The following is a 57,671-nucleotide window of genomic DNA, read 5'->3' on the forward strand; positions in this document are numbered from 1 at the left end:
CCCCCCCCCCCCCCCCCCCCCCCCCCCCCCCCCCCCCCCCCCCCCCCCCCCCCCCCCCCCTCCACCCCCCCCCCCCCCCCCACCACCACCCATGTCGTGGTTCGTCGGCAGCGTCAGATGTGTATAAGAGACAGTCGATGTTGTGCGTATTGATTGCTTGGGCAATGCGTTTGCGACTAAACTTGAGCTGTGCGTAATAGGTAATGGTATTGTAACAGGTAAGCCTTGTTTCGGTTGTGCCAAATTCTGCCTTCAATATCCGATGGAGGGCTTCGTCAACGTAATTAAGCCTCAATAGCAGACTTAAGCAAAAGGCAACTATTTTGGGACTGTACACCAATTGGTGAAAAATCCTGTTCACCATAAAATTGGTCCCGCCAAGCATCAACAGCCTATTGGGCTCTATGCCATCAGGTGCTATCAGATAGGCAGCCGAAATCCGATGTGGCAGGTTGTCGATTAAACAAAGGGCCATCCTAGTACCGAGGCTATAAGATAACAAAGCTACTTTTTCAGTCTGGGGAAATTCGGAATCAATAAACTGATCGATATGGGAGGCAAATTCCTTGGCATTCACCCCTTTTCGGATTTGATGAACCGAATTATCGTTAAGGCACGTTTGACCATGAAAAAACAGATCGAAACTAATGATGCGATATTTTTGGCCGAAAGCTTCTTCAAGCACCTTAAATTGGGTACCACGCATGCCAAAACCATGAAAGGCCAGCAAGACTTCCTGACCGTTTCCATACTCGTGGTAATACAGACGGCTTGATCCGGTGTTAAAAAAAGGCATATTTTAGTTCAGTTTCTCGGTAAGCAGGCGCATTTCGATATTTGGCGAGTGCTTTTCGTACAAAACCGCATATACTGCCCTGGCAATAGGCATGTCTACCTTGTATTTTTTGTTGATGTGGTGCATGCAACTCGATGCATAATAGCCCTCGGCCACCATATTCATTTCGAGTTGGGCCGATTTTACGGTATAGCCCTTGCCAATCATGTTGCCAAAAGTACGGTTGCGGCTAAACTGCGAGTAGGCCGTTACCAATAAATCGCCCAGATAGGCCGATTCTTTGATATCGCGGTCAATGGGATGCACGGCATCTACAAAATCCTTGATTTCTCGAATGGCATTGGAGATGAGCACGGCCTGAAAATTATCGCCATAACCTACGCCATGGCAAATGCCGCTGGCCACCGCATAAATATTCTTCAAAACCGCCGCATATTCTGTTCCGAAAATATCGTCAGATACATTGGTTTTGATATACCTGGTACCCAACAGCTTGGCAAAATAATCGGCTTGTGCCACATCGGTGCTGGCAATGGTCAAGTACGATAGCTTTTCGAGCGCCACCTCTTCGGCATGGCAAGGCCCACTGATCACTAAAATATCGTTTAACGGCACTTCGAACTTCTGGTGCATAAATTCGCCGATGATGAGGTTTTCATCGGGCACAATTCCCTTGATGGCCGATACGATTTTCTTGCCTTTCAAATCGGCCGGACTTACGCCTTTTAGGCTTTCCTTTAAAAAAGCTGCAGGCACATTGAGCACCAGGTAGTCTGCCTGTTTGATAATGGCATGGATATCGGCCGAAATATTGTTGGCAGGCACCTTGATCTCGACAGAACTGAGGTAGTTGGGGTTATGTTTAAACGCCTTGATATGGGCGATGGCTTCTTCATTGCGCATCCACCAGAAAATTTCCTTTTCCGAGAAGTTATCAGACAGCATCTTAATGATAGCTGTTGCCCAGCTTCCGCCACCAATCATTGCAATTTTAGGTATCATAAGCGATTAAAAGTTATCTAACGAACTTAAGCAAAACTGTGCTAAAGACAAAAGGTTTAAAGTAAATGCCTCATGCACTTACTTTAAACCTTATCTTTTTCAAAAATACCTAATTATTGCGAGTTTGGGAACTTACTTTTTCCCGTCGGCGCTAAATAGCTTATCCTTAGTGGTTTTCTCTACCTTCAATCCGTCAGACAACTTGTTTTGAATGGCCGAGTAAGGACCTGAAACAATTTCCTGGTTGGCTTTAAGGCCCGATTTGACGATGATATACTGATCGTTTTGGATGCCCGTTGTCACCTCGGTCTTTTTAACCGTGCTGGTTTTGCTATCAAAAAGGTATACATATTGTTTTACCTTTTTATCGTTGAGCTTGGCTTTTTGCTTATCTGCGTTCTGGTCGTTGCCACTGGTCATCGGATCTGCCGATTTATCTTTATCGGCAGTAAATACCGCTTGGATTGGAACGGCCAAACCGGTTACCGATTCGCTTTCGATATCAACCGTAGCCGAAAGTCCTGGTCTGAATGGCGAAGGCAAATCTTTGGCACCGCCTTTTACTTGGCTGTACGAATCGGGCAGCAAACGCACTTTAACAGAAAAGTTGGTCACCTGGTCTACCGATGAAGAAGTTGCGGTACCTACACTGGTTGACGAACTGGCAATTTCTGTTACCACACCTTTGAATTTCTTGTCGGCAAAGGCATCAACCTCAACTATGGCGCTATCGCCTACATTTACGCGGTTGATGTCGTTTTCGTTCACATCAACGTTAACTTCCATGGTATTGAGGTTAGATATACGCATGATTTCGGTACCAGCATTTTGAGATGTACCCAAAATACGGTCGCCCAACTCGATAGAAAGTTTAGAAACTACCCCGTCAACCGGTGAGTAAATTGTTGTTTTGGCTAAATTGGCTCCCGCCTCTTTGACGTTTGCACCTGATTGCTCTAAATCAAATTTAGCACCAGTAACAGCCTCTCTTGCACTTGCCAACAAAGCTTTGGCGGACAGATAAGAAGCTTTGGCTGCATCGAATTCTGATGCTGAGATTACTTTTTTATTGTACAGTTCTACGTTTCGCTTGTAAGTGGCTTCAATATTTGCAAAATTGGCTTCGCTTTGTGCTAAGGACTGTTGTGCCGAAGCTACCCTAGCCTTTTGAGAACTGTAAGAAGCTACTGCTCTTTCATAGCCCGATTGCAATACGTCTGGCCTTACTTTACAAAGCAACTGGCCTTTTTTAACGACGTCGCCTTCTTTTACCAAAAGTTCGGTTACCTCTCCAGAAACTTCAGAGCTCAATTTAACTTCTACTTCGGGCTGTATTTTGCCACTAGCGGTTACGGTTTCAACAACTTTTTTGTCGCCTGCTTTCTCTACGGTTACCTTTTCGATTTGTTTTCCACCAATAAGGCCGGTCATTTTTGCTACTGCAATGAGTACAATTAATATACCGACGCCAATTAAAATGTGCTTAAGTTTCATAATTATGGATAAGTAATGTTTGTTTTCGGGTTAAAATATAATCTGTTTGCCCAAATAATAGTCGATCACCTTCGACCTGAACAACAAGTCGTATTTAGCCTGGATCATATCTATTTCGGCTTTGTTTTTATTGGTTAAAGCGGTGCTGTAGTCAAGCGAGTTCACCAAACCTACATTGTAGCGTTGCTCAATGACATAATAGGCATCTTTTTGGGCCTGGAAAGCATTGGTCGTCGATTCGTAACGGCTTTGCGCAGCTTTTAAATCGGCAACCGCCTGATAAATTACCTTATTGAGGTTATTTTTAGTCAATTGTTCCTGCGTTTCGGTCTGCATCAGGTTGATACGGGCCCTTTTTACGCTGTATTTGGCTTGCAGGCCATTAAAGATGGGAATAGACAGGTTTAAGCCTACGCCTTTAGAAATGTTGTTTTTCAGCTGTTCTTTAAAAGTATCGTTTGGCAAGGTCGAGTTGTAGTTGTAGAAATAGCTTGTGCCGTAACTGCCACTGAGTGATAAACGCGGATATAAATTGCCTTTGGCTACATCGACGCCGATTTTGGCAGCCGCTGTTCTTTGCTGACCTAATTTAACATCAGGAAAGTTATTCAATGCTTTTTGGTAAATGCCTTCCGCATCGAAATCGGTACCTGGCTGGGTAAAGCTTTCGATGGCAGGTGCCTGTACATCATATTTGGTTGATGAAGGAATATCCATCAGCTGTGCCAAGGTCAGGTACGAAATAGACAAGGTATTGAGTGCACTGGTTACATTCAGCTCTGCCGTTGCCACCTGCGATTTGGCTTGCGACAAATCGGCTAGGGTTTTGTTGCCTACATCCAACAATTGCTGTTGCTGGTTAAGCTGTTGCTTGGCAACCGTGAGTTGGTCTTCGGCAGTTTTTAGGAAATCTTTATTATACAAAATCTGCAGGTAGGCTGTAATAACCTGCAAAATCAAATCGTTCTTTATTTTTTCGGTATTGGTTTTATCGGCATCCAGCAACAATTTGTTCTGTTTGATTTGGTTCAGCTTAGCAAAACCGCTAAACAGGTCTACGCCAGTGCTTACACTTGCGCCCAAGTTGTAGTTTTGGGTATTCAGGTACAAACCCGATGCCACCTGGTTACGTCCCCAACCCATGTTTTGATTAACGCCAGCATTTAAAGTTGGATATAATGCCAATTTAGATTGCTTTAAAGTTACGTCGGATAAGCTCTCTGTAAATTGCGACTGTTTAACCTGAAGGTTGTTCTTTAGGGTATTTTCTACCGCCTGCTTAATCGTAATCACTTCTTGAGAAGCGGCTTTTTGGCCCAGTCCAAGCATAGCGGCGAAGGAGAAAATAAAAGTAAGCTTTGCTAAAGAGCTGTAATTGGCAACTTGTTTCATAAAAATTTGTTTCACAATAATAAATAAACAATTAATCGAATTTTGTAAATTTTTAAGTACAGCCTAAATGTTTACTTTTGGACATGTACCTGGTTAAATCTCCACTCCTACTCAAATGGTATTACCCATCTTTAACATGGAACAAGTCCCGCTCGGAAAAAACTGTTTATTTAACCTTTGACGACGGACCCATACCCAATGTTACAGACTTTGTATTAAATACTTTAAAAAGCTACGGCATAAAGGCCACTTTCTTTTGTATTGGCGACAATATTATAAAGCATCCCGCTATTTTTGAGCGTCTTAAAAACGAAGGCCACGCCATAGGAAACCATACCTTTAACCATTTAAAAGGTTGGGAAACCGACGACAAAACCTACATTGACAATTGGCTGCAGTGCCAGCAACTTACCCAGACCTATCTTTTCAGGCCGCCTTACGGCAGGATCAAAAAGAGCCAGATCGGCAAGATACAAGCTTTGGCTAAGAGTTCCCGGTTTACAGTTTCTGGTTCGCAGTCTTCAGCTGGAGAATCTCAAACCACCAGCCGCCAATTGCAAATTGTAATGTGGGATGTGCTGAGTGGCGATTTCGATGTTACGCTAAGCCCCGACAAATGCTATCAAAATGTAATCCGCCATACAAAAAACGGGGCCATCATTGTTTTTCACGACAGTTTAAAAGCCTTTGACCGTTTACAATACGCTTTACCCAAAACCATCCAGTATTTGAGCGATAAAGGTTACCAATTTGGTACGCTATGAAGCATACAGCCCAGAGCCAAGTTTATGCCAAAGCAAAAACACGTGCTCAACAAACTGAATTACAATAGATTAACCCATAAACACTTTAATCTACTGTTCATAAATGCACAAAAACGTTCGATAATGGACAGTAACTCTATTGAGAACCGCACCATTCGTCATTGACTTTGGAGAAATACGCCAGTAAGGCGCATCAGGCATCGAGATGGCAGTGGCCCAGCCTTCGATTTTCCACCTTCAGCCCTACACCTTCAGCTCCTACATTATTTAGAACATTTCCAAATAATATTAGGAGATACAGATGATATCTTTAAGCCTATTTTTTTTGTAAATTCGCTACCAATTAGACGAATAGATTACCTTTTAACACCAATTATCAATGGCTTTTGATATAGAAATGATTAAAAAGGTGTATGCAAACTTTGGCAGTCGTGTAGAAGCGGCCCGTAAAGTAGTTGGCAGGCCTTTAACACTTTCAGAAAAAATATTATACGCACACCTTTGGGACGGCAATGCCAATACGGCATTTGTTCGCGGTACCGATTATGTAGACTTTGCTCCAGACAGGGTAGCGATGCAGGATGCGACGGCGCAAATGGCGCTTTTGCAGTTTATGCAAGCCGGCAGACCAAAAGTTGCCGTGCCTTCTACGGTACACTGCGACCACTTGATTACCGCAAAATCGGGTGCCGAGATCGATTTGCCTCACGCAAAAACTGAAAGTGCCGAAGTTTTCGATTTCTTGTCATCAGTATCTAACAAATACGGCATTGGTTTCTGGAAACCAGGTGCTGGGATCATCCACCAAGTGGTTTTAGAAAACTACGCCTTCCCGGGCGGTATGATGATCGGTACCGATAGCCATACGGTAAACGCCGGTGGTTTGGGCATGGTGGCCATTGGTGTTGGCGGTGCCGATGCCTGCGATGTGATGGCCGGATTGCCTTGGGAGCTTAAATTCCCTAAATTGATCGGTGTAAAACTAACCGGCAAATTAAGTGGCTGGACTTCGGCCAAAGATGTGATTTTAAAAGTAGCGGGTATCTTAACCGTAAAAGGTGGTACCGGAGCTATTGTTGAATATTTTGGCGACGGCGCAGAAAACCTGAGCTGTACCGGCAAAGGCACCATTTGTAACATGGGTGCCGAAATTGGCGCTACCACCTCTACCTTTGGCTACGATGCCAGCATGGAGCGTTATTTACGCGCAACCAACCGTGCAGAAGTGGCCGATTTGGCCAATGGCATTGCCTCTTACTTAACCGGCGACCCAGAAGTTTACGCCGATCCGGAGAAATACTTTGATCAATTGATCGAAATCAACCTATCTGAATTGGAGCCTTATTTGAACGGTCCCTTTACACCAGATTTGGCTACCCCTATTTCGCAGATGAAAGAAGTGGCCGCCGCCAATGGCTGGCCAACCAAGGTTGAGTGGGGCTTGATCGGTTCTTGCACCAACTCTTCGTACGAAGATTTGTCGCGCGCAGCTTCTATTGCCCAACAGGCAATTGACAAGGGCTTGGCCAAAAAAGCTGAATTTGGGATCAATCCAGGTTCTGAACAAGTACGCTACACTGCTAACCGCGATGGCTTATTGGCTACTTTCGAGAATCTTGACGCCACCATTTTCACCAACGCCTGTGGCCCGTGCATCGGGATGTGGGATCGTGTAGGTGCCGAAAAACAAGAAAAAAACACCATTGTACACTCGTTTAACAGAAACTTTGCTAAACGTGCCGATGGCAACCCGAATACTTTTGCTTTTGTAACCTCGCCAGAAATCGTAGCCGCTTTGGCTATTGCCGGCGACTTGGGCTTCAACCCATTAACCGATACCCTCACCAACGATAAAGGCGAACAAGTAAAACTAGATGAACCTACCGGTTGGGAATTGCCAACCAAAGGCTTCGCAGTTGATGATGCCGGTTATCAGGCGCCTGCCGAAGATGGTTCCAGCGTTCAGGTTTTGGTTTCGCCAACTTCGCACCGTTTGCAATTGTTAGATCCTTTTGCGGCTTGGGAAGGTACCGACCTGAAAGGCCTGAAATTGCTGATCAAAGCCAAAGGCAAATGTACAACCGACCATATTTCCATGGCTGGTCCGTGGTTGAAATTTAGAGGCCACTTAGACAACATTTCGAACAATATGTTGATCGGTGCGGTAAACTATTTTAACGACAAGACAGACAGCGTTAAAAACGAATTGACCGGCGAATATGGTCCGGTACCAGCTACCCAACGTGCTTACAAAGCTGCGGGTTTAGGCTCGGTAGTGGTGGGCGATGAAAACTATGGCGAAGGTTCGTCACGTGAGCACGCGGCCATGGAGCCACGCCACTTGGGTGTTCGTGCCGTATTGGTAAAATCTTTTGCCCGTATACACGAAACCAATTTGAAAAAACAAGGTATGTTGGCTTTAACCTTCGCCAATAAAGAAGATTACGATAAAATTAAAGAAGACGATACCTTAGATATTATTGGCTTGACTACGTTTGCGCCTAATGTTCCTTTACAAATGGTATTGCACCATGCAGATGGCACACAAGAAACCATTACGGTTAACCACAGCTATAATGCCCAACAAATTGATTGGTTTAAAGCTGGTGGCGCCTTGAACATTATCCGTAGAGAAGCGGCCGCTAAAGCGGCGCAAGCCTGATACTAAAGGTTGAAGGCGGAAGGTTAAGGTCATAAGCTTGAAAACCTCCGTCTGGATAGCTGATATTCATAAAAAATCCCGTTTCGAAATCGAAACGGGATTTTTTTATAGGATGTTTGTATTGTATCCATTTACCATGGACTAGCCATTACTCTTCTTCTGTTAATGTATCGGTATTGTTCAAAAATTCGGTTATGGCTTGTACTTCGTTTTCAAATACGTGCAATTGAATACCACTGATTGAAGTGTCAAATACAGGATAAACCAAAGCTGCGTTTTCGCCGGTAAGGAAACAGTTAAATCCGGCATCCTTTAATTTAGCGGCTACAATGTTGGCCTCCATTGGGCTTTCGAAAGTTTTATAAACTACAATTTTATCGTCCATACTACAAAGTTAATAAACTAACTTCGCTTTGCCGTCAACACAGGCCACACTTTTGGGCAAAACAATCATGGGGCACATTGGCCCTTTATTCCATTTCACATCAAAAGCTTCTTTTTTTCTCACATAACCGGCGATCTTTTTAATTAATTCCTGTACATCCACCTTCTTATCGTAGGCGATATATCCAATCGGTCCATTACAAGAACTTGATGTCATTGCTAAAATGCCCCATTCGGTGTTGCCATCGCAATCCCTTTGGCCCGAAAATTTTTCGACTTCTATTTTTAGCCTGTCCAAATCGGCTTCGTCATTGCTCCTTGATCCCTGAAAATCTTTTTCTTCGCAACTTGCCAAAGCAAGCAAAAACATCAAAAAGGCTCCAAGATAGAAGTTTTTTAACAAAGGATATTTCATAATTACACCATTAAAAACATAAACCTCAAGTTATGTAAAGTAATTCAGATTGCCGTTATCGGCTAATATATTTTAATTGTTGTAAATCAGCTTCGCTTTGCCCTCAATGCAGGCTACCATCAGACGTTACATGCCATTTCACATTAAAGGCTTTTGCTTTTGGTTTATAGAGCGCTACTTTTTTAGGGAACAGTTCTATATCTAATTTCCTTGTTGAAGGCAATGTATTCTGCCGGACCGCCACAAGCCTTTTCGCAATAGCCGTAATGCCCACTCTGTAGCAGCATCGCAATTGCTTTGCCCCGACAGTTTTTCGATTTCTATCGATAACCCAATGGACATGATGAAAACTGTTTAATTCTTAACCACCACTTTAACTTCAGTAGTATCTTTTGGCAAGGTTGGCACCTGGTAATTACCTGAATCAATCTTTACCTTGGGAAATGTTTTTTTGAGGCTGTTCCAATCGGTTCGCTGTACCTGTGTTTGGTAAAGATAGATATACTGTAGTTTTTTAAGTCCGCTGAGTTGTGCCACGCCTTTTGCCGTTACTTTTGTACCTACCAGACTCAAAGATTGTAGCTGATCTAACGATTTTAGATTGGCCAAACCAGCGTCGGTAATTTTGCTATTGTTCAGACTTAATCGGCTAATGTTTTTGCAATCTTTCAAACCTTTTAAAGTGGCATCGTTGGCTAAAGGATGATCAAGCTTTACCCAGATCAGTTGCTTTTTAATGGCCTTGATCTTGTCCATTACCGTATCGGCCAGCGAAACCGCATTGATAAAATTGGCGCTTAAATAATTACTGTTTTGGGCTACCGGAACAACCATTATACCGGCATTTTTCAAAGTTTTCAGTGCTCTCTCCTCTGCAGCACCTACTTCTTTCTCCGGAATAAGGCTCAGTTTATTTTCGGAAGTGGTTGCAGTCCCTTTTTGGAGGGCGAGCAAAATTGGTTTGATGTTTTCGGGTTGGCTCAACTCTTTAACTTTCTTGTTAAACGGGGCTCCATTATTGATCCACCATTTTAAAAGCTCTATTTCATTGGCTGTTAATTGCGGTTTTTCTTTAGGCGCCATGTGGTCTTCATTGCTGATAGGCAACAGTAGGCGTTTGATCAATTCACTTTCATCGGCTTTGCCCGGTACAACTGTATGACCACCTTCTCCTCCTTTTAAAATAAACTCTTGTGCATCGAGCCTTAACTTGCCTTTTTGTTTTTCGCTGCCATGGCAGCTGTAGCATCTATTTTTAAGCAAGGGCTGAACGGCGGCTTCGTAAATCAATGCTTCTTGGATATTTGGAATCGGCGGAATGGCGGCCGTGTTTTTTGATCCGCCTTCTTTTAACGGAGCCGATAAGTAATCGGAACCGTGGGTTAATGAGCCTCCCAAGTGCCCGGTAATAGAAATCAACACGATAAGCGCCAAAGCCGTAATGCCCGAAATCTTGTTGGATTTGGCATATTTGTGAACGAGCAGCAACAGCAGCGAAATCACCGCCGTAGCGATACCCATCCATTGATGATTGCCAACCAATTTGCCATCATAATCGCCACTTTGGGCCAACAAATAACCGGTGATGCAAGAAAACACTGCACCTAGCATGCCCAAAAACAACGTAATGCCGATGGCAGGCTTTAACGTTTCGAATTTCGGACTTAGGCTCAGCAACAGGAAAAGACACGCGATTAATAAAATTCCGATGGGCAAATGCACCAATACGGGGTGAAAACGACCTAATAATTCGAGCATGCTACTGGTATCTTTTCCTTAACAAATTCATCATGTACACATTAATAGCCCATTGATCGGCCAAGGGTTGGCGGGTATAGGGCAAGGCGGGCATGTAATCTACAGGTCCAAATTCGGTAAGAATGGTCATGCGTTCGCCTTGTCGCTTTTTACGTTCGATGATTTTGTCCCACCAAGCCAGGTGTGCCTTCACCACGTTCTCCCATTCGGGTGCCCTCGGATCGTTTACCTGGGGGCCTTCGGCATGGCCAATTCTCGAATGGATGTGTTCGGCACGCGACAACAGGAAATCTACCGTTTCTTTCTGGTCGGCCAGCAAGCTCTCGTGCACATTGCACCAATGCGAAATATCGAGTGTTAAACGCAAATCGGGGTTTCTTTCGGCAAAATCCTTGCTGATGTGGGCCGCAAATAGCATACGGCTCCGGTGTGTTTCGTGATAAATGGGAATACCCGTGGCTTTTGTTTTGGCCGTGGTATAATCGATAAATTGTTTGTTCTGCTCGTAGGTGAAATAATCCCTGCCCGAGTGGCAATTGACATACACCGGCTGCTGATAGGGATTGGCACAAATGGCATCTAAGTTTTTCTTGAAAAGCGCCAAATGCTCAGTTAAATTGGCTTGATAGCCCGCACAGAGGAAACCTATTTGCAACTTATGCTTTTTTACGGCATCAAACAATGCTTTTTGATCATCGGCTTTATCTGGCCACCAGACTTCTATACCTTCGTAGCCTTCTTTTTTAGCCGCAGCGCAAAATTCGTCCCGACTACCGGCAAAACCCCAATCGGTTTGCATAAACAGCAATTCATAGCCAGCTTTGGCCTCGATGCGAGGCATTTCACGGGCAGCTAGTTCGGCCAGCGGATTTAACAGGCTTACGGCCGTTAATGCGGTGGTATGCTTTAAAAAGTTTCTTCTGGTTTGCGCCATGTTTGGATGTTAAAATGATTGAATAGGTAAGTGAAAGAATAATTTTTGGGTTAAGCAATAATTTCATTGATTACTTTGCCGCTCACATCGGTAAGCCTAAATGGCCTGCCCTGAAACGGATAGGTAAATTCTTCGTGGTTAAATCCAAGTTGGTTTAAGATGGTGGCCTGTACATCGAAGGCATCAACTTTGCCGCTGATGGCACTATAACCTATTTCGTCGGTTTCGCCATGGGTAAAGCCTTTTTTGATGCCTCCGCCTGCCATCCAAATGGTAAAAGCTTCGGTATGGTGGTCTCTCCCTTTGAATGGGTTCTGTACGCCATTGCGGTTTTCCATCATCGGTGTACGGCCAAATTCGCCGCCCCATACCACTAGGGTTTCTTCCAACAGGCCCCTTTGCTTCAAATCGAGCAGCAAGGCGGTAATAGGCTTATCAATGCTCCTGCATTTATTTTTTAGGCCGATATTGAGCGAATTGGTCGGATTATCGCCATGGGCATCCCAACCCCAATCGAACAGCTGAATGTAGCGCACGCCTTTTTCTACCAGTTTGCGCGCCAGCAACACATTATTGGCAAAGCAGGCCTTACCCGGTTGCGTGCCGTACATTTCGTGGATGTAGGCTGGCTCGTCGTTAATGTTCATGACTTCCGGAGCGGCAATTTGCATGCGGTAAGCCATTTCATATTGTGCAATGCGCGATAGGATTTCCGGGTCGTTGTACTCTTGGTATTGCTGTTCGTTGGCCTTGTTAATGGCTTCGATAGAGGCTTTTCTCAAATCGCGGTTCATTCCGTCGGGATCTTTGATAAACAACACCGGATCGCCTTCGCTTCTACACTGTACGCCTTGGTAAACAGACGGCAAAAACCCGCTGCCCCAAACACTCTTACCTGCATCAGGAAAACTGCCGCCGCTGGTCAGCACCACATAACCCGGCAAATTCTGATTTTCGGTTCCCAAACCGTAAGTTACCCAGCTGCCAATGCTTGGCCTGCCCAAACGTGGACTGCCCGTGTGCACCAGCAACTGAGCCGGCGCATGGTTAAACTGGTCTGTTTTAACGGCTTTTAAGAAACTAACCTCATCGGCCATGGTCGCAAAATGGGGCAGGTTTTCGCTAATGGTTGCGCCACTTTGGCCATGTTGGGCAAATTGTGCCTGTGGCCCCAGCATTTTGGGCACACCGGTAATAAAAGCAAATTTCTTTCCGGCCAATAGCGAAGGCGGACAATCCTGGCCATCCATTTTCATCAGTTCGGGCTTGTAATCGAATAATTCCAATTGTGAAGGCGCACCAGCCATGTGCAGGTAGATTACGCTTCTGGCCTTGCCCACAAAAGGCGGCGACTTGGGCAATAGCGGATGGGCTGGATCATAGCTGATTTGGGTTTGTGGCTTGCTAAACAGGCCACCGCAACTTCCCAATAAGGAACCCATGGCCAATGCACCTAGTCCAAAGGCGCTTTCCTTTAAAAAATGTCTTCGGCTTAAGCCGCTCAACATAGCTTCTTGGGCTTCTTTAACCAATCTATGGGCATTCAGTTCGTCTCTGGTCATGTTTCTTTAGTTTTTGGTTACCACTTCGTCTAAATTGAGCATGGCATTGGCCACCAATACCAGGGCGGCGGATTCGGGTTTCGCGGCTTGTTGTTTATCGCCGATTAATGCCGAAGCCGCCTTCGTATCTTTTTTAAAGGTTGCCAACGCCTTGGCATATAAATCTTCAAATACCTTTAACCTGTTGGCAGGAATAGGCTTATACAAAATCACCGAGTAGCCTTGTGCAATCTGATGGGCTATGTTGCGACCTCCCGACTGCTGCATGCGCGAGGCGAAATGCCTGGCCATGTCTACATAAACCGAATCGTTGAGGGTAACCAGGGCTTGCAAAGGCGTGTTGGTTCGTATGCGCCTCGGACTGCACACTACGCGCGATGCCCCATCAAAAGCGATAGCCGATGGATAAGGGGCCGTGCGTTTCCAATAGGTATAAATTCCCCTTCTATACTGGTCTTCGCCATTGCTTTTGATCCATTTGGCCCCATTGTAGGGCGAAAACCAAATGCCTTCAGGTTGCCAAGGCATGACTGGCGGACCATACATTTTGGCACTGAGCACCCCGCTAATGGCCAGACCCTGATCGCGGACCTGTTCGGCACTGAGCCTAACCCTTGCTCCTCTCGCATAAAATTTATTGAAGAGGTCTTTTTCCTTGAGCTCTTCCGAAACTTTCGAATCCTGCCGGTAAGTGGCCGTCATTACCATTTCCCTGAGCATTTTTTTTACGCTCCAGTTGTAGGAATTCATAAACTGATAGGCCATATAGTCAAGCAGTTCCTGATGTGTTGGCGGCATGCCCTGCGTGCCCATATCTTCGAGCGTTTCGACCAAGCCTGTGCCAAACAGCTGTTCCCAAAGCCTGTTAACCATGGTTCGCGATACCAAGGGATTGCGCTTGTCGGTTAACCACATGGCCAAACCCATTCTGTTGTTAGGTGCATTTTTAGGCATGGCAAAAGCGAGCGAATGCGGTACACCTTCCTTTACTTCCTTGCCTTTTGAAGTCCAGGCGCCACGTTCGAACACGTAGTTTTTGCGGCGCATAGCCATAGGGTTTTCCACCATAATCGGTGTAGTAGGCACGTTGGCATTCAGCAAATTGTTGAAAGTTTTTTGATAAGCCACGTAGCCGGGCTGGCCTTTTCCTGGAAATTGTGGGGCAAAATGAAACCAATCGAAAAAGACCGTAAACTCGTCGGGATTTTTGATTGCAGGATTGCTGTAGCTCAGGTACACATCGTGAATACCGTGCTGCATCTTAAAATCGACAGCTACATTTTGATAGCCCGGGCCTGTAGCCAATGGCCACGAAACCAGTAAGGGGCCGTTTGGCGAATCGATATGGAGGCTCATCTTTCCTCCTGGTTTATTGGTATTGTACCTGAAAATCAGCTGATCTGCTTGGTTCAAATCAACCGCTTTTAAACGGGCCACGGCATTGTTCTTAAAAAACAAAGCGATGTTGTTATTGCCGATCACCGCATTTTTCAGCTCATCGGCCGTAGTAGAGTTAATAGCTGGCTGTCCGGTTTTTAGAAACAGGCTGATGGCTTTGGCTCTTTGCGGTGTGGCTACCTGGGCCACCCAGTTTTCGAGTTGCTTCAGCTCGCGGCTCAGCGAATCGTTAAATTGTTTGAGCAAAGGATATTCTGCGGGTACGTCTTCGTCTCTGGTATTGTTAAAATACGACATGAACTGGTAGTATTCGTCGTGCTTAAAAGGATCGTAAGGATGGCTGTGGCACTGCACACAAGCAAAAGTGGTGCTCATGAGCCCTTCCCAAGTTGCGTTTACCCTATCGAGTACCGCCGCGGTGCGAAATTCTTCGTTATTGGTACCGCCCTCGTCGTTGGTTGGCGTATTGCGGCTAAAAGCAGTTGCGATATATTGCGCATCAGTAGGATTAGGCAACAAATCGCCGGCTACCTGTTCGGTCACAAACTGATTATAGGGCATATCGCTGTTAAAAGCCTTGATTACCCAATCTCGGTAGGCCCAAATGTTACGGTTGGGATCTGATTCGTAGCCTTTGGTGTCGGCGTACCGGGCGATATCGAGCCACATGGAAGCCCAGCGCTCGCCAAAGCGCGACGAAGCCAGCAGCGAATCAACCAGCAACTGATAGGCTTTTGTTTCGTCTTTGCCATTCAGGTACAAATTGGCCAGTTTTTCTGAAGGCAAGGTACCGATCAGGTCTAAGCTAACCCTTCGCAACAGGGTAGCCCGATCGGCCTGTGGCGAGGGTTTGAGTTTGTTTTCTTCGAGTTTGGCATAAATGAATTTATCGATGCCGTTACGTACCCAGTTGTTATCTACATCAGGCAAAGGTGTCGGCTTTACAGGCACATAAGCCCAATGATTGCCCCATTTGGCACCTTGTTTAACCCAGGCACTTAAAATATCTATTTCGTTTTTGCTCAACGCCTCGTGTTTATAGGGCATCCGCTGTTCAGGATCGTCTGTTTGTAGGCGTTTAATAAATTCGCTTTCCTCTGGATGACCTGGAACAATGGCAGGCTTGCCACTTTTGGTAGCTGCTAGGGCTTCTTCGCGAAACAATACGCTAAAGCCACCCTGCTGCTTTACGCCACCATGGCAACTGATGCATTTTTTGTTGAGGATAGGCTTTACATCCGCATTGAAATCAATCTGCTTTTCGGCAGAAAACAAGGAGAAGGCAACCAAGGCTGTGGCCGTTACAAAAACTGCGGCCAAAAGCATTTTTTTTTGTGATAGCATAAACAATTTCGTGTTGTTAAAGTGCTATACCGAAGTAAAAAACAAAACAGTATAGGAAGATACCTAAATATCCTGAGAAATTTAGACTACAACAATATAATATCTTACGCTAAAAATGGACTATCTTACGATGACTAAGCCGAAGTAAGCCTAACTATTGGGAACCGCAGTTAATTACCCAAGAATTTCTGCCACCAATAGCCCGAGTCTTTGATGCTTCTTTGCTGGGTCTTGAAATCGTTGTGCACAATGCCGAACCTGGCCTGGTAGCCTTCGGCCCATTCAAAATTATCCATCAGAGTCCACACCATATAACCTGTAATGTTAATGCCATCATTTTTGGCCTTGAGCAAAGCTTCTAAATACAGTTTAAAAAAAGCGATACGGTCTTCGTCGTGGACATGGCCATCTGTCAATTTATCGTTAAAAGCAGCTCCGTTTTCGGTAATCATAATTTCCTTCACTTTCGGGTAGCCGGCAAATTGTTTGATGATGTTATAAAAGCTGTCGGCGTTAATTTCCCAGCCCATGGCCGTATGGGGTTTGTTGCGGTTCTTGGCTTTGACCTCCCAGGCTTGTACAACCGGAATAAACGCATTGTACCGGATCACCAAAGGGAAATAATTTTGCAGACCGATAAAATCAAAATCGAATGTCATGCGCTTAACATGGCGCCAGGTAGAGTGGCTCACGGCAAATTTCTCCAACACATCCCAATCGGCCGTTGGAAAACCCATGCCCAAAGTCGGTTCAATAAACAAACGGTTCATTAGGCAATCAACCCGTTTAGCGGCTAGCAAATCGTTGGCACTAGTTGTGTAAGGAATAATTTCTGAGCAGGAAAAGGTGGTTCCGATGCGCGCGTTTGGCACTTCGGCGCGTAAAATATGGCCACCATCTGCCTGCGCAATGGCCGTATGCTGCGCCGCTGCCAAAAAATTGGTTAGTCCGGTTTCGCCAGGGGCATGAACGCCAAGCATATAGCCGAGCGAAGTAAAGCCAAATGGCTCGTTAATCACAATCCAGTTTTTAACCTTGTCGCCATAGGTTTTGGCACAAAGCATCACAAATTCATTGAAATCGGCATTGATACTAAATACGGTCCAGCCACCTAGTTGAGACAAGGTTTCGGGCAAGTCCCAATGGTACAGCGTAACATAAGGAATAAGTCCTTGGCTTAGGCATTCGTCGATCACGTTATGGTAAAAACGGATGCCTTCTTCATTAACCAGTCCCTTGCCTAATGGCAACACCCGCGACCAGGAGATAGAAAAGCGAAAAACCTTAAAGCCCAGGGTCTTTACCAAGGCGATATCTTCCTGATAGCGATGGTAAAAATCGCAGGCTACATCAAGCTGGTGGCCTTTTTTAATTTTGCCTGTTCGCTTGGCAAACGTATCCCAAATAGAGGCACCCTTGCCATACGTATTCGAGGCGCCCTCTATCTGCGCGGCCGCAGTAGCAACTCCCCATAAAAAATCAGGACCAAAATCACTGGCTTTAAACATTTCTATACTGGCTAATTTTTGCTAAGGTCAATTATTCCTGTTAAGTTAATATTAACAATTGTGAATTGGCTAAACAAAGCTTTTTTTTCTATTTTTATGAAATGACGCGCTTGATTATCATCTGTTTATGTTTGCTCACTTTGGGCGCGCATGCCTATCGCGCAGCGCCTCCGAACGATGAAATAGACAAAGCCGTCAACATCGCCAATACCGATGCTTTTTGCAGCGAGGATGCCAAGTATAGCAATATAGAGGCTACCGCAACTGCAAGAGGCGTCCCGATGAATTGGAGCGGCGCCATTGGAAAGGATGTATGGTTCAAATTCACGGCCACCAAATTCGATGTCAACATTACCGTAAACGGCAAAGACAATGCCACTAGTACAAATACACTGATTAATCCGCTAGTAGCGCTTTACACTTTTGATCCGGCCACCAATTCATCAGCCGAGCTCCCTACCAATATGCTCACTTCGAGCAATGTAACCAGCATTACCAAAGGTGGGCTAATTCCCGGAACGGTTTATTACATCAGGGTAAGCGCTGCCATGAATGCCGAGGGCACTTTTAAGCTTTGCGTTAACAATTACTTTGCGCCACTTAAGCCCGGGCAGGATTGTGGTACGGTTTCTATCCTTTGCAAAATGGAAGAATTTACCCAGACCAACGTTACCGGAGCAGGTTTAAACAACAGGGAAACCGCCGGAACTTGTTTAGGCACCGAATCGAATTCGGCCTGGTACATGTGGACCGCAGGCAAAGACGGCACTTTTACTTTCACCATAACACCTACTGTCCGCAACAATGATATTGATTGGGTATTGTATGATTTGGGACCGGGTGGCGATTGCAGCCAAGCTACTGCCGCCAATGCCATTCGTTGTGCCTCTGGAAGTGGCGTTACCTGTACGCCTTTCTATAACCAAACCGGGTTGAGCTTAACGGAAACCGATCTGCGCGAAGAATCCGGCTGTGTGCCTGGCCAAAATGGCTTTGTCAAGTTCGTAGATATGGTAGCCGGGCATAACTATGCGCTTATTATCGACAACTTTTCTGGAGGCAACAATGGCTTCCATATCCAATTTGATGGCACCACCGAGTTTGTTGGACCAACAGCGGAGATTAAAATGGACAAGATCAACCCTTGTACATTTCAGCAAAGCTATACCTTCACCAGTCTTTCATCTAATTATAATACCTTAAAATGGACTTTTGGCGAGGGCGCCAATATAGCCACTGCCAATACTGAAGGTCCTTTTAACATCACCTACACTACCCCAGGCGAAAAAGCGGTTGTACTTGAGGCGCAAGGGGCCAACGGTTGTACCGTGTTTAGTACCGTCAAGTTTATGGTGGCCAATACGCCCTCACCACCTGTCATTATGCCTTCGGCCCTCAAGCTCTGTGTTGGCGAAACCTTAATACTGCGCACACCGGACCTCGATTTGGCCAGCTATCATTGGATAGGACCAAATGGCTTTGCCTCAGACCAACAAAATCCTGAAATTTTAATTACCGGTCCAGAAAACGCTGGCGATTATCAGCTTTACGTACAGGTTGGCGATTGCGTTAGCCAAACAACGACACTCAGCATCCCTCCCATCTACCTTAAACCTGAAGCACAGTTTAAAATTGTTGTCAATAACGCCTGTCAAGCCAATCAGAACTTTACGCTGGTTAATCTGTCAACTAATTTTACCACGGCTATTTGGGATGTCGGCCCAGGCGTAAAGAACTTAACTACGACTAGCAATAGCGACGGCTTGCTAACCTACAATACTACAGGCACCAAGACCATTACTTTAACCGTACAAAACGCCAATGGCTGTTCGGTAAGCATTTCGCAACAATTAGAGGTACAGCTGAAACCTGCTACGCCGGTAATTCGTGCCAATCAAACTAAATTTTGCATTGGTGATGTCATGAAGCTGGAAGTTGACGAAGTAGATGGCGTGACCTATCAATGGACAGGGCCCAATGGATTGACGGCTAACACGGCCAAACTGGAAGTTCCATTAACTGATTTTAAACAAGCAGGTGTTTACCAAATTGTGCTTAAAGCCGGCGACTGCCTAAGCGATGCCGTCCAATTTGTTGTACCGCCCATTGCCAAAATACCTCAAGCCATTTTTAACACCGAGCCTCAATTCACTGCCAAATTTTCGGCACCCTTACCTATCGTTTTTACCAACAGCTCTAAAGATGCCGACTCTTACCTTTGGGATTTTGGCGATGGCAGCCAATCTACCTTGGCCAATCCCACCCATGCCTATACCCAAAGTGGTACGTTTAAAATTACCTTAACGGCTTATGCCGACGAAGGCTGCTCTAATTCGGTAACCAAGGGCGATTTGGTGATCCTGAAAAATGCTTCCCTATTTGTGCCCAATGCTTTTTCGCCCAACGGCGACGGCACCAACGACGAATTTGTGGTGAGCATTACCAACCTTAAAAAGTATCACCTCTTTATTTATTCGAGGCTGGGCGAAAACCTTTTCCAAACCACCAGCATTTTCGAAAACTGGAAGGGCACCTACAACGATAAACCAGTGCCAGTTGGGGTTTATTATTATGTAATCATGGGCAAGAACATCGCCAATCAGGATGTAAAATATACAGGCTCGCTCACCTTGATCCGCTAATGCTGCTCATCGAGTGCCAACCCGATCTCTTTCAATAAGATAGCCGCATTAAACGTGCTGCAAGGACCATGCTTAAGCTGATAGTCGAAACTCATTTCGCCATGCGCCAGCTGGATATCAAAATGGAAATTTCTTACGGTTTGCGCGTAGATAACCTGGAGTTCAGACAACTGCAGATCGTGTGTCGCAAACAGCGTCGGCACCCGAAGTTCAATCATCTTTTCAATAAAAACCTTCGAGCCCAGGTACTTGTCCCTGCTATTGGTGCCGCGCAGCATTTCATCAATCAATACCATGGCATTCTCGGTAGTTTTTACAGTGCTTAAAATCATTTTCAGCCGGTTTAGCTCGGCCTTAAAGGTAGAAGTGCTTTCCTTTAGCGAATCTACGATACGCATATAGGTAACCAACCTGAAGATAGACAAGCGCATTTGGCTGGCACAAACCGGCGCACCGGCATAGGCCAAGATCATATTGATACCCACTGTTCGCAAAAAAGTACTTTTTCCGGCCATGTTAGAGCCAGTTACAATGTCGACAGTTGCTTGTGCTTCAAGCTGGTAATCGTTATACACCCTGCCCTGCTGCTTAATCAGCGGATGGCCCAGCCCGGTTGCCGATAGCGAAAAGCCTTCATCGATGAGCGGAAAAGTCCAAGCCGGTTCGTTGTGTACCAAAGTAGCCATCGAAATAAGCTCTTCAAAATAGCCAATCCTATCCAATCCGTTTTCTACTTCGGCTGTTGTATTCCACTGGTCAAGCTTGATGCAACAATCCAAATCCCACAAAAAGAAAAAATTGAGGATAGCGCTAAGCAGAATGTTCAAGCGGGCGTCAAAGGCCTGAATAATTTGAGCCAGCTTTTTGATTTGTGCGCTCACCTGCTTTGTAGAAGAGAAGAGAGACCGGATATAGCTGCTTTGCCAATTGATTTCCTCTGTCCATTTAATGGCAGTGGCATAATCGTTCAGCAATGCCGAGCCTCCGCTAAAGCCGTAATATACCTTATTGATTTTTTTGCCCTGGCCGAAAGTAAGCGCGGCATTGATAAAGGCTATCAGCATTAAAAGGGTCCACAGCTTTCCGCCAATGACAATGGCAGCCAGAGTTAAAATCGAAGCCACATATGGCAATAGCTTTACATACAAGCGCAAAGGTTTATTCCTGGTAAATTTGAGCTGCTCGGCCAGCGGGCCTTTCAGTTTCTGTTTGATCTGTTCGATCTGACTTACGTCGTGCCCCTTTAAATTAGCCCTCAACTCGAATGTGCGGTCGATATGGCTTGCCATTTCCCTAATAGCCTCCTGCCTGGCCACGATGCCATCTTTGGTATCGGTGAAGGCTAGGCTTTGGGCCAAACGTTCAGTACCCACTTTGGTAACGCACCTGTTAAGGAGGGCAAAAAGCGATGATCTTCCAAAAATATCCAAATCGGCGGTGTAGGCATGGTTCTCGTCTTTAAAGTTTTCGCCGTGCGCATATTTGTTTTCATTGCCCCTTAATAAAGTCAATTCGTTTTCATAAACCCATAAAAGATTGCTCAGATACTCTTTGTTTTTGCTGAGGGCATTTTGCTTCTTCACGGCAAGTATAAAAACGGCTATCGGCAACGCCAGCAAGGCCCCTCTCCAAAACATCTCGGTATCGTTGGCCGATTGCAGAAAGAAAACAAAAAATGCGATTTCTACGAGCAATAATGCAATGCGCACCATAGACAATTTGTCGATGCTCTTTTTGAGGCCATCGATGGTTCCGACAAGCGCGGTGGCACGCAACTTATATTTATTTTCGATTTCTTGCTGGCTTTTTAACATTATATTTGTTTTTTGATTGTGCGCTAAGATACTACGAAACCTGGAGAGAAGAAATAAATGAGCGAATGGAATAAAGAAAGACCAAAACCTAAAGCATAAAGAAACTGAAGGCTGAAAAATTGAAGGAAACGGGATGCCCCATTCAAAACCCGGTCATTCAATCATTCAAAATTATTTACCCATGAAAATAACGCTACTAGCAGTTGGCAAAACAGAAGACAAATACCTGATCGAAGGTATAGAGAAATACCTTACCCGCTTAAAGCACTACATCAATTTTAACTTTGTCATTATTCCCGACATCAAAAACACCAAAAATCTTACCGAAGCCCAACAGAAAACCAAAGAGGCCGAACTGATTGCCAAACAGCTGAACCCCGGCGACGTAGTAATGCTGCTCGACGAAAAGGGCAAAAAACACAGCTCGGTTTCTTTTGCCGAGTACTTGAACAAACAGATGATCGGCAGCGTACAGCACTTGGTGTTCATTATCGGTGGCCCCTATGGTTTTGACGAGAGCATTTACAAACGTTCAAACGGCAGCGTTTCGCTATCAGATATGACATTCTCCCATCAAATGGTACGCCTTTTCTTTGTAGAACAATTGTACCGTGCCTTTACCATCCTCAAAAACGAACCATACCATCATGCGTAGCCTATTATTAGCTTTTGCTGCTCTTTTTGCCTTGGCAAGCGTCCATGCGCAAGAATCGGGTTTAGATCATTTTAATGCCGGCATGGAAAAATCAAGGCAAAAAGATTATAAGGGTGCCATCGAAGCGTACAACAAGGCCATTGAATTAGATTCTGCCGACTGGAAAAACTATTTTAACCGCGGATTAGCCTATAAAGACCTTAACAACTACAAGTTGGCACTTGCCGATTTTACAGTGGCCATCAGGTTTGCGCCCGAAAACGAAATCCTATATTACAGCCGTGGCATCACCAAATATATGCTTAGGGATTTTACCGGCGCTGTAGCTGATCTCCATCAATTAATCGAGCTTGATAACGATTACCCATCGGCTTATTTGGTGAGAGGAAATGCCTACAGAGAACTCAAAAACAACAAACTGGCCATTGCCGATTACGAGAATGCCATAAAGGCCAATCCGAAGGAAGAGGAAGCTTATTTTCAACGCGGGGTTTTGCGTGGTTACCAAAAAGATTTTGCAGGCGCCACTGCCGATTTTTCGAAGGCCATTGCTCTCAATCCCGAAAATGCCAACAGCTATGTAAACCGGGGGCTGGCCAGGCTGAACAACAAGCAAAAAGAAGAGGCTTGTGCCGATTTTAAAAAAGCCATTACGCTAGGCCATGCCAATGCCAAGCAAATGCTGGTTGCTTATTGCAAATAGTTTATGGAAATGTTTTAGGTTTTTCATCGTTTAATAAAAAGGAGGCATTATGTTACCGAGCGATTATAAAAGAAAATACAAGTTTAGAACCGATCATTCGAGAGAGAAAAAAATAATGAACATTACCATCACCATTCTGATACTAATGGTGGTAGCTTGGTATGCCTATAATTATTTCTTTAATTAAGGATGAAACGCCATCGGGCAAATGCAAAAGCTCAAACTCTCGGTTCTACTGCTTTTGGCTTCGAATTTTTCGACGGCCCAGCAACTTACCAATACCACTGTTTGCCATTTAACCTGGAAACCTTAACCCGCCTTTCATCAAGGCCAGATTCGATCCTGCCAAGTTTTGATGGTCAATATTTTGACTACAAAAATAACCAGCCAAAATTCCCATAAAAAAAGCACCATCCTTTTCGAATGGTGCTTTTTACTTTCAAAAACGTTAATTAAACGCCTTTTTTGCTTGTCATGTTGGCCTTTTTGGCTGGCGCCGATGTTTTGGTAGTTGGTGCCTTGGCATTGCTTGGCTTGGCCTTAGGCGCCGCTTTGGCTTTTTTCTCTACTTTTTCTTCCACCTTTGGCGCATCTGCTTCCGCGCCTTCCGGGGTTTCGGTAAACAAAGGCAAATCTTTAAGCAACTGGTACCAGGTTAGGATTTTCTTCATGTCTGAAGCATAAACCTTTTCTTGGTCGTGGCCCGGAGCTACCTCTAAAAAGAAGCTACGCAAAGCCTTGCCATCTGCCTTGCTATCAGGCACTGCATTTTTGCTGGCCGCGATGTTGGCCAATACATCAACCAGTTTTAGTTCTTCGTCTTCGCCATAAATGGTGATATCTTCTAACGAAGCCAATTTGGTCGTAGAGATGTTGGCTACAATCTTTAACTTTTGTTCGTCTAGGCTTTCTAAAACGTAGCCTACTTTGTTTTGTCCAACCAGCTTAAACAAGCCCGGTCTGCCAGATACGGCTACAATTCCTCTTAAGTTCATATATTTTGTATTGCGTATAGCGTATAGCGTATAGCGTTTTCTCTATACTCAATACGCTATACTATGTACTAGTCTTCTATAACTTCAATTGATAAAATTCTATCGCCTTGTCTAATGTCGTCAACAAGGTCTACATTTTCAATCACCTTGCCAAAACAAGTGTGGTTGCGGTCTAAATGCGCAGTATTGTCTCTGCTGTGGCAAACAAAAAATTGCGATCCGCCAGTATTCCTTCCGGCATGTGCCATAGACAATACGCCACGGTCGTGGTATTGGTTATCTCCGCTTAGCTCGCAATCGATTTTGTAGCCCGGACCGCCTGTACCTGGCATGCCGGTTGCGCCTTCTTTAGAATTAGGGCAACCACCTTGGATAACAAAATTCGGGATTACACGGTGAAAGGTAACGCCATTATAAAAGCCTTCGCTGGCTAATTTCTTAAAGTTGGCAACAGTATTCGGCGCATCTTTGTCATAGAACTCCACGGTCATATCACCTTTTTCAGTCTTTATTATTGCTTTGCTCATTTTATAATTTATTGTGAAGAGACAAATTTAACAAATTGAAACGATTAGCCTAATACCTGAGCCACAAATCGTACCAAAGAAATTCCAAATTGATATGAAACCTGCTGTTTTAACGTTTTTATCAACGTAATAATTTCAGATTAGCCTCCAAAAAATATACATTCGCATAGCAAGTATCCTTTATGGCTATAAATAAATTCCGTCTGATCGTTTGCCTTTTGCTGTTTTCGGTAGCAAGCCGGGCTTCTTCTATTCTCATTTATATGGACGAAGGGCAAAAAAACCACCTTAAGGCCTATGGCATTGCCTATTGGAGCATTAAGCAACAGGCAGAGGTCGATTGGTTGCTTAACTACCGCGGGGGAAGTTTTTTGGTGAAGTATGCCAAGCCCATAGAAGACGAATGCAAGATACGCGGCGTTTCTTACGAGGTAATTGCCGATGGAAAGGCAACCGCCATTTTGAACGAAATCAACAATCCGGATGTGAACATGGAAATGGTGAAGCTGGAAAAAGCGCCAAAAATCGCCGTTTATTCGCCCAAAAGCAAACTCCCTTGGGATGATGCGGTAACACTGGTACTCACCTATGCAGAAATCCCCTACGATGTAATCTACGACGACGAAATCCTGAAAGACAAGCTGAGTAGCTACGATTGGCTGCACTTGCACCACGAAGATTTTACCGGTCAGTATGGCCGCTTCTGGAATGCTTTTAGAAATGCCACCTGGTACCAGGAAGACGTGAAATACCAAGAGGCCGCGGCCAAGAGAAACGGCTTTAAAAAAGTATCGGAAATGAAACTGGCCGTAGCCAAGCGCATCAAGGAGTTTTGTGCAGGCGGAGGCTTTCTGTTTGCCATGTGCTCGGGCACCGATAGTTTTGATATTGCCCTGGCGGCCGAAGGCGTTGATATTGCCGAAAGCATGTTTGATGGCGATGGAACCGACGCCAATGCCCAGTCAAAGCTCAATTACAACAACTGTGTAGCCTTTAAGGACTTTAAAATTGACCTGAACCCCGAACGCTATGAGTTTTCGGATATAGACGTCACCCAAACCCGCACCTTTACAGAAAGCAACGACTATTTTACCCTATTCGATTTTTCGGCCAAATGGGATTTGGTGCCAACCATGCTTACCCAAGACCACGATAAGGTAATTAAAGGTTTTATGGGCCAAACGACCGCCTTTAGGAAAAGCCTGATCAAACCCAGCGTTACCATTTTGGGCGAAAACAAAGGCGGTGCAGAAGTGCGTTACCTGCATGGCGAAATTGGAAAGGGGCAATTTACCTTTTATGGAGGCCATGACCCCGAAGATTACCAGCACCAGGTAAACGATCCGCCTACCGACCTGAGCCTGCACCCCAACTCGCCGGGCTACCGCCTAATTTTGAACAACGTGCTTTTTCCGGCTGCTAAAAAGAAGCCGCAGAAAACCTAGCTTTCGGTTAGGGCTTATGGGTTGCGAGTTACGGGTTGTGGGTTGCGAGTTACAAGTTGCGAGTTGAAAAGCTTAAAGCTCAAAGCAGATTACACTATTTCCTACTCCCAATTTTCTATTCCCTGTTCCTCCAAACAACTAATATGGTTAATCATAAAAATTCCAGCTTACGCCGAATTTCAATAAACGATCGGGCATTGGGTACCTGTTAACCGTATAAAAGCCATTGCTAAACAAGCCTTGGTTCACGTAGTCGTATTTCAGGAAGAGGTTGGCTCTGCGCAAACCCGCCTTGATCCAAACATCAACTACGGGCTTGGTGCCTAGTTTAACAGGGTCGCCATTGTAGAACTGGCTGGTTGCCGGCGAATAAGAAAGCGCCGAATAGGCTGTATTGTACCTGATATCGAAACCGATTTGTGTTTTTAAAGCCTTAAACAAAGTTTGCTCTTTATAAATGCTATTGAAAGTATACACTTCGGGTGTTCGTAAGATGTCTTTGCTGTCTGTTTTTTGATAAACCACGTAGGCATCCAAATGGAAGCTTCTATAGGTAAACTTCTTGCCTACGCTCACCTGCAGCAAATTGATGCTTCCGGCGGCTTGTTGCGGCGCAATGCCATTTTTGGCATCGGCGGCAAAATACAGGTAGTTATCAATTAAATAATAAGCGGCTGAAGCATCAAAACCATATCTTGGGTTAAGATAGTTAAAGGTAAAATTGACCGTTTTCGTTCTGTCGAAGTTGTTTACCCAATCATAATAGTTGCCAAAATAGCGCGAATAGATCTCTTCGGGCGATTTATTCTGCATATAGGCTCCCAGTACAATTTGCCCGGCCTTGTTGCCCAAAAGTACATTGCTCTTGGCCTCGTAAAGGAAATCGCCGGTATTTTCGCCCTGAAATATCTGTTGCAGGTTCAGGTTGATATCAACCTTGTTGCTAAAGCGATAGCCTAAAGCCCCCAACAAGCTGATATTCTGAAAAGAAGCATCATGACTGTAATACAAGCTGCGATCGCGCAGCAAGCCTTGTTGCGCATAGCTGTAGAAATCGTGCCTGATCCCCGCATCGATTTTCAGCTCGTTCTTGCCCAAGAAACCGCTTCCCCTGCCCCGCAGGAAAAAAGTATACACAAAATCGTTCTGCAAATGTTTTACGCTGGTCGAATCGTTGGTAAAAACAGAGTCGACCGGATGGATCTTATCAGGAAACGGCGTTCCCACAACAATGGCCTTGTAAGCATCTATCTCATCTTTTTTAAACGAATAAGCGCTTTTGGTGTAAACGAGAGTATGTGTAATCTTATTGGTAGGCAAGATGCTTTGGTTACTGGCATTCAGCGTACTGTCTATGCGCCCTACAAAATAGCTTTGGCGTATCATGAAAGAATTTTTTCGCCACAGCTGCTTGGCTGTACCGAGCCTAACGGGCTCTGCCTGCTTGTCAACTAACGAACCACTGGTTTGCGTAAAGATGGTATCTTTGAGAATAGACCCGTTTTCTTGGGCCTTAAAAGTATTAAAAACGGCATCGGCCCAGAGGTTATAGCGCTTGTTTGGCGATTGGAACCAAATAAACAAGGCTGCATTGAGCACATCGCCACGCTGATGGGTATAAGCGCCATTGGCTCCGATACGATCAAAATTAGCCCCAAAATTGAAGTTCTTGTTTACGTTTTGCGAATGGACGATTTTAAGCACCTGCTCTTTATCAGAACCATTTACATAATATAAACTTGTAAAGGGCGTTCGAGCGCGATAAAATTTCACGTCATCGTAATTAAGCGCATAGTAATCCATGGCGTGAAAGCCAGCATCAAAACCGATGTTTTTTCTCGGATCGAACAGCAATGAAGTAGCCGAGAGGCCCATTACCCCTGTCCCTACAGTAGGCCTACGCGGCTGCAACAACACGCTAAAATTCTGGATGCCGGTAAGGCCGGTATCAATAGGCAACGTGTGGATGCTGTCTTTGGTTAAGCGCAGGGTGGTATACCTGATGTATTTCGAATCGAATATTACCGAATCTTTTGCGTCTTCTTCCTTCTTCCGCAAAGAATCGAGTTCCTTATTATTGGTTACACTGGTTTTCAGGTCTTGCGCAAACAGTTGCGAAGCACAAAAAGCCAGGTTGCAGCACAGAAGAAAGGCAATGAGTTTCTGCATTATAGGGAAGAAATAAGCTGGCTAAGAATTTGTGTCATTTTGGGTTCTGCATGCGCCGCGGTTGCTAGAATATCTTCTAGGCTAAAAGGCTGCAGGTCTTCCGGAAAACCCTCGTCGGTTAGTACAGAAATGGCAAAAACCGGCAAACCGGCATGGTTGGCCACAATCACTTCAGGTACGGTGCTCATGCCCACGGCATCGCCACCAATAATACGCAGGTATTTGTACTCGGCCTTGGTTTCTAAATTCGGACCGGTTACGGCCACATACACGCCTTGATGACAGGTAATCTTGGCTTCTTGGGCAATTTTCAAGCCTTTGGCAATCAGCTCGCGATTGTAAGGCTGGCTCATATCGGGGAAACGTGGACCCAAATCATCATTATTGATACCACGCAAAGGGCTTTCGTGCTGCAGGTTGATGTGGTCGTTGATGATCATTAAATCGCCTTTCTTAAAATCCGGATTCAGCGAGCCGGCCGCATTCGATACGAAAAGGTACTGAATGCCCAAGGCCTTTAATACCCTGATGGGAAAAGTAATCTGCTGCATGCTGTAGCCTTCGTAATAATGCAGCCTGCCCTGCATGGCCACTACTTTTTTGCCCTGCAAAGTACCAAAAATCAAACGGCCAGAATGGAACTCGAGTGTAGAAATCGGGAAATTGGGAATACTGGCATACAGTACGCTGTGGCTAACTTCAATTTCTTTGACCAAACCGCCAAGGCCTGTGCCCAGTACGATGCCGACTTCGGGTTTAAAATCTTCTATTTTATGCTTGAGGTAGGTTACTGACTCTTTTAGTTCTTGCAACATAGTCTAATATATTTTGGTCAAAGGTTTGCTTATCTGTAACAGCCAAATCTATCTGGATCGGCAGGTAGAATATCGGCAAATTTAAGAGTAAATCTTTTAAATTATCTCCTAATAAACGCTTACTATCCTTTTCTGTTGTAATTATAATCTTTTCTTTTGAAGAATGCTCGCCAAAGGCCTTAACCAGTTGCCTGATATCGTCTTGGCTAAAATGGTAATGGTCTGGAAATTCGAAAGCCACGAGGTTTGGGGTCTGGCTTTTCAAATAATTGGCCAGGGGAACGGGGTTGGCAATACCGGTGAGCAAAAATACCGTGGTTGTTGCCCGAACAGACTGGTTTTCGCCACCAAACAAAGGCACCAGTTCTCCGTATTTGATCGAGGCAAACGAAAGGGTCTGTTGATCATGTAGCAAAAAACCCTTGCCTATCTCCTCCTTCACCTCTTGGCTTATCGCCACAGGTACCTTGGTTATCAACAGGGCATCGGCACGCCTGTAGGCATTAAAAGGTTCGCGCAAATTGCCCATCGGCAACAAAAACTGCCAGTGCATGAAAGAAGCAAAATCGAACAACAGGATATTGAAGCCGGCTTTTACCGCCCGGTGCTGAAAGGCATCGTCGAGCAGGATCACCTCATGATTGGCCTTGAGCTGGTTAATACCCTTTACGCGGTCTTCGCAAACGGCCACAGTTACGTGTGGAAATTTTTGATGGTACTGCAAAGGCTCGTCGCCAATCGTTTCGGCTGTAGCATGGGCATCGGCCAACACAAAGCCCTTGGTTTTCCGTCCGTAGCCACGGCTCAGGATGGCCACCTGATAATCGGCCAGCAGCCTTACCAAATATTCGGTGGTAGGCGTTTTGCCCGTACCGCCAACGACCACGTTGCCGATACAAATAACAGGCAAATCAAAACGCACTGATTTAAAAATGCCCCAATCGTACAGCTTGTTCCTAAGCATAACCACCATGCCGTAGAGCAAGGCAAACGGAAAAAGTAAGAGGCGCAGGTATCTAAGCATGTTCAAGGTTCAAAAATAGCTATTATTAACCGTACTACCTTATGCATCGTGTACAAAGGCCTTTAATTGTGAAAATGCCATGGAAAGCAGAGAAATAAACCGCACCTTTATGCCGCTATTTTACAATGGCATTAAACTATAAAACCTATCTTTGTACAAACAAGAATTTAATTTATGCTTAAAGGATTTTTTAACGTACCTGCTCCTGTTAACGAACCCATTTTGGGTTACGCACCAGGAAGTAAAGAACGCGAATTGTTAAAAGCGGCGCTAGCCGAAAGCCGCTCAAAAGTGATCGATATCCCGATGTATATCGGCAGCGAAGAAGTCTATACCGAAGACCAGGGAAAAATTACCCCTCCGCACGACCACCAGCATTTGTTGGCCAACTATAGCAAGGGCAACAAAAACCACGTAAGCCAAGCCATTGATGCCGCTTTGGCCGCCAAGGCCGATTGGGAAAACCTGGCATGGGAGCACCGTGCCGCCATCTTCTTAAAAGCTGCCGACCTGATCGCAGGTCCGTACCGTTATAAATTAAATGCGGCCACCATGTTGGGGCAGAGCAAAAACGCTTTCCAGGCCGAAATCGACTCGGCTTGCGAGCTGATCGACTTTTTGCGTTTCAACGTGAGCTACATGACCGAGATCTATAAGCAACAACCTCCGGTATCGCCTCGTGGCAGCTGGAACCGCGTAGAACAACGTCCGTTAGAGGGCTTCGTGTTTGCCTTAACTCCGTTTAACTTTACCGCCATTGCCGGTAACCTGCCTACTTCGGTGGCCATGATGGGCAATGTGGTGGTATGGAAACCAGCGAATACCCAAATCTATGCCGCCAATGTATTGATGCAGATTTTCCGCGAAGCGGGTTTGCCAGACGGTGTCATCAACCTGGTTTATGTTTCTGGTCCTGATGCAGGCGACGTGATTTTCTCTCACCCTGATTTTGCGGGCATCCACTTTACCGGATCTACCGGCGTTTTCCAAGACATCTGGAAAACCATCGGCACCAATATCCACAAATACAAAACCTATCCGCGCATTGTAGGCGAAACTGGTGGCAAAGACTTCATCTTGGTGCACGGCTCTGCTGATGCCGAGGTATCGAGCACAGCCATCATCCGTGGCGCTTTCGAATATCAAGGACAAAAATGTTCTGCGGCTTCGAGGGTATATATTGCCAAAAGCCTGTGGCCAAAAATCAAAGAACTGATGTTGAGGGATTTGGCTACCTTTAAAATGGGCCCAACCGAAGATTTCAGCAACTTCATCAATGCGGTTATCGACGAGAAATCGTTCAACAGCTTGGCCAAATATATCGACGCCGCCAAAAACGACAAAGGCGTTGAAATTATTGCCGGTGGCAACTACGACAAGTCTAAAGGCTATTTCATCGAGCCTACGGTCTTAGTGGTCGACGACCCGAAATACACCACCATGTGCGAAGAGCTATTTGGCCCGGTATTAACCATTTTTGTATACGACGACAAAGATTTCGATAAAACTTTAGCTATCATTGACAGCACTTCCATCTATGCTTTAACGGGTGCCGTAATTGGCCAAGACCGTTATGCTTTAGAAAAAGCGACCCAACGCCTGCGCAATGCGGCCGGCAACTTCTACATCAACGACAAATGTACGGGTGCAGTAGTTGGTCAACAGCCATTTGGTGGCGCAAGAGGCAGCGGCACCAACGATAAGGCAGGCTCGATGATCAATTTGCTGCGCTGGGTTTCTCCACGTACCATCAAAGAAACCTTCGATCCGCCGAAAGATTATCGCTATCCGTTTTTAGCAGAGAACTAACAACACTTGCGAAGTTTTAAAACGGCTTGGCCCACAAATTCACCATTGAAAACCAAGCAATTAAAAATAAAGCTTCGCAAATATATCCACAAAAGGCCGGTTAATCCGGCCTTTTTATTTTTTCATTTTCCTGTAAGCCGAAGGCGATACATGCATCCATTTGCTAAACAGGCGAGAAAAATAATAAGGATCTTTAAAGCCAACCGTATTCGAAATCTGTTTGATAGAAAAATCGGTAAATTGCAGCTGCTGACAGGCTTTTTGTATTTTGAGGTGGTTAAAATAGTCGGTAGGCGAATACCCGGTAGCCGACCTGAACACCAAAGAAAAATGCGAAACAGAGAGATTAGCCCTATCGGCAAAATCTTTAAGGGCAATGCTGGCGCCTAGGTTATGTTGCATAAACTTAATTACTTCGCTTACCACCTGGTTGCTGTTTTTCAGTTCTACGCGACCAAATTTGTCTTCATACAAAATAGAAGAAAGGAAATGGTAAAAGGCCATGGTGATGAAACGCAGGTTGTCGTCGCTGTAGCCGTTTTCGAGGGTAAGGTAGATTTCCTCAAAAATCCTGATCCGGTTTTCGTTAAAGATGATTTTGGGTTCCAGGCCACTCACCTGCTCGGAAATGAGCTCGATAATCTGTCCTGATAACTTGCCTTTAAAATGAACCCAATAAATACTCCAGGGATTTTGCTCGTCGGCGCCATAGCTATGTTTGGTACCGAGGGGAATGATAAAAAAAGTAGACGGCGAGATTGCCACCGGCTGCCCTTCCACTTCTATCCAGCCCGTGCCATCAACGCAATAAATTAAGATGTGCTGTTCGGCGCCTTCCTCGCGCACTACAAAATGGTTTTTGGCTTTCGGAAAATAACCAATATCGGTAATATAAATCTGTTTGGTAATGGGATCTTTCTTTAAAAAAGTGCTTTCAACCTTTTTGGGCAGCACAATATGCCTTTGGCCCTCAAAGCCCTCTCTTTTTTTGATTCTTACCAGGGATTGATGTTTTTTCATGGCAGCATAAACCTCCTGGCCTTGACAAAGACGAGCAAACGAGGTTATATTTGGTTTTCTTTGCCGAAAGATAGCAAAAGATAGTTACAACAAAAGCTGATGACCTCAGGCAGGGCATAGTTTTATTTGTTTCTTTTAAATGTCCATGCTATCTTTAGGTACAGATGAAAATCGACAAGGACAAAAGCGAGTTTTTAGACGAGGTAATCGAGCAGTGGAAAACCGACGGACTGATAGATGCTGATACCGAAACCAAGCTGAAAAAAAGTTACGAAACCAAGGCTTTCGACTGGCTAAGGTTGGCTCAATATTCTTTTTGGATTGCCATGGCCTGTGGTTTCATCTCGCTTGGCGCATTTTTGATAGACGATTCGGTACTCAACTACCTGAAAAGAATATACCAAACGCCCAACATCATCATCAGCATTTTATCAGCTGCTGGTGCCGGCTGGCTGTACTATGTTGGCTTTAAGCGCAAAAAACACCATAGCGAACGCAGGTTTAGCAACGAGGCCATCCTGTTTAGTGCCATTCTGCTCACCGCCAACGCCCTTGCTTACTTCGGCAAAACCATCGATAACGGCAGCAGACATTTTTCTGTTCTCATTCTCATTTCGGTATTTGTTTATGGTACCATCGGCTACCTGTACCGTTCTAAACTGACTTGGATTTTTGCCCTGATTTCGTTGGCAGCTTGGTTCGGCACAGAAACCGGTTACCTGAGTAGAAGCAATTATTATTTCCTGGGCATGAACTACCCCTTGCGCTTTGTATTTTTTGGGCTGGCGGTAACTGCATTGGCCTTTTTGTTGCGCAACCATAAAAAATGGGGCTATTTTTTTGAGGCGAGCTATGTTTGCGGCATGGTTTATCTATTTGTATCGCTGTGGTTTTTATCGGTTTTTGGCAATTATGGAACATTGGAAGCCTGGTATGGCATCAAGCAACTGAGCCTGTTCTATTACGCCATTGTTTCGGCAGGAGCTTGCCTCCTCAGCATTTGGGCTGGCCTAAAATACAGAGACGAAGTGGCGCGCGAATTTGGCATCACCTTCTTGTTCCTGAACCTATATACCCGCTATTTCGAATACTTTTGGGACAGTTGGCACAAGGCTCTTTTCTTTTTGGTGCTTGCGGCTTCTTTTTGGCTCATTGGCCGTAAGGCCGAAAAAATCTGGAACCTCGAGTTTCTCAAATGAACCATCAAGCCCTACCCTAAGCAAGGCTTCATGCCAATTAGCGGCGTGTATTCCAATAAAAAAGCCATCTCCTAAGAGACGGCTTCTATTCAATTGACAATTGTTTTGCTTATTTATTGGCCTTCATTTTATACACCGGCGAAATATCAGCTGCGCTAGAAGCACTTACCTTCATGTCGCTGATCAAACCTGTTTTAAGGCTGTACACCCAAGCGTGTACTGATAGCTCCTGGCCTGCGGCCCAGGCATTTTGCACAATCGAGGTGCTCATGATATTGGCTGCACCCTCAATGGCATTCAACTCTACCAAACGATCAAATTTACGGGTTTGGTCTTTAATGGTATCCAGTTCCCTGTCGTGAATGCGGTAAACATCCTTGATATTTCTCAACCAGTTGTCAATCAGGCCAACCTGCTTATCGCCAAGCGCCGCATTTACGCCACCGCAGCCATAATGGCCACAAACGATTACATGTTTTACTTTAAGCACGTTTACCGAATAATCCAATACGCTCAGCAGGTTCATGTCGGTATGTGTAACCACATTGGCAATATTACGGTGTACAAAGATATCGCCAGGCAAGGTATTGGTAATCTGGTTGGCGGGTACACGACTGTCGGAACAGCCGATCCATAGTACCGGAGGAGTCTGTCCAGCAGCCAAGCGGTCGAAAAAAGTGGGATCTTCATTTAAGGTTGCAGCAACCCATTCTTTATTGCCTTGCAATAAGCTCTCATAAGTAATAGCTTCTTGACGGTTATCTTTTTCTACATTTTTTGCGCACATAATTTTATGATTTAATTTCTTCTACAATCTTGTTATTTAATTTAGGCACAGTGTAATGACTTTTAATGTGCTCTAAAGTTACGATAATGCCTTTAGTATAAGCATTATGTTTGTAATTAAAAATGGTCTCCAATACATCTGGATCGATATACCTGGCATTTGAACCATCGATAATGACATTGGTTTCTTTCGGGATATTGGTTAACAATACCTGAATAGAGGCCTTGTTTAAAAAAGATACCTCTTCGGCCAGCTTAATCCTGATGTTTTTCTTGTTTCCCTCCTCTTGTACTTTATAAAAGAAAGGGTTGCGCATGTTGGTACGCAACAAGTAAAAAATAGAGAAAGCCATACCAATAGCAACCCCTTTCAACAAATCGGTAAGTACTACGGCCAGCACGGTAACCACAAAAGGAACAAACTGATCCCATCCTTTATGGTACATGTGCTTAAACAGCGAAATGCGTGTCAATTTGTAACCGGTTACCAAAAGTACAGCGGCCAAACAGGCCAAAGGGATCATATTGATCAGCTTCGGAATGAACAGCAGCGACAGCAGCAACAAGGTACCGTGTATAATGGTCGACATTTTAGTGCGGCCACCTGCATTTACGTTGGCCGAGCTGCGTACAATTACCGAAGTCATAGGCAAACCGCCCAACATGCCGCTGGCCATGTTGCCAAAACCTTGGGCCACCAATTCGCGGTTGGTTGGCGTTACCCTTTTAATCGGATCGATTTTATCAACCGCCTCGATACCCAGCAAGGTTTCTAAACTGGCCACCACGGCAATAGTTAAGCCAACTATCCAAACCTGTTTGTTGCCAATGGCCGAAAAGTCGGGCGTGCTGAACAGGCCCTTAAATTCTTCCCAGCCGTTAAACAAAGGAATATTCACCATCTGATCGGCCCTCAGCTGATAGCTGGTGCCCTGGAAAGCCAAAGCCAGTCCAACGCCCAGTATCACCACCAAAAAAGGGGCAGGCACCGTGTTGAGCTTTTTGATTTTTGGCCAAAAAACCAGGATGGCTATAGACAGCAAACTGATTACAATAGCGGCCAGGCTCAATCCATTTACGGCATGCAAAATAGCCGAAAAGGTATTGTCGCCATCTTTTTGAAGAAAGCCTTCGTCGCCAAAATAATCCTTGTCTACACCTATAGCATGAGGCAGCTGCTTTAAGATAAGCAATACGCCGATACCGGCCAGCATACCTTCAATTACGCTCGATGGAAAGTAATTACCAATGGTGCCGGCCTTGATAAGGCCGAGCACCATTTGGATAGCACCTGCCAAAACCACAGCAAGTAAGAAGACCTGGTAGCTGCCTAGCGAGGCAATTGCACCCAGAACAATAGCAGTTAAACCCGCAGCCGGTCCGCTAACACTTAATTGCGAACCACTCATAGCGCCTACCACAACGCCTCCCACGATACCGGCAATTAAACCGGCAAACAATGGAGCGCCAGAGGCCAAGGCAATGCCCAAACATAAAGGCAAGGCCACTAAAAACACAACTATACTCGATGGTATATCGCGTTTTAAATTCTTTTTTAAGAAATATTTATTAATACCCGACCCTGAGGTCGAACCCACATTTTCCATAATAAACTCGCGTTAAATTTTATTTTTTTCATAAGAAATCGTCCCACAGCCACTGCTGCAGTTCACATTTTGACGATAAAAGTAAAAGCCTATGAAAAGTTAGGAGGCGGTGTGGGTACCGAAGGATGATAAGGGTCTACATATCGCCGAGAATGCTCTATAAAACTGTTTGTTACCCCGTAATCGATTTCGAGGGGCACATAAGTCAGATCATAGCGATAGAACATCAGTTTATGGTCGGCAAACTTTACGCTGCCTTTGGCCGTATCGTCGCCATGGTTCTCTGCCTCAAGCTGCATAATCACTGCATTCATCAGACTTTTGTCTAAGTGGGCAAAAAATACTGGCGCGCCAGAAATTACCATCTTTGCCGTAAAGATGCCCATAAAGGCAATCACGATAAATAAACGGTATTTTCTAAACCACATAAATCTTTTGTTTTTTCGATTTCTCCAAAAATAGTTCCAAAAGCATCAAAGTGACAAATAAAATGGTAAAAAAAATGTAATTAAATAATCGTCTTTCGCAAAACCGGTGCCCAAGGCCGGGCTAAAAAATAATTTCTGTTCGAAAAGCTATGGATTAACCGTAATTTCACGGCCCAAAGCGCATGCTACTTTATATCGCTGCAAAACCATTTGTAAAAAATGAAAAAAGGTCTCTTTTTGTTCGTTTGTTTATGTCCGCTTTTGGCCATGGCGCAAAACAACAATGCTCCGTCTTCGTATGATATACACGACATTAAAATTACGGGCTATCTGCAAACCCAATTCCAGAAAGCACAGTCGGCAGGAATTACTTCCTTTTCTGGCGGAGATTTTTCGGCAAACAGCGACAGCCGCTTCATCATCAGGCGCGGCCGACTTAAAATAGACCGGGTAGACAAATATTCAAGCATTGTTTTCCAAATAGACGCCACCCAGAACGGCGTGAACCTGATGGATGCCTTTATTCAGCTCCACGCACCTTCCGTACCCGAATTGCTGTTTACCGCCGGCTTGTTTAACCGACCTTTCGGCTACTCGATCATCTACTCTTCGGGCTATCGCGATTTTCCGGAAAGAGCACGCGTGTTTCAAACCTTGATGCCCAGGGAAAGGGATTTAGGCGCAATGGTTTCTTTCCATCCCCAAAAAATAGCCAAGTTTTTAACAGCCGATTTTGCCGTAATCAATGGCAGCGGGCTTTCGGCGCGGGATTATGACTCAAAAAAAGACATGGTAGGTGGCCTTAACTTCAAATTCGACAGTTTGGCCAATAAAAAACTGCACATCGGCTTTGGGGGCTCATTTTACAAGGGCTCTGTGCGCAGCAATACCGACACTTATTATACCAACAACGGCCATGGCTTTGCCAGCAATACCAGCGCCAGCAATATAGGCAGCAACCTAAAGCGCAACTATTACGGCGCCAACCTGCAGGTGCAATACGACAATGCTTTTGGCACCACCAGCCTCAAAACCGAGTATATAGCAGGCACCCAGCCCGGCGTAGCCAGCAGCGCCAGTTTGGCAGGCCCCTATGCCAGCCAAAGCTTTGCCACGCAGCCTGCCACCAACCTTTACCTACGCCATTTTAACGGCTACTATATTTGGTTGACACAACAAATTGCCAAAACCAGGTTTAGCGTAATCATGGCCTACGACGTATACGACCCCAATACAGATATCGACGAAAAAGAAATCGGATTGGCCGGCAACAACACTACTGCGGGCGATATTAAGTATGGAACTTTGGGCTATGGGCTAACCTGTGCCTTAAGCTCGCGATTAAAGCTTACCGTTTACAACGAACATGTGACAAACGACGGCACTACCCTATCGGGCTACCAGAGCGATTTAAAGGACAATGTATTGACCACGCGTTTGCAATACCGCTGGTAATTTCTAATTTTAAAAAAATCCATTTTGAAAGAATGAAGAATAAAATCGAAAGCTTACAGCATAAAATAAAAAGCGCCCATTTGGGCGGAGGCCAGGCGCGCATTGACAGTCAGCATCAAAAAGGCAAGCTCACTGCCCGCGAGCGCATCCATTTTCTGTTAGACGAAGGCAGCTTTGAAGAAATAGGCATGCTGGTAACCCACCGCAGCACCGATTTTGGCATGGAACAGGAAAAATACCTGGGCGACGGCGTAATTACCGGCTATGGCACGGTTAATGGCCGTTTAACTTATGTTTTTTCGCAAGATTTTACCGTTTTTGGAGGCTCGCTTTCCGAAACTCATGCAGAAAAGATCTGCAAAATCATGGAAATGGCCATGAAAAACGGCGCACCTATCATTGGTTTAAACGACAGTGGCGGTGCCCGTATACAAGAAGGCGTGGTTTCTTTGGGCGGTTATGCCGATATCTTTTACCGTAACGTCCAGGCTTCCGGAGTTATTCCGCAGCTTTCGGCCATTATGGGCCCCTGTGCCGGTGGCGCGGTATACTCGCCAGCCATTACCGATTTTATTTTAATGGTCGAAAATACTTCCTACATGTTTGTAACCGGCCCGAATGTGGTTAAAACCGTTACGCACGAAGAAGTAAGCGCTGAAGAATTGGGCGGCGCTACTACGCATGCCACCAAATCGGGTGTGACTCATTTTGCCTGCGCCAACGAGCTCGACGCCATTAGCCATGTCAAAAAACTGTTGAGCTACATGCCTCAAAACTGTGAAGAAAGGCCTACCAGTCTGGCCTACGAAACAGGTAACGAAAACAGGCCTGCATTAAACGAATTGTTGCCACAAAATGCTTCGCAACCTTATGATATCAGGGATGTGGTAGCCGAAGTAATAGACACCGATAGCTTTTTGGAAGTACACGCCGCTTATGCCGAAAACATTGTGGTGGGCTTTGCCCGCCTGGCAGGGCGCAGCATTGGCATTGTGGCCAACCAGCCCGCTTATTTGGCTGGGGTTTTAGACAACCATGCTTCGGTAAAGGCGGCCCGTTTTGTACGCTTCTGCGATTGCTTTAACATTCCGTTGCTTGTTTTTGAAGACGTACCTGGATTTTTGCCAGGAACAGACCAAGAATGGAACGGCATTATCAGCAATGGCGCCAAATTATTGTATGCCTTTAGCGAAGCTACCGTACCTAGAATTACGGTAATTACCCGCAAGGCCTATGGTGGCGCCTACGATGTAATGAACTCGAAACACATCGGCGCCGACATGAACTACGCTTGGCCAAGTGCCGAAATTGCGGTAATGGGTGCCAAAGGCGCGGCCGAGATCATTTTCAAAAGAGAAATCAGCAATGCCGAAAATCCACAGGAAAAATGGCTGGAGAAAGAAAAACTGTATTCGGAAATCTTTGCCAACCCTTACCGCGTGGCCGAACGTGGCTTTGTAGACGAGGTTATCGAACCTTCGCAAACCCGCATCAAGCTGATCAAGGCTTTTAAAATGCTCGAAAACAAAGTGGTAAACAATCCAAGAAAAAAACACGGCAATATACCTTTGTAAGGTAAAAAGGCAGGAGTAAAGGGGTGGAAGGCAGTACCAGCAACGATTTTTGAATCTGTTGTCTTCCATCCCCCAACTTTGATCTCCTTAGTCTTCCGCCTGCTACCCTCAACCTTAAATCTCTCTACCCATGTTGAAGCGAGCCGATATTTTATTGATGGCCTTTTGCACAGGCCTCATTGTAGCCAACATTTATTATTGCCAACCATTGGTGATCTTAATTGCACAAGATTTTGGCGTTAGTGAAACCATGGCAGGCAAAACCACCTACCTTACCCAGGCAGGCTATGCCCTCGGCCTTTTCTTGCTGGTGCCGTTGGGCGATATGTTCGAACGCAAAAAGCAGATCCTGGTTATTACCGGATTGGCTATTTTGGCACTTTTGCTGGCCGCTGCTTCCAAAAGCTTCTTTGTATTGGAAGTAGCCAGCTTTCTGATTGGCGCCTGCTCTATCGTACCCCAACTGATTTTGCCTTTAACTGCCAACTTAAGCGACGACAGCAACCGTGGGTACAATATTGGCATTGTAATGAGTGGCTTGCTGGTCGGTATTCTCGCCTCGCGGGCGGTAAGTGGCAGCATTGGCTTTTGGCTGGGCTGGCGTGCTGTTTATTACATGGCAGCCGGAATTTGCCTTTTGTTGATTGCCCTCATGGCCAAGCGGTTTCCCAAAAGCTTCCCCTCATTTAAAGGCAATTATGCACAGCTGATGGGCTCGATGTTCAGCTACATCAAATCGCAACCCGTGTTGCGCGAAACTTCGATCATTAACTTTTTGGCCTTTGCCATTATCAGTGGTTTTTGGACCGTAATGGTACTTTTTCTGGCCAATCCGCCCTATAATTACCAAACTTTGCAAATCGGCCTGTTTGGCATTGCAGGTGCAGCAGGTGCCTTGGCCGCCCCTTTGGTGGGCAAATTGAGTGATGGTGGTAATCCACGCCAGAACCTGATGAAAGGCTTTATCCTGCAATTGGTAAGCATAGCGCTGTTCTATTTCATCGGCACAGCCGTTATTCCTTTTATTATTGGCATTGTTTTGATCGATATTGGTCAGCAGGCTATCCATGTAACCAATCAAACCCGTATTTACACCCTCATTCCAGAGGCCCGAAACCGACTCAATACCATCTTCATGTCGGTAAGTTTTGTAGGCGCCAGTTGCGGTTCTGCTTTAGGTTTGCTATTTTGGGAACATGGGGGCTGGAATTTGTTCTGTTATGGAATGACGGCCATCGTAGTGGTTAATATCTTGATTTATCAGTTTTATAGCCGCAAAAAGTTCAATCCTTAACCTCAACAACCATTTATGCCATCTAGGTACATATTCATCCTTTTAACAATCATTTGCTTTAACATGGCCAAGGCTCAGGACACGGTTAGAACAGATCAGCCAACGGAAGTAAAATCGATGAACAAAATCAGTTTAAATCTGTTTGGCATAACCGCCGAAAGGGAGCAAAAAGTGGGTCGCATAACTACTGTTAATGGTGGCCTTGGTGTTTTTGGCACCTATGTGTATGGCACGGCCATCCATTACAATAGTGTAACCAACCAGATTACCTTCAAAAAATACAACGATTTTAAATTTTATCCGGTAGTATATGGTGGTATTAAGCACTACTATAATTTTAAGCAACGCATCAAGAAAGGGAAAAAGACTTCGAACAATGGCGCAAATTATGTAGGACTGGATGTGATGGGCGTATTCCCTACCCTTTTTGAAGATGATACCCTGCTTTCTTCGCAACTGAACATCGCTCCGCGATGGGGTTTTCAACGCAGGTTAGGCAACAAAGGAACTTTCGAATTTGGTATAGGTCCGGCAATGGCCTTCGCTCAAGGCAACACTTATTATGGTGCTACCGGCAAAATTGCCTTTAGTCTTTTACTATAATTGATGGAAGCAGTAGTAGAACAGCTATTTCCCTCGTTAACCTGGCGCATCAGGCATATCGCCATGTATCCAGACCAGCCTTACGATTTCGTAAAGCTGGAAAACGATTTTGAGGGCACCCATTTTGGCCTTTACTTGAACCACGAACTTACCGGAGTGGTTTCTCTATTTGTAGATGGCCACATTGGCCAGTTTCGAAAATTGGCTATTTTGCCCGAAGCACAGGGCCAGGGCCTAGGAAAACAACTGATGGAATACCTGATCGATTACTGCCAGGTGCAAAAACTGACCAAATTATGGTGCAACGCACGGGTAAATGCCAAAGAATTTTATCTTAAATTTGGCTTTGTAGCAACCGACAAAACCTATACCGCAGCCGGCTACGACTTTGTGGTGATGGAAAAGACATTATAGATTTAGATTTAACCGCTCAGAAAAATAGACTAATTAGATTTTAACGATCTACGCCAATCGTAATTCGTAAATCTAAACTTAAAAATAAGATTATGGCAAAGAAAAAAGACGAAGCTAGCCTGCCGAAAGCGCAGGAAAAAAAGAAAAAACATGTGCCTGTAGTGACTAAAAAATCGTTGCAGTTTTTTGAAAAATATATCAATAATGCCGCGCCCACCGGTTATGAGTGGAATGGACAGAAGCTCTGGCTGGAATATTTGAAACCGTATATCGACGAGCATTTCATCGACAATTATGGCACTGCCGTAGGCGTTATCAATCCTAAGGCCAGCTATAAAGTGGTTATCGAGGCCCATGCCGACGAAATTTCGTGGTACGTAAACTATATCACCAGCGATGGTTTGATTTATGTGATCCGCAACGGAGGTTCTGACCATCAGATTGCTCCTTCCAAACGTGTGAACATCCACACCGAAAAAGGCTATGTAAAAGCGGTATTCGGCTGGCCAGCCATCCACACCCGCCATGGCGAAAAAGAACAGGCTCCAGAACTTAAGAATATCTTTTTAGATTGCGGCTGTACCAGCAAAGAAGAAGTTGAAGCCTTGGGCGTGCATGTAGGCTGCGTAATTACCTACGAAGACGAGTTCATGGTATTGAACGACCGTTATTATGTGGGTCGTGCGCTGGATAACCGTGCTGGTGGCTTTATGATTGCCGAAGTAGCCCGTTTGCTCAAAGAAAACAAGAAAAAACTGCCTTTTGGTTTGTACATCGTCAACTCGGTACAGGAAGAGATTGGCCTGCGTGGCGCCGAAATGATTGCCCAGCGCATTAAGCCAAATGTGGCTATCGTAACCGATGTAACCCACGATACCACTACCCCAATGATCAGCAAGATTACCCAAGGCGATTTGGCCTGTGGCAAAGGTCCGGTGGTTTCTTATGCCCCTGCGGTACAAACCAACCTGAACAAATTATTAATTAAAACTGCCGAGAAGAACGAAATTCCATTCCAGCGTCAGGCTTCATCGCGCTCAACCGGAACCGATACCGATGCCTTCGCCTATTCTAACGGCGGCGTACCTTCGGCCTTGATTTCGTTGCCTTTGCGCTACATGCACACCACCGTAGAAATGGTGCACAAAGAAGATGTTGACAATGTAATCAGTTTGATTTACGAAAGTTTATTGAACATCAAAGCCGATCAGGATTTTAGGGAATTTAAGTAAGGTAGAAGGCTGGAAGACGGGAGGTTTAAGGTTAGCTGATTAGTGCAACCTGAAAACTGCCAAGCTCAAACTCAATAAAGCCCGAGGAATTATTTCTCGGGTTTTTTAATAGCCAATGTTTTGCGCTTAATTAATCGGCAGGCTGTAAAAAGTTCATATATTTTACATTATTTTGCGCAACAAAATCGTTTTAATCAGTAAATCAACTGCTTAACACTTGCTTTGCTCCGCTACAAAGCTTATTTTTGAAGTTCAACACCATTAAACCAAACTTGTCAAGTCGTATACATATCAACTCGTTCGAAGAATTGTTTAGAAACAACTATGCAAAGCTATGCCACTTTGCCTTCCAGTTTCTGAAAGACGAGGATGTGGCTAAAGACATTGTACAAGAAACCTTTACCACTTTTTGGGACAGCCAGCAAAGCCTGCAGGTAGAGCCGAATGCCATCAGCTCCTTTCTGTATGCTTCGGTTAGAAATGCATGTTTAAACAAACTGCGCAGGCTAAAGCTAGAAAACGGCTACTTGAACAATCAGGAAGCCGATCCGTTTGAAGAAGCCATTGGCCTCAATTCGATGATCCGATCTGAAGTGATTGCCGAATTGCACAAAGCCATTACAACCCTCCCCAAAAACTGCCAGCTCATTTTCCGTATGGGCTATTTAGAAGGATTGAAAAATCCGCAGATTGCTGCCGAACTCGGAATCAGCATCAACACGGTAAAAACCCAGAAAAAACGTGGCCTCGAGCTGATTAAAATGCGTGTAAACCCCGATTTCTTGGCTTTAGCGCTGATTTTATTGGCCCATCAACAATAATTTTCAAAAAAAGTTCATTTTCTTTTCACCCGCTTTTGCTTTTCAGGTTTCTTACCTAAGAATATGAAAACGCAAAAAGACCCCGAACTCATTGGCAAACTGATGACCAAGTTCCTCAAAAACGAACTTTCTGAACAAGAAAGCAAGGATTTTGAGCTTTGGCTAGCCAGCGACCCTAAAAATATAACGCTTTTAGAATCTTTCCGCGATACGCCCAGCGTACAAGAAGAACTCAACTATTTCAACGCGATAGATACGGATAAAGATTGGGCCATGCTTTCCAATAAACTGAACTTGAAGCCATCGCCTAAGCTAAGCTGGATTAAAATCGTAAGTTACGGCGCCGCGGCTATGCTTCTCCTGGTGGCAGGAATTGGTCTTTATCGATATACGGCTAGTCAAAGCGCAAAAACGCCTGTGCTCGCTTTACAAACCGACACCTACGATATTAAACCCGGAGGCCTGAAAGCCCAGTTCATTGCAGCCGATGGCTCATCAACGGTTCTTAATGGCAAAACAGCTCAGGAAACAGATGCCAACCTCGGCACCAAAGAAGGTTTTTTATGGGTAAAAAATACCGGCCGACAAAAAAACGGCTATAACCAATTAAAAACCCCAAAGGCCGGCGAATACAAGATGATACTGCCCGATGGCACCAAAGTATTTCTCAATTCGGCCTCTAGCCTCAGGTTTTCGAACAATTTTAACAAAGGCGACAGGCGTGTAGAACTTGATGGAGAAGCCTACTTTGAGGTAGCCCACAACCAAGACCTGCCCTTTGTGGTCAAATTCAACAAAACCGAAGTGGAGGTGCTCGGAACGCACTTCAACATTTCGGCCTACAGCGAAGAAACCACCAAAACAACCTTGTTGGAAGGAGCCATCAAAATCAGGACGGAAAAAGACCAGGGCATCCTTAAGCCTGGCGACGAAGCCAATGTGGCCAATGGCGTGCTGAACGTACAAAAAGCAGATACTTATAAGTCGATAGCCTGGAAAGAAGGCATGTTCTATTTCCATGAAGACGGCATTACCGAAATATTAGACCAGATTGCCCGCTGGTACGATGTTAAAATAGAATACAAGGGTACCCCAGGCACCAAAAAATATAGCGGCGATATCCGCAGGGAAGCAAGCCTCAACCAGGTACTGCAAATGCTGAACGCGGTGAGCGGTGCCCAATTTGACCTTAAAGACCGAACTGTAACTGTAAATTTTTAACCAACAAACCCTTAAACAACACTATGCCATAAACACAAACAACAAACTATTACAGAAGAGGCACAAAAAAGCCGGGAACACCGCCATGTTCCCGGCCCAACTTGTGTTTGTTCTTTCGACAAATTATTGAAATAAACCGATTTAAAAACTACACAAACAAAAATATGAAACATTTCCTTCTCGGCAAGTATCCGAGAAAGTATAAACTATTGAATAGAACCACACTATTAGTTATGAAGTTAACTATTTTCTTGTTGATCGCTGGTTGTTTGGGTGTACATGCATCGAGCTTTGCCCAAAAAATAACCTTGTCTGTACGCAATGCAGGCATAGAAAGCGTATGCACCGATATTAAAAAGCAAAGTGGTTTTTCCTTTTTGTATGATGCAACCGTATTAAAAAAATCTGGTACGGTAAGCCTCGAGCTCAAAGAAGCAACGATTGAAAGTGCCCTGAAACAGATGACCGCCGGCAAGGCGCTCGATTATCGCATTATCGATAAAACGGTGATCATTACCGAGGCTAAGCCCTTAGTGCAGCGCGACGATATCACCGTTAAGGGCGTGGTGCGATCAAAAGAAGACCCAGGAACACCCAATATGCCTTTGCCTGGCGCCGTAATTGCCATTAAAGGCACCAAAAAGGCCGTGGTTGCCGATGCCGATGGCAATTACACCATCAAGACACCAGCCGATGCCATTTTGGTGTTCACCCTGATCGGCTATGGCACCAAGGAAATTCCCGTAAACGGCCAAACCTCAATTGATGTAGTGTTACTACAAACTGCCAGCGAATTGCAAGAGGTAATCATTACTGCTTACGGCACTTCCGAGAAAAAGGAGAACCAGATTGGCAGTGCTGCGCAGGTAACCAGCAAAGACCTGGTTCGCAAGCCATCAAACCGGGTAGACGCTTTATTGGAGGGTTTGGTAGCTGGTTTTCAATACGAGCAACAAGGCGCATCGCTTAGCAGTGCGCGCCCAAGGTTCCAAAGTCGCATCCGTGGCGAGGCTTCGTTCAGCGCCTCTAACGACCCACTTTGGGTTATTGACGGCATCCCTTACAACACGGGCGATGAAACCAACATGATTCCGGGTACGCAGACTAGCATCAGTCCACTGACATTTCTCAATCCCAACGACATCGAGTCGATCACGGTACTTAAAGATGCTACCGCCACTTCAATTTATGGCGCAAACGGCTCTAATGGGGTAATCCTCATCACCACCAAGAAAGGAAAATCGGGTAAATTGGCAGTCGACTATAGCTTCAGAACCGGCATCAATGTATTGACCAACAACCGCTTCCATGTATTGAATGCCGACCAATACCGTGAGCTATACCGCGAATCTTATTTAAACAATACGGCCTTAGATCCAAGCAAAATGCCTGATTTAGGCACCGGAGGTATCGATTGGTACAATACTTTTTTTCGCAACGGCGTTAACATGCAACACGATCTTTCGATTGCTGGAGGCACCGAAAAAACCAGGTATTATGTTTCGGCAGGCTATTTCAACGAAAAGCCGATCATGATTGCCAACGAAACGCAAAGGTTCTCAACCAGGGCCAATATCGACCAGAAAGTGAATAAATCAATCGACCTTTTCTTGAGAGTAGGCGCTTCTTACAACGTCAACAACCTATTTTCGCCGGGCGACACCTATTTTGTAAACAGGCCGATTGACGGCATTTATAATCCTGACGGTTCTTTTGTACTAAAGCCTTACAACACCTATGCAGAAGCCAAACTGAATGACGACAGGCAACGTACCGTAGCAGTAACCGGCAGCATTGGTGGCACGGCCAGGATTTTGCCTTGGCTTACTTTTACCAGTACCAATGGTATTGATTATGGCAAAACCAGAGAAAACATCTATGGCTCGATGTATACTTTTAGCGAGCGTGGCGAAGGCATGGCCTACAAGGGCAACAGCAAAAACTTTAACTGGGACAGCCAGCAACGCCTCAACTTCGATAAACGATTTAACCGCCATGCCATCTCTGCCCTATTGGGTGCCGAAGCCAGGAGCGAAGACCGCAACTCGTTCTCTGTTACAGGCTATGGCTTCCCTGATGACCAGGTGAGAAACGTAGATTACGCTACCCGAACCACTTCGCTTCCATCCGGAGCCGAAAAAACTGGGGTATCTTATTACGGACAAGCAAGATATACCTTTGACAACAGGTATAGTGTTTTGGGCAGTTTCCGTAGAGATGCCAACTCCGACTTTGGTTCTGACGTGAAATGGGCAACCTTCAACTCGGTAGGTGCTTCGTATACCATCAGCAACGAAAAATTCTGGCACATTAAGCCTATCGATTTTGCCAAGCTTAAAATCAGTTACGGCACCAACGGCAACTCGAGGATCGGGGCCTACAAATCGAAAGGAATTTACAGCTTTACCAATACCACTGCTTATAATGGCCAGGAAGGTGCCATTATGACTTCGGGCGAAAACCCAGTGCTTTCGTGGGAAACTACCTACCTCATTAATGGGGGCTTGAGTTTGGGCTTGTTCAAGCGCATCTCGATGGAAATCGAGTTTTACCGCAATACCACCAAAGGTATCTTGGATGCGGTTGACGTAACCCGCACAACCGGCTTTACCCGGATTTTGCAAAACGTAGGCTCGGTGAGAAACAGTGGTGTTGAGTTGACCTTGAATACACAAAACATCATTAAGGACAACTTTCAATGGACCACTTCTTTCAACATTGCTCACAACAACAATAAGATCTTAAAACTCTACAACGGCAATGACAAGGTGCTTGACCTGACCATGAGGCGTGAAGGCGAGGATGCCAATGCATTTTACCTGATCCGTTGGGCGGGTGTAGACCCACGCGATGGCGGCCCGCTTTGGTACGATAGAAACGGCAACATTACCAAGGTTTTCGACCTGAACAACCGTGTAATTGTAGGTTCTAGTACGCCTGATTTTTATGGTGGTATGACTAACCATTTCCAGTACAAGGATTTTACGCTGTCGGCACTGCTTATTTACAATGTGGGCGGCTACGCTTTTAGCGACTTGCAACGCGATGCCGAATCGGATGGCAGAAATCTGGCCGACGACAACCAGTCGACCAACCTGCTCGACCGCTGGAGAGAACCTGGCGACCTGAGCAACATTCCAAAATCCGTGCTGTACGAGAATGCGAATAACGGCCGTAACTCTACCCGTTTCCTGCATAAAAAAACAAGCTTGCGCCTGCAAAACATCAGCTTGAATTATGGCCTTCCCAAAAAATGGCTCAGCAAGATCAAGCTGCAAAGGGCCAATGTTTATTTCCAGGCAGACAACGTAGGTTTTTGGACACCTTATGCAACGCCATCGAACAGAAACGATTACAAAAATTCATTTAATGCCTACCCGCAGCCTTTGACCCTGTCATTTGGTTTAACTGTTGGCTTATAAGATTTTAAGATACTGAAATGAAAAGAAACACCTATATTTTAACCTTATTGGCCATAGCCTGTATCGCTTTGGCTTCCTGCAAAAAGTTTCTGGAGAAAGAGCCTATCGGAAAAACCGGAAAAATCACCTTGTTCGAAACCGTGGAAGGGGCCAACAAAGCCATGAGCGGGGTCTACAATTTGATGCTTTCCTATTACAAAACCTCGTTTGGCCTGTATGCCGATATCGCTTCAGACAATGTTATTCGCGGTACCAAGGCGAATGTACTGCTCCCTCAGTTCAATTTTCAGAGCGTAGCCAGCGACGATGCCTTGGCTGTTGGCGATCTTTGGCTCAATGGCTACGGAGCCATCAACAACATCAACAACATCATCAATGCCATTCCCGAACTGAAGTCTAAATTTCCGTCACAAACCAAAACACTCGATTCGATTTATGGTCAAAGTTTGGCTTTAAGAGCCTTGTGCCACCTGAACCTGAGCCTGGTTTATGCGCAGCCTTACAACTATACTTCAGATGCCTCTCATTTAGGCATTCCGGTAGTACTTAAAACCCCAAATCCTGGCGAGGCCGTGGCACGCAAAACCATGAAGGAAACCTATGCGCAGATTATTACTGACCTGAGCAATGCCCTGCCGCTGCTGCAGCAACATACCAACCATACCACACAGGCGGCGATGAGTTACCAGGCTGCACTGGCCCTATTATCGAGAGTATACCTGTACAAGGGCGATTGGGAACAAAGCATTGCCTATGCCAACCTGGTGATTAACGACACCAACTACAAACTGGCCAGCAACAGCGAATATTTCTCGGTATTTAACACCTACCCAGCCGATAATGCCGCTACCAAGCTCGAAAGCATTTTTCTGCTCAGCAACAAAGGCCTTACGTCTAATGGTTCGAGCATTTACACCGTTTACTCGGATGCTGTTGGCGCCCAATACAATACGGCAGCCAAGCTGACCAATTTCTTCGACGGCGACGACATCAGGTTGACCAAAATGTTTACCATTCCGATTTCGGGCGATAATGCCGGCAAATCGGTGACCAAAAAATATGGCGATGGCACCGTAACTTCTATCACTCCGCAGGTAATCCAAGTCATCAGGCTGTCGGAAGTTTATTTGAACCGTGCCGAGGCCAAATGGCAATTGCAACGCTATGCCGAGGCTGCCGAAGACCTGCGTATCATTTCGCAAAGGGCGCACCCAAGCCGTACCATTACCATTACCTACAGCTCTAACGACGACTTGTACAAACAGATTGCCAACGAACGCAACCGGGAGCTTTGTTTTGAAAACCACCGCTTCTTTGACCTGGCCCGCCGCAAGGAGAACCTGCAACGCGGTGCCGACTGCAATGCCAATACCTGCAGCTTCAACTATCCTAACAGCAGGTATGTTTTACCTATCCCTGCCAAGGAAATAGACGCCAACAAATCGATTATTCAAAACCCTGCCTATACCAATTAGTCATGAAAAGAAAAACAACATCCTTTGCCGCAATGCTCTGCTTGGTTTTTTTAATGCTGAGTTCGGCTTGCAAAAAAGAAACCACGCCATACAACCATCCATTTTTTCACATCATGGTCGATAACCAAAGTGCCGTAGATGTACTTTCGAACCGTAAAGACGTGGTGAACTACAATGTTTACCTCAGTGCAGAACTCCAATTCGAACCCATCGACGTAACCTACGAAATTACGGTAGGCAATGGCTTGCAGGAAGGCCGCGATTTCGAATTCGTGACCAAAGGCAACAAGCTCACTTTTCCACAGGGGATTTTTGAGCGTCCGATTACCATTCAATGGAAAGATTCGCCGGTTGATGCCACCAAAGACAACCGTATCATCATTAAGTTAATCAGCAATACTAAAAACTATACCATGGGCCTACCCGGTCCAGACCAGTTACAAAGACAATTGGTAATCACTAAAAAATAAGAAAGAACAGATGACTAAGCAAATGAATTTTAAAGGATTACTAAGCCTATTGCTGCTATTTGCAACGGGTATTGCCTATGCACAGCCCTTGAAGCAGAATCCGAACCTCGTGACCGGAAAACTGCCCAATGGCTTCACCTATTACATCTACAAAAACGACAAGGCAAAAGGCAATTCGGTGCTCAGGCTTTTTGTAAATGCCGGTTCGCTGCAAGAGGAAAACGACCAGCAGGGATTGGCCCATTTTATAGAGCACATGGCCTTTAACGGCACCAAGCACTACTCGAAAAATGATGTAATCGAATTTTTGGAATCAAAAGGTGTAAAATTTGGCGCCGATTTGAATGCCCATACCAGTTTCGACGAAACCGTGTACAAAATTAGCATCAATACCGACGACGAAAAGAACCTGGAAAAATCCATAGACATTATGGGCGATTGGGCCTTTGGCGTTACTTTCGACAAGAATGAAATTGACAAGGAACGGGGCGTGGTGATTGAAGAATGGCGCAGCAAGCAAGGTGCCGACAACCGTTTACGTGAACAATACCTGCCCGTGCTCTTCAACAAATCGCGCTATGCCGAGCGCCTGCCTATTGGCAAGGTCGACATCTTGAAAACCTTCCCGCGCCAGCGTATTGTCGACTTTTATGAAAAATGGTACCGGCCCGATTTGATGTCTATTGCCGTGGTAACCGATATAGACCCTAAAAAGGTAGAGCACTATATCAAAACCGAGTTTAGCCAGTACAAGGCCAAAAGCAAGGCACCGAGGCTGTACTATGAGCTTCCGGCACACCAAGACACCTTGTTTTCTATCCTTACCGATAAGGAAGCCTCTTCCATCGATTTGAGCTTTTTCAATAAGATCAGCTCGTTTAAAGGCATCCAAACCGAAGCCGACTACAAGAACCAATTGATCCGTTCCTTCTTCAATGCCTTGGTCAAAAACCGCTTCAGCAGGATCTCTCAGTTGCAAAACGACTTTAAGGAAGGCAGTTTTTCGGTAAGCAACCTGGTTCTGAAAAACGGTATCGTATCTGGTGGGGTTTCGCTATTCCACGACCAGATTAACGAGGGAATTGCCAAATACCTAACCGAAGTCCAAAGAATTACGCGCTACGGTTTTACCGCCGACGAAGTGAAAAAGATGAGGGACGAATACATCGCCACCATTAAACGAACCATGGCCACCGAAGACAAAACGGAATCAGAGACTTATGTAAACGAAATCCACGATGTTTTTTACAACGGTACTACCATGCTGGCCAAAGCCGAAAGAAACCGTTTGGCCCTGAAATATGCGCCACAAATCGACTCCTTGGCTATCATCAGCTTTTTGAAAAGCGTAAGTCAAAAAGGAAACACGGTAGTTTTGTTGACCGCACCCGAAAAAGATGCCAAAAACCTGCCAACCGTAGCCCAGCTAAAAACCATGTTGGCCAAAGCTGCCAGTCAAAAGGTAGCACCTTGGAAAGACAGCATCACCATACCCAAAACCTTGTTGGCACAAGAGCCAAAGCCAGGAAAAGTGGTTAAGGAAGAAAAAATAGATGCCATTGGCGTAACCAAATGGACCTTATCAAACGGAACTACGGTATACCTTAAAACCACCGACGAAAAGAAAAACTACATTTCGCTTTCGGGCTTCAGGGCAGGTGGAATCTATGCTTTGGATTCGACACAATTTGTAACTTCGCAATTTGTAAAAGCAGTTACCGGCCTCAGTGGTGCGGGCGAGTTTAGCAGAAGAGCGCTGACGGAGTTCTTGGCGGGCAATTCGGCTTCTTCAACCTTGATCTTATCGACCACCCGCGAAGGCGTAGTAAGCAGTGCCGACTGGAAAGATGCCAAAACCATGTTTCAGCTCATGTACCTGAAATGGGTATATCCAAATGCTGATTCGCTGACTTTTGAGCAGGCCAAGCGCCAAACTATCGAAAGGCTCGACAACAACAAGCTCTCGCCCACTTACGACTACAACAAAGCCATTGCCGAGTTGTTGAAGGGCGATGATGATTATGCTTCAGACGTTTCTGCAGAACGTATCAACAAAGAGCTCCGCTTTAAAGATATCCTGCCGATTTTCAAGAGCCGTTTCGGTTCGGCCAAAGATTTTCAGTTTGTCATGGTGGGCGGCTTTAGCCTCGATAGCATCAAACCTTTGATCGAGCAGTACATTGGTGGTCTTCCGGCGGGCAGTTACAACAAAAAATTCGAGTACAAAGGTCCTGTTGGTGGTGATACCGCCAAAGACATCCTGGTGTATGCAGGTAAAGCTCCCAAAAGCACCGTTAACCTGTTTTACCAAAGCAACAAAGTTAATTACGATTACCCGGAAATTTTGGTGCAAACGCTGCTGCAGGAAGTGCTTAAAGTGAAATTGCGCCTCAACCTGCGCGAAGAAAATTCTGGCGTTTATGGCGTTGGCGTTTCCATTTCCTCAACAAGTATCCCTTCGCCGCTGATCAGGTCGCGCATTTCGTTTAGCTGTGCACCAGAAATGGCCGATTTCCTGATTAAGCAGGCACAGTTGGAGGTTAAAAAGGTGGCCGATGATCCGAATTACTTCCTGAGCGATTTGGTCAACATCAAAGTACAACAGCTTGACAGCTATAAAAAACAGGCAGGCAAAAACCTGTTCTGGAGCTCGTCGCTAAGAAACCAGTTCTATTTCGGCTTTAAAGACTACAGCTTCTTTAACGATTATGAAAAAATGATCAACAGCATTACACCGGCCATGATATCGGCCTATGCCAAAAAATATATGATAGAAACCCCAGGTATCAAGGCCGTATTGATGCCGGAAAACTTTAAGAAACTAAATTAACAGACATGAAAAATATAAAGCAAATCACCTGGTTGCTCTTGTTGGCAATCGTTGGCCTGGCAGGGGCCTGTAAAAAAGACCCTGTAATGTACAACAAGGGATTTACCTCTTTTAAATTCTTGGTTAAGGATGCATTGGGTGTCGAAAAGCAATATGTAGGCACCATTGCTGATGCCGAAATTGTGGTAGAACTGCCTACAGAAGTTGATGTAACTAACCTCAAGGCAAGCTTTACCTTAGATAATGCCCGTACCATTGTACAGGTAGGCAAAATGGTACAGGAAAATGGCGTAAGTGCCAACGATTTTACCCAACCAATTACCTATACCGTAAAAGCGGAAGACAAAAGCACCCGCAGCTACAGTGTTCGCGTAACCAAAAAATCGGCCATTAAGTCTTTTGGCTTTTACATGGACGACAACCCAGGCTTAATTCAAAACTATGTGGGTGTAATCAGGGGCATGGCTATTGAAGTGGGGTTGCCAGAAACCGTAAACCTCACTACGCTTGTAGCCCGTTTCGAAACGACAACAGGCGCCACTTTAAAAGTTGGTGCCGTGGTACAGGAAAGCAAAAAAACAGTCAACGATTTTACCACTCCGGTAATTTATCAGTTTAGCGATGCCAATTTTCCTACGCCGATCAACTTTACCGTTTCTACGTATTTTCTTGGTCGCCAGTGGAGCCTGGTTGGCGATAACCTCACGGGCTTGGTAACCGCATCGGGTATCAGGATGGCCATTCATCCATTCAGCAACAACCCTTACTTTATTTACCAACGTACTGGTAAAGACGAGAGCGGAATAGCCATTCCAACCGACAACAGGAAAGTAGCCGTAATTGGCTACAATGGCACTGCTTGGAGTAATTTGGGTAACACTACCGGTATTTCCGACTTCAGGGCCGATGTACCGGGCATCGCCTTTAACAGTGAGGGAACGCTCTATGTTGGCTACAAGGATTATCTCAACAGCGATAATAAAGCAACCGTACTTAAATATAATGGTACGGCGTGGTCTGTAGTGGGCACAAGCCGATTCTCGCCCGTAAAGGTCGATTACCTATCGCTGGCTATTGCCAAAAACGATATGCCAATGGTTTCGATGGCCAAAAACGGAACAGACAACAGTGGCATTCCGGCAAGGGGCTTGTATGTAGCTGGCTTCAATGGCTCAAGCTGGAATGCTATGACCCCACCAGGCGGAATAGTTGTTTTCTATGACCAAATTATCAAGGGCTTAGATGGCAACATCTATGTGGGCGTTATGGACAGGACAACAGGTTCGAACAAGCCATCGCTTTTCAAATACGAGAACAATGCCTGGGCACCAGTTGGACCAACCTCATTCACGGCGCCCGATGGATTAGTCGGCTTCCAAGGTGTCAGCATCGCAGTTGACAAGAACAGTAATGCCTATCTCGCTTATCAGGTTGCACCGTCATCAGGCCGATTAAACCACGTAATGAAGTACAACAAAGAAGCCAATACATGGCAAGAACTGGGCAATGCAGTTTCTAGCGGTGGCGAAAAAGACAAATTTGCCTTATGCGTAGATGCAGATGGCACCTTGTATTTTGCCTATGCCAATGCTTCTTCGCTTCTGGTCAAAACCTTCAACAAGAACACCAACAACTGGAATACCGAAAGAAAGGTAATCAGCGAAAAAGTAAACGAATTCGACATGCAGGTTGCAAGCGATGGAACTGTTTACCTTGTAGCCAGCATTACCAGCGACAACAGGACAGTTGTTTACAAATATGCCAAATAGTAAATAGGTTAGTAGCTATCTGGTTAAAACCCATCTCGAAACATTTCGGATGGGTTTTTTAATTTTAGGTGCAGCATAAACAAAGAAAAGTTTATATTTTTCATCGCCTGAGGTAGCTAGACTTGCCTAAACAAGAATGATGGACTACAAGAAAGAACTGCCGAATATCTACTGATTCCTCCCCTGTTCTTCAGCCGAACCCGAATTCCGTTTACGCACCTCCACTTTCGAATTGCCAAAACGATAATTAAAGCTCAGCTTAAAACTTCGGCTATCGTAACGGCTCGCATAATCGCTTTGGTAGTTTCCATAATCGGCTATGCCTTTTTGGATCGAGCTAAAAAAGATATCGTTCGCGCTCAACGCCAAGGTAGCTTTGTTTTTCCATAAGCTCTTGCCAATTCCAGCGCCTACCGTATAAAAAGGCAGGTTAACTTGGTTGCCATAAGTAACTTTGGTACTTCCATAAAAATTCAAATCGGCATACCATTGGCTTGACAGTTTAAAATGACTGTTCATGTTGGCTGTAGCAGCCCATTGCTTAACTTCTACCATTTGATTTTGATAATCGAACCGGTAGCTATTTAAAGAAGAACCCATGCTTACGTTAAAGTCCCAAACCTTGAAAAACTGACGGGCATAGGTAACATACAGCGCGGTATTGTTATTGGTATGCAGGTTAGCTTTCAGGTTGGTGGTAATTTTGGTTTGGTTATCAACCACCTGCAAGTCTTTGATGACATTGTTTACAAAGCTGTACGACAAAGCAAACGAAAGTCCGTTTTTAAGGTTAAGCCCAAGCCGCCATTGATCCGAAAAAGAAGGATTGAGGTAAGGATTGCCCCGCGATACCGAATAAGCATTCCGGTAAATGGCAAATGGATTGAGGTAGCTGTAGCTTGGTCTGCCGATACGGCGTGCATACGACAATGAAAAGCTTTGTTGGCCAAGCTTATAGCCCAAAATCACATTGGGAAATAGGTTAAGGTAACTCCGTTTCACCAAACTATCCAAAGTAAGCGAGTGGCCGTTGGTAAAAGTCTGTTCGGCACGCAGGCCCACCTGCGCGGTAAACTTGCCCCAGGTTTGCCGCGTACTGGCATAAGCGGCCAGCAACGTCTCGCGGTAGCGGAAATCATTGCTGCCCAAATCTGCAAAAGAGCCGTTGCCCGTACGATACCGCGAGCTGAATTCATTGTCTAAGTCTACATAACTAGCTTTAGTGCCCAATTCTAAACTACCTTTGTAGAGTTGCCGACTGTAATCGGCCTTATAGCTATAGATGCCCGACCAAGTTTGGCCATCCTGCAAAAAGAGCTGATCGGGTGCCAGGGCCTGTCCGCTGGGCAACTGCAGCAAAAGATCTAAATGGTTATCGGTGTTCAGTTTAAACAAACCTACATCCAAGTCCATGCTTAGCTCCTGTCTTTTGGCCGAATCCAACAGCTTTTTGTAGTTTAGGTTAAAGTTAATGCCCTTGTTCAGCCGGCTGTTATCGGCATGGTTCAGCCGCAACGAATCAGCCCTATTGCCATGCAATTGCTGTATGCGCGTTTCGGTTGTCAGTTCAGGATTATATGCACCGCTATTGGCCGTAACCAATATGCCGACTACATCGTTTTTATTCAAGAAATGATCCCAGCCCAATCTCAAATTATGGCCAAACCATGGTGTCCGATACACTTCCTTATCGCGCAACTCGGTACCAATTTCGTTTAGATAAGTATTGCGGTCTATCTGTTGCGATTGCCGGCCAAACGAATAGCTGTAGCTGCCATAGAGGAAATCGTTTTTTTGCCTCACATTAAAGCCAAACAACGCGCTATTGCCATTCCAATATTTCCAGCCATGGCCGGTTGCCAAACCCAAATTCAAATCGTAGCCAGGCTTGGTCCGCTTGAGTGTTTTGATATTGATGATTGGTCCGCCACCTTGCGCATCATATTTTGCCGAGGGCATAGGGATAAGTTCTATTTTGCCGATGTTGGCCGGGCTGGTAGCCAACAACAACTGGATGAGCTCCTGTCCGCCAAGCCTTGT

At 45.3% G+C, this 57,671-nt stretch carries 44 protein-coding genes (1 of these 44 running past the window's edge); 22 read left to right on the forward strand and 22 right to left on the reverse strand.

Translation table 11 applies throughout. The features are described from left to right. From JHD69_RS05790 to JHD69_RS05805, 4 genes are all read right to left on the reverse strand, one after another. A partial coding sequence (locus tag JHD69_RS05790) for an alpha/beta fold hydrolase (protein WP_199138243.1) occupies window positions 1-796 on the reverse strand: 796 nt, incomplete at its 3' end. A 3-nt stretch (window positions 797-799) separates the two neighbouring features. After that, window positions 800-1,798, reverse strand: a complete 999-nt coding sequence (locus JHD69_RS05795; protein WP_199138245.1) for an NAD(P)H-dependent glycerol-3-phosphate dehydrogenase — start codon at window positions 1,796-1,798, stop codon at window positions 800-802. A 132-nt stretch (window positions 1,799-1,930) separates the two neighbouring features. Next, complete coding sequence (locus JHD69_RS05800; RefSeq protein WP_199138247.1) at window positions 1,931-3,292, reverse strand: efflux RND transporter periplasmic adaptor subunit; 1,362 nt, start codon at window positions 3,290-3,292, stop codon at window positions 1,931-1,933. 30 nt (window positions 3,293-3,322) lie between these two features. Beyond that, complete coding sequence (locus JHD69_RS05805; protein ID WP_199138249.1) at window positions 3,323-4,684, reverse strand: TolC family protein; 1,362 nt, start codon at window positions 4,682-4,684, stop codon at window positions 3,323-3,325. A gap of 83 nt (window positions 4,685-4,767) precedes the next feature. On the opposite strand from JHD69_RS05805, the gene JHD69_RS05810 reads away from it, so the two are divergent. Then, window positions 4,768-5,448: a polysaccharide deacetylase family protein gene (locus tag JHD69_RS05810; RefSeq protein ID WP_199138251.1), complete on the forward strand. Its 681-nt coding sequence runs from the start codon at window positions 4,768-4,770 to the stop codon at window positions 5,446-5,448. Between the two features lie 379 nt (window positions 5,449-5,827). Next, window positions 5,828-8,110 (forward strand): aconitate hydratase, encoded by a 2,283-nt coding sequence (locus tag JHD69_RS05815; protein WP_199138253.1) that lies wholly within the window; start codon window positions 5,828-5,830, stop codon window positions 8,108-8,110. A gap of 148 nt (window positions 8,111-8,258) precedes the next feature. Here JHD69_RS05815 and JHD69_RS05820 read toward each other — a convergent pair whose 3' ends face one another. From JHD69_RS05820 to JHD69_RS05850, 7 genes are all read right to left on the reverse strand, one after another. Continuing rightward, window positions 8,259-8,495 carry a hypothetical protein gene (locus tag JHD69_RS05820; protein ID WP_199138255.1) on the reverse strand — a complete coding sequence of 79 codons (237 nt, stop codon included), beginning with the start codon at window positions 8,493-8,495 and terminating at the stop codon, window positions 8,259-8,261. Between the two features lie 9 nt (window positions 8,496-8,504). After that, window positions 8,505-8,909, reverse strand: coding sequence for a hypothetical protein (locus JHD69_RS05825; RefSeq protein ID WP_199138258.1), 405 nt, complete (start codon window positions 8,907-8,909; stop codon window positions 8,505-8,507). A 354-nt stretch (window positions 8,910-9,263) separates the two neighbouring features. Beyond that, a complete protein-coding gene (locus tag JHD69_RS05830; RefSeq protein WP_199138260.1) occupies window positions 9,264-10,667 on the reverse strand; it encodes a c-type cytochrome domain-containing protein in 1,404 nt (467 codons plus the stop codon). A 1-nt stretch (window position 10,668) separates the two neighbouring features. Further along, a complete protein-coding gene (locus JHD69_RS05835; protein ID WP_199138262.1) occupies window positions 10,669-11,601 on the reverse strand; it encodes a sugar phosphate isomerase/epimerase family protein in 933 nt (310 codons plus the stop codon). 50 nt (window positions 11,602-11,651) lie between these two features. Next, entirely contained in the window at window positions 11,652-13,163 is a 1,512-nt protein-coding gene (locus tag JHD69_RS05840; protein WP_199138264.1) for a DUF1501 domain-containing protein, read from the reverse strand. Between the two features lie 6 nt (window positions 13,164-13,169). Next, window positions 13,170-15,905 (reverse strand): DUF1553 domain-containing protein, encoded by a 2,736-nt coding sequence (locus tag JHD69_RS05845; RefSeq protein WP_199138266.1) that lies wholly within the window; start codon window positions 15,903-15,905, stop codon window positions 13,170-13,172. 170 nt (window positions 15,906-16,075) lie between these two features. After that, window positions 16,076-17,413 carry a GH1 family beta-glucosidase gene (locus JHD69_RS05850; protein WP_199138268.1) on the reverse strand — a complete coding sequence of 446 codons (1,338 nt, stop codon included), beginning with the start codon at window positions 17,411-17,413 and terminating at the stop codon, window positions 16,076-16,078. A 101-nt stretch (window positions 17,414-17,514) separates the two neighbouring features. On the opposite strand from JHD69_RS05850, the gene JHD69_RS05855 reads away from it, so the two are divergent. After that, complete coding sequence (locus JHD69_RS05855; protein WP_199138270.1) at window positions 17,515-20,055, forward strand: PKD domain-containing protein; 2,541 nt, start codon at window positions 17,515-17,517, stop codon at window positions 20,053-20,055. Here JHD69_RS05855 and JHD69_RS05860 read toward each other — a convergent pair. After that, a complete protein-coding gene (locus tag JHD69_RS05860) occupies window positions 20,052-21,869 on the reverse strand; it encodes a MutS-related protein (protein WP_199138272.1) in 1,818 nt (605 codons plus the stop codon). The two genes, JHD69_RS05855 and JHD69_RS05860, sit on opposite strands and share 4 nt — an antisense overlap. A 181-nt stretch (window positions 21,870-22,050) precedes the next feature. On the opposite strand from JHD69_RS05860, the gene rlmH reads away from it, so the two are divergent. Genes rlmH through JHD69_RS05875 form a run of 3 tightly spaced genes read left to right on the forward strand, consistent with a single transcriptional unit; the run spans window position 22,051 to window position 23,414 of the window. Continuing rightward, window positions 22,051-22,524, forward strand: a complete 474-nt coding sequence (rlmH, locus tag JHD69_RS05865; protein WP_199138274.1) for a 23S rRNA (pseudouridine(1915)-N(3))-methyltransferase RlmH — start codon at window positions 22,051-22,053, stop codon at window positions 22,522-22,524. Continuing rightward, window positions 22,517-23,227 (forward strand): tetratricopeptide repeat protein, encoded by a 711-nt coding sequence (locus JHD69_RS05870; protein ID WP_199138276.1) that lies wholly within the window; start codon window positions 22,517-22,519, stop codon window positions 23,225-23,227. Before rlmH ends, JHD69_RS05870 begins: the two co-directional genes overlap by 8 nt. A gap of 49 nt (window positions 23,228-23,276) precedes the next feature. Beyond that, on the forward strand, window positions 23,277-23,414 hold the full coding sequence (locus JHD69_RS05875; RefSeq protein ID WP_199138278.1) for a hypothetical protein: 138 nt from the start codon (window positions 23,277-23,279) through the stop codon (window positions 23,412-23,414). A gap of 265 nt (window positions 23,415-23,679) precedes the next feature. Here JHD69_RS05875 and JHD69_RS05880 read toward each other — a convergent pair whose 3' ends face one another. Both JHD69_RS05880 and JHD69_RS05885 read right to left on the reverse strand, forming a co-directional pair. Next, entirely contained in the window at window positions 23,680-24,222 is a 543-nt protein-coding gene (locus JHD69_RS05880; RefSeq protein WP_199138280.1) for a DUF5606 family protein, read from the reverse strand. Window positions 24,223-24,290: 68 nt separating this feature from the next. Next, window positions 24,291-24,749 (reverse strand): peptidylprolyl isomerase, encoded by a 459-nt coding sequence (locus JHD69_RS05885; RefSeq protein WP_199138282.1) that lies wholly within the window; start codon window positions 24,747-24,749, stop codon window positions 24,291-24,293. 263 nt (window positions 24,750-25,012) lie between these two features. On the opposite strand from JHD69_RS05885, the gene JHD69_RS05890 reads away from it, so the two are divergent. Next, the gene (locus tag JHD69_RS05890) at window positions 25,013-26,194 is read left to right on the forward strand and encodes an asparagine synthetase B (protein WP_199138327.1); all 1,182 of its coding nucleotides are present in this window, start codon (window positions 25,013-25,015) and stop codon (window positions 26,192-26,194) included. 147 nt (window positions 26,195-26,341) lie between these two features. On the opposite strand, the gene JHD69_RS05895 is transcribed toward JHD69_RS05890, so the two are convergent. From JHD69_RS05895 to lpxK, 3 genes are read right to left on the reverse strand one after another with little or no spacing between them, the layout of a single operon-like run. Further along, window positions 26,342-28,363: a putative porin gene (locus tag JHD69_RS05895; RefSeq protein ID WP_199138284.1), complete on the reverse strand. Its 2,022-nt coding sequence runs from the start codon at window positions 28,361-28,363 to the stop codon at window positions 26,342-26,344. Further along, complete coding sequence (locus tag JHD69_RS05900) at window positions 28,363-29,178, reverse strand: purine-nucleoside phosphorylase (RefSeq protein WP_199138286.1); 816 nt, start codon at window positions 29,176-29,178, stop codon at window positions 28,363-28,365. Before JHD69_RS05900 ends, JHD69_RS05895 begins: the two co-directional genes overlap by 1 nt. Continuing rightward, on the reverse strand, window positions 29,135-30,202 hold the full coding sequence (lpxK, locus tag JHD69_RS05905) for a tetraacyldisaccharide 4'-kinase (RefSeq protein WP_199138288.1): 1,068 nt from the start codon (window positions 30,200-30,202) through the stop codon (window positions 29,135-29,137). Before lpxK ends, JHD69_RS05900 begins: the two co-directional genes overlap by 44 nt. A 174-nt stretch (window positions 30,203-30,376) precedes the next feature. Here lpxK and pruA point away from each other — a divergent pair, with 174 nt between their 5' ends. Then, window positions 30,377-32,011 carry an L-glutamate gamma-semialdehyde dehydrogenase gene (pruA, locus tag JHD69_RS05910; RefSeq protein ID WP_199138290.1) on the forward strand — a complete coding sequence of 545 codons (1,635 nt, stop codon included), beginning with the start codon at window positions 30,377-30,379 and terminating at the stop codon, window positions 32,009-32,011. A gap of 114 nt (window positions 32,012-32,125) precedes the next feature. On the opposite strand, the gene JHD69_RS05915 is transcribed toward pruA, so the two are convergent. Beyond that, entirely contained in the window at window positions 32,126-33,031 is a 906-nt protein-coding gene (locus JHD69_RS05915; protein ID WP_199138292.1) for an AraC family transcriptional regulator, read from the reverse strand. Between the two features lie 164 nt (window positions 33,032-33,195). Between JHD69_RS05915 and JHD69_RS05920 the strand changes: the two genes are divergently transcribed. After that, complete coding sequence (locus tag JHD69_RS05920; RefSeq protein WP_199138294.1) at window positions 33,196-34,230, forward strand: DUF2157 domain-containing protein; 1,035 nt, start codon at window positions 33,196-33,198, stop codon at window positions 34,228-34,230. Between the two features lie 109 nt (window positions 34,231-34,339). Here JHD69_RS05920 and JHD69_RS05925 read toward each other — a convergent pair whose 3' ends face one another. From JHD69_RS05925 to JHD69_RS05935, 3 genes are all read right to left on the reverse strand, one after another. Then, window positions 34,340-35,017, reverse strand: a complete 678-nt coding sequence (locus tag JHD69_RS05925) for a carbonic anhydrase (RefSeq protein WP_199138296.1) — start codon at window positions 35,015-35,017, stop codon at window positions 34,340-34,342. Between the two features lie 4 nt (window positions 35,018-35,021). Continuing rightward, on the reverse strand, window positions 35,022-36,623 hold the full coding sequence (locus tag JHD69_RS05930) for a SulP family inorganic anion transporter (protein WP_199138298.1): 1,602 nt from the start codon (window positions 36,621-36,623) through the stop codon (window positions 35,022-35,024). Between the two features lie 89 nt (window positions 36,624-36,712). Continuing rightward, window positions 36,713-37,051, reverse strand: a complete 339-nt coding sequence (locus tag JHD69_RS05935) for a hypothetical protein (RefSeq protein WP_199138300.1) — start codon at window positions 37,049-37,051, stop codon at window positions 36,713-36,715. Window positions 37,052-37,270: 219 nt separating this feature from the next. Here JHD69_RS05935 and JHD69_RS05940 point away from each other — a divergent pair, with 219 nt between their 5' ends. From JHD69_RS05940 to JHD69_RS06000, 13 genes are all read left to right on the forward strand, one after another. Beyond that, on the forward strand, window positions 37,271-38,506 hold the full coding sequence (locus JHD69_RS05940; RefSeq protein ID WP_199138301.1) for a porin: 1,236 nt from the start codon (window positions 37,271-37,273) through the stop codon (window positions 38,504-38,506). 32 nt (window positions 38,507-38,538) lie between these two features. Further along, window positions 38,539-40,080, forward strand: a complete 1,542-nt coding sequence (locus JHD69_RS05945; RefSeq protein WP_199138303.1) for an acyl-CoA carboxylase subunit beta — start codon at window positions 38,539-38,541, stop codon at window positions 40,078-40,080. Between the two features lie 130 nt (window positions 40,081-40,210). After that, window positions 40,211-41,374, forward strand: a complete 1,164-nt coding sequence (locus JHD69_RS05950; protein ID WP_233165737.1) for an MFS transporter — start codon at window positions 40,211-40,213, stop codon at window positions 41,372-41,374. A 63-nt stretch (window positions 41,375-41,437) separates the two neighbouring features. Further along, window positions 41,438-41,977, forward strand: a complete 540-nt coding sequence (locus tag JHD69_RS05955) for a hypothetical protein (protein WP_199138305.1) — start codon at window positions 41,438-41,440, stop codon at window positions 41,975-41,977. A gap of 3 nt (window positions 41,978-41,980) precedes the next feature. Then, complete coding sequence (locus JHD69_RS05960; protein ID WP_199138307.1) at window positions 41,981-42,391, forward strand: GNAT family N-acetyltransferase; 411 nt, start codon at window positions 41,981-41,983, stop codon at window positions 42,389-42,391. Window positions 42,392-42,483: 92 nt separating this feature from the next. Beyond that, entirely contained in the window at window positions 42,484-43,623 is a 1,140-nt protein-coding gene (locus JHD69_RS05965) for a M42 family metallopeptidase (protein ID WP_199138309.1), read from the forward strand. Between the two features lie 272 nt (window positions 43,624-43,895). Next, the gene (locus JHD69_RS05970; protein ID WP_199138310.1) at window positions 43,896-44,444 is read left to right on the forward strand and encodes an RNA polymerase sigma-70 factor; all 549 of its coding nucleotides are present in this window, start codon (window positions 43,896-43,898) and stop codon (window positions 44,442-44,444) included. A 63-nt stretch (window positions 44,445-44,507) separates the two neighbouring features. Then, entirely contained in the window at window positions 44,508-45,665 is a 1,158-nt protein-coding gene (locus JHD69_RS05975; RefSeq protein ID WP_199138311.1) for a FecR family protein, read from the forward strand. Window positions 45,666-45,898: 233 nt separating this feature from the next. After that, window positions 45,899-49,087: a SusC/RagA family TonB-linked outer membrane protein gene (locus tag JHD69_RS05980; RefSeq protein WP_199138312.1), complete on the forward strand. Its 3,189-nt coding sequence runs from the start codon at window positions 45,899-45,901 to the stop codon at window positions 49,085-49,087. Between the two features lie 17 nt (window positions 49,088-49,104). Continuing rightward, entirely contained in the window at window positions 49,105-50,562 is a 1,458-nt protein-coding gene (locus JHD69_RS05985; protein ID WP_199138313.1) for a RagB/SusD family nutrient uptake outer membrane protein, read from the forward strand. 2 nt (window positions 50,563-50,564) lie between these two features. After that, on the forward strand, window positions 50,565-51,032 hold the full coding sequence (locus JHD69_RS05990; RefSeq protein WP_199138314.1) for a hypothetical protein: 468 nt from the start codon (window positions 50,565-50,567) through the stop codon (window positions 51,030-51,032). Window positions 51,033-51,042: 10 nt separating this feature from the next. Next, complete coding sequence (locus tag JHD69_RS05995; RefSeq protein WP_233165738.1) at window positions 51,043-53,862, forward strand: M16 family metallopeptidase; 2,820 nt, start codon at window positions 51,043-51,045, stop codon at window positions 53,860-53,862. Between the two features lie 5 nt (window positions 53,863-53,867). Continuing rightward, complete coding sequence (locus JHD69_RS06000) at window positions 53,868-55,631, forward strand: hypothetical protein (protein WP_199138315.1); 1,764 nt, start codon at window positions 53,868-53,870, stop codon at window positions 55,629-55,631. A 168-nt stretch (window positions 55,632-55,799) separates the two neighbouring features. On the opposite strand, the gene JHD69_RS06005 is transcribed toward JHD69_RS06000, so the two are convergent. Then, window positions 55,800-57,671, reverse strand: partial view of an outer membrane beta-barrel family protein gene (locus JHD69_RS06005; protein ID WP_199138317.1) — the 3' portion only. It continues 507 nt past the right edge of the window; the window shows 1,872 of its 2,379 coding nt (coding positions 508-2,379); its start codon lies beyond the right edge, outside the window; its stop codon occupies window positions 55,800-55,802.

The sequence above is a fragment of the Pedobacter sp. ASV12 genome, assembly GCF_016429155.1.
Taxonomy (GTDB): Bacteria; Bacteroidota; Bacteroidia; order Sphingobacteriales; family Sphingobacteriaceae; genus Pedobacter.

Bases quoted from the DNA above. Each gene is read 5' to 3' on its own strand.
- JHD69_RS05795 (WP_199138245.1), bottom strand. From the start codon at position 1,798: ATGATACCTAAAATTGCAATGATTGGTGGCGGAAGCTGGGCAACAGCT.
- JHD69_RS05800 (WP_199138247.1), bottom strand. From the start codon at position 3,292: ATGAAACTTAAGCACATTTTAATTGGCGTCGGTATATTAATTGTACTC.
- JHD69_RS05805 (WP_199138249.1), bottom strand. From the start codon at position 4,684: ATGAAACAAGTTGCCAATTACAGCTCTTTAGCAAAGCTTACTTTTATT.
- JHD69_RS05810 (WP_199138251.1), top strand. From the start codon at position 4,768: ATGTACCTGGTTAAATCTCCACTCCTACTCAAATGGTATTACCCATCT.
- JHD69_RS05815 (WP_199138253.1), top strand. From the start codon at position 5,828: ATGGCTTTTGATATAGAAATGATTAAAAAGGTGTATGCAAACTTTGGC.
- JHD69_RS05820 (WP_199138255.1), bottom strand. From the start codon at position 8,495: ATGGACGATAAAATTGTAGTTTATAAAACTTTCGAAAGCCCAATGGAG.
- JHD69_RS05825 (WP_199138258.1), bottom strand. From the start codon at position 8,909: ATGAAATATCCTTTGTTAAAAAACTTCTATCTTGGAGCCTTTTTGATG.
- JHD69_RS05830 (WP_199138260.1), bottom strand. From the start codon at position 10,667: ATGCTCGAATTATTAGGTCGTTTTCACCCCGTATTGGTGCATTTGCCC.
- JHD69_RS05835 (WP_199138262.1), bottom strand. From the start codon at position 11,601: ATGGCGCAAACCAGAAGAAACTTTTTAAAGCATACCACCGCATTAACG.
- JHD69_RS05840 (WP_199138264.1), bottom strand. From the start codon at position 13,163: ATGACCAGAGACGAACTGAATGCCCATAGATTGGTTAAAGAAGCCCAA.
- JHD69_RS05845 (WP_199138266.1), bottom strand. From the start codon at position 15,905: ATGCTATCACAAAAAAAAATGCTTTTGGCCGCAGTTTTTGTAACGGCC.
- JHD69_RS05850 (WP_199138268.1), bottom strand. From the start codon at position 17,413: ATGTTTAAAGCCAGTGATTTTGGTCCTGATTTTTTATGGGGAGTTGCT.
- JHD69_RS05855 (WP_199138270.1), top strand. From the start codon at position 17,515: ATGACGCGCTTGATTATCATCTGTTTATGTTTGCTCACTTTGGGCGCG.
- JHD69_RS05860 (WP_199138272.1), bottom strand. From the start codon at position 21,869: ATGTTAAAAAGCCAGCAAGAAATCGAAAATAAATATAAGTTGCGTGCC.
- rlmH (WP_199138274.1), top strand. From the start codon at position 22,051: ATGAAAATAACGCTACTAGCAGTTGGCAAAACAGAAGACAAATACCTG.
- JHD69_RS05870 (WP_199138276.1), top strand. From the start codon at position 22,517: ATGCGTAGCCTATTATTAGCTTTTGCTGCTCTTTTTGCCTTGGCAAGC.
- JHD69_RS05875 (WP_199138278.1), top strand. From the start codon at position 23,277: ATGTTACCGAGCGATTATAAAAGAAAATACAAGTTTAGAACCGATCAT.
- JHD69_RS05880 (WP_199138280.1), bottom strand. From the start codon at position 24,222: ATGAACTTAAGAGGAATTGTAGCCGTATCTGGCAGACCGGGCTTGTTT.
- JHD69_RS05885 (WP_199138282.1), bottom strand. From the start codon at position 24,749: ATGAGCAAAGCAATAATAAAGACTGAAAAAGGTGATATGACCGTGGAG.
- JHD69_RS05890 (WP_199138327.1), top strand. From the start codon at position 25,013: ATGGACGAAGGGCAAAAAAACCACCTTAAGGCCTATGGCATTGCCTAT.
- JHD69_RS05895 (WP_199138284.1), bottom strand. From the start codon at position 28,363: ATGCAGAAACTCATTGCCTTTCTTCTGTGCTGCAACCTGGCTTTTTGT.
- JHD69_RS05900 (WP_199138286.1), bottom strand. From the start codon at position 29,178: ATGTTGCAAGAACTAAAAGAGTCAGTAACCTACCTCAAGCATAAAATA.
- lpxK (WP_199138288.1), bottom strand. From the start codon at position 30,202: ATGCTTAGATACCTGCGCCTCTTACTTTTTCCGTTTGCCTTGCTCTAC.
- pruA (WP_199138290.1), top strand. From the start codon at position 30,377: ATGCTTAAAGGATTTTTTAACGTACCTGCTCCTGTTAACGAACCCATT.
- JHD69_RS05915 (WP_199138292.1), bottom strand. From the start codon at position 33,031: ATGAAAAAACATCAATCCCTGGTAAGAATCAAAAAAAGAGAGGGCTTT.
- JHD69_RS05920 (WP_199138294.1), top strand. From the start codon at position 33,196: ATGAAAATCGACAAGGACAAAAGCGAGTTTTTAGACGAGGTAATCGAG.
- JHD69_RS05925 (WP_199138296.1), bottom strand. From the start codon at position 35,017: ATGTGCGCAAAAAATGTAGAAAAAGATAACCGTCAAGAAGCTATTACT.
- JHD69_RS05930 (WP_199138298.1), bottom strand. From the start codon at position 36,623: ATGGAAAATGTGGGTTCGACCTCAGGGTCGGGTATTAATAAATATTTC.
- JHD69_RS05935 (WP_199138300.1), bottom strand. From the start codon at position 37,051: ATGTGGTTTAGAAAATACCGTTTATTTATCGTGATTGCCTTTATGGGC.
- JHD69_RS05940 (WP_199138301.1), top strand. From the start codon at position 37,271: ATGAAAAAAGGTCTCTTTTTGTTCGTTTGTTTATGTCCGCTTTTGGCC.
- JHD69_RS05945 (WP_199138303.1), top strand. From the start codon at position 38,539: ATGAAGAATAAAATCGAAAGCTTACAGCATAAAATAAAAAGCGCCCAT.
- JHD69_RS05950 (WP_233165737.1), top strand. From the start codon at position 40,211: ATGTTGAAGCGAGCCGATATTTTATTGATGGCCTTTTGCACAGGCCTC.
- JHD69_RS05955 (WP_199138305.1), top strand. From the start codon at position 41,438: ATGGCCAAGGCTCAGGACACGGTTAGAACAGATCAGCCAACGGAAGTA.
- JHD69_RS05960 (WP_199138307.1), top strand. From the start codon at position 41,981: ATGGAAGCAGTAGTAGAACAGCTATTTCCCTCGTTAACCTGGCGCATC.
- JHD69_RS05965 (WP_199138309.1), top strand. From the start codon at position 42,484: ATGGCAAAGAAAAAAGACGAAGCTAGCCTGCCGAAAGCGCAGGAAAAA.
- JHD69_RS05975 (WP_199138311.1), top strand. From the start codon at position 44,508: ATGAAAACGCAAAAAGACCCCGAACTCATTGGCAAACTGATGACCAAG.
- JHD69_RS05980 (WP_199138312.1), top strand. From the start codon at position 45,899: ATGAAGTTAACTATTTTCTTGTTGATCGCTGGTTGTTTGGGTGTACAT.
- JHD69_RS05985 (WP_199138313.1), top strand. From the start codon at position 49,105: ATGAAAAGAAACACCTATATTTTAACCTTATTGGCCATAGCCTGTATC.
- JHD69_RS05990 (WP_199138314.1), top strand. From the start codon at position 50,565: ATGAAAAGAAAAACAACATCCTTTGCCGCAATGCTCTGCTTGGTTTTT.
- JHD69_RS05995 (WP_233165738.1), top strand. From the start codon at position 51,043: ATGACTAAGCAAATGAATTTTAAAGGATTACTAAGCCTATTGCTGCTA.
- JHD69_RS06000 (WP_199138315.1), top strand. From the start codon at position 53,868: ATGAAAAATATAAAGCAAATCACCTGGTTGCTCTTGTTGGCAATCGTT.